The sequence below is a fragment of the Runella aurantiaca genome (genome assembly GCF_003339505.1).
GTDB lineage: Bacteria > Bacteroidota > Bacteroidia > Cytophagales > Spirosomataceae > Runella > Runella aurantiaca.
Genome location: NZ_QPIW01000014.1, coordinates 1 through 57,671, shown reverse-complemented (window position 1 = coordinate 57,671; position 57,671 = coordinate 1). Strand labels below are relative to the sequence as shown.

The following is a 57,671-nucleotide window of genomic DNA, read 5'->3' as shown; positions in this document are numbered from 1 at the left end:
ATCCCGCCGCAGCAAGGCCCTGTTTGCTCGACAATTCGAGGCTTTTCGCAACTGCTTCCGCCCGTTTGTCGGGGGTGATGCTGGCGGTTGATTCAAAATAACCGTTGGATTTAATGTATTGCTGCGGCTCTATGACGCCCACATGTTCGGGGTTTTCGGGCGCAAGTCGGGCTAATTCTTCAGAGCGGCGCACCACTTTTTCGAGCGAGGCATCGTCAAACTCATCGATAGAAGCCACGCCTACTTTTTTGCCGAAAGACGATTGGACCGAAATATCTTTGTTGGTCATTGCTCCACTGGTGGAAACTTCGTTGCGGGCGTAACGCAAATTTCCGCGTATTTCGCCCAGAAGATTCACTTCACATTCATCCGCTTTTGAAAAGCTCAACACCTTTTGTAGCAAGGCCTTGGCTTCTGCTTCAGTTAATATAACTGCCATTTTTTTTGATGTTAATTGTTGGAGATGAGGTCAATGCTTAAATTTTACGGGCGGTGTTAATGACATTTACGCCGTTAAAACGGGCCGTTGAGCTACCGTGCGATACCGCACTGACTTGCTGCGGCTGGCCCTTTCCGTCAAAGAATGAACCGCCCAAACGATAATCTCGCTCGTCGCACACTTTCACGCAAGAATTCCAGAATTCCTGCGTATTTGACTGGTATGCCACATCTTTGAGCATTCCCGCAATTTGACCGTCCTTGATTTCGTAGTACAACTGACCGCCAAACTGAAAATTATAGCGCTGCTGGTCGATTGAAAACGAACCGTCTCCAATAATATAAATCCCTTTTTTTACATCCTTAATCATCTCACTGACCGAAAGCGGCGTTTTCCCCGCCGCCAAAGAAACATTGGCCATGCGCTGAAACTGCACCGAGCCCCAGCTATCGGCGTAGCAACAACCCTGCGATTCTTTTTCTCCGATGATGTGTACTTGGTCACGAATGGCCTGATAATTGACCAATGTTCCCTCTTTCACCAAATCCCATTGCTTGGTTCTCACGCCTTCGTCGTCCCAGCCAACAGCTCCCAACGAGCCTACTTGGGTTTTATCGGCAAAGAGATTTACTTCTTTGCTCCCATAATTGAAGTTTTTGCTCTGCCATTTATCCAAGGTGGCAAAACTGGTCCCCGCAAAATTGGCTTCATAACCCAACACGCGGTCGAGTTCGAGTGGGTGCCCTACCGATTCGTGAATGGTCAGCCACAGGTGAGACGGGTCAAGCACCAAATCATACTTTCCTGCTTCTACCGATTTGGCCGCGAGTTTTTCTTTGGTTTGTTTGGCCGCCGAAATCACATCTTCCAACATATCATAGCCCTTATTGTAGCGGGTCGTGATGCCCGTTACTTTGTCTTTAGGGTTGGTTTGTAGGTATTCGTAACCCATGCCAACGGGGGCGCTCAACGCCTGACGCGTTTCAAACTTACCCGTTTTGGGGTCGATGGTGGTCACCGAAAAAATAGGCCAAATTCGGTGAATGTCTTGATCAATGTAAGAACCGTCGGAAGAAGCAAAGTATTTTTGCTCATTGACCATAAACAACACCGAGTTCACGTAATTAGCGCCGTTTTTTAGAGCAGCATCGTTGACACCCAACAGCAAATCCACTTTTTCTTTGATAGGCACTTCAAACGAATTACGTTCGATGGGCGCTTTCCAGCTTACTTCACCGTAGCCTTTTTGGGGAGCCAATTGCACAGGTTGCTTCATCAATCGGGCGTTGGCTTTGGCGATAGCCACGGCTTCTTCGGCCGCTTTGGCGGTATCGTCTTCGGTTTTGGCGTCTACCACCGCCGCAAATCCCCAGCAGCCATTGGCAATGACCCGCACGCCCACTCCGTAGGATTCAGTGTTGACGATGTTTTGTACTTTGTCTTCGCGGGTAATTACAAATTGACGCAGATAACGACCAATCCGTACATCGGTGTAAGTAGCGCCTTTGGATTTGGCGGCGTTGAGAGCAGCGTCGGCCAGACGCTTTTTGAGGGCAACATCAATGCCGCCTTCCAATAGGGCTTCGGGAGAAACTGAATTCCCCACAATCGGGATATTGGGCAACATCATTGCACCAAATCCCATGCCCGATAGTTGCATGAAATCTCTTCTTTTCAAGGCTTAGTTTGTTTATAGATGGTTGTATGGGTAATTGAAAAGACGTTTGAAATTGAATCATGTTTAATTCAATTTCAAAAATCCTGATAAATATAGTCTTAATTCTCCCCCAGACAGGGGGATTTTGATGAACGGCAAGTGAAAGTGGAAAGGTTAAAGCAACAAGGTCAGACGATAGTTAGACCGTAACCAGCCTTGCGTCTGACTACTGACCATAACTTAACGAGCTAATTCCTTTAACCTTTCTCACTTCAAACACAACTAGACGGCGTCCGACAAACTTGTAAAGGTAAAATCGCGGATTTTAAGTGGAGGAATCATGCTTCCATTCACGCGGGCGGGCACGCCCATCGCTTCAAGGTTATTGAGCATGATGATTGGACTTTCGTTGAAACGGAAGTTTTTGACGGGGTATTTGATTTGTCCGTTTTCGATATAAAACGTCCCGTCGCGGGTAAGCCCAGTGTATAATAAGGTTTGGGGGTCAACGGCACGGATATACCAAAAACGAGTCACCAAAATTCCCTTTTGGGTTCCCTTAATGAGGTCAGCCAGCGATTGCGTACCACCCGCCATGATAAATCCCTGTGGAGGAGCCACGGCTTTGACACCTTGTTTTTCGGCCCAATAACGTGAATACGCCATATTTTTAACCACGCCTTTGTCCACCCATGTCACTTTTTCCTGCGGACGACCGTCTAGAGAAAACCCTGCTTTGGGAATGTCAATATTGGTCGGGTCAGAATAAATGGTTACGCGCTCGTCAAAAAGCTTTTCTCCTAACCGCGTTCCGCCGCCTTTTTTGCTCAAAAAGCTGCGACCTTCATCGGCATTACGGGCGTCGATGCTGCGCATCATGTTTTGAATCAAATCAAGGGCCGCCGTTGGTTCGAGAATAACGGTGTATTTTCCGGGTTCAAGGGCTTTGGCCGACACCGAGGCCATGGCTTTTTGCATCGCAATCTCCGTCGATACTTTGGCATTGAGCTTGGCGGCATCATTAAAATCGCGGGACACGTACCCTGAGCCGGTTCCATCTGCCGAACGGACGGTGACGGAAAAATCGACCGACGTAGATTTGTTGTAGCCAAAAAGGCCTTTGCTGTTGCCCATGGCAAAAAAATCAGTGGTATCTTCCAGATAACCCGCCGCCGTTAAATTCTTTTTACGACAAGGGTCGATGCTGTCAAACGCCACTTTTGCCCGGTATTCGGGGTTAATATCGGCCGTACTTTGCAAAAAAGTGTTGCTTTCCAAATAGGTCTGTGGCCCTAGCATCGGCACATATTCGGGATTTTCGGGCGCTAATCGGGCAATTTCTTCGGCCCGTCGCACCGTTTTTTCCAACGATTTATCATCAAATTCGTTGATGGTAGACGTACCAGAGCGTTTGCCATACACGGCCGTTACCGACAAAGACAAGTCATACGACTCACCACTGGTCGAAACCGTATTACGGGCGTAGCGGATGTTTCCTGTGCGGCTGCCCGTCAGGTTCACGCTCATTTCGTCGGCTTTTGAATACGCCAACACTTTATCTATGATTTTTTTAGCTTCTTCTTTCGTTAAAATAGCCATTGTTGATGTCGTGGTTTAATTATCCGATTTTTCTGCCCGTATTGATGATATTCACGCCGTTAAAACGCGTCGTAGCACTTCCGTGCGAAACCGCACTCACCTGAGAAGGCTGCCCTTTGCCGTCAAAAAACGACCCAAACGTACGGTAATCATCCTTGTCACAAATCTGCACGCACGAATTCCAGAACTCTTGCGTGTTTGACTGATAGGCTACATCATCCAGCATTCCAACGATTTCTCCGTTTTTGATTTCGTAGAAAAGTTGGCCGCCAAACTGGAAGTTATAACGCTGCTGGTCAATCGAATACGAACCACGACCAATAATGTATATCCCTTTTTCAACGCCCTTAATCATTTCCTGAACGTTGAGTTTTTCTTTCCCGGGGCGCAGCGACACGTTGGGCATCCGCTGGAATTGTACCGAATTCCAGTTGTCGGCGTAACAGCAACCGTGCGAGGCGTTTTCACCCAAAATATTCACTTGGTCACGAATCGCCTGATAATTCACCAAAATACCATCTTTAATCAAATCCCATTCCTTACACGGAACGCCTTCGTCGTCGTAGCCAACGGTTCCTAAAGTGTAAGGCTGGGTTTTATCGGCCACGATATTGACCTGTTTGCTGCCATAATTGAAACTTTTGGTTTTCCATTTGTCCAAGGTCGCAAAACTGGTTCCGGCATAATTTGCTTCATACCCCAGCACACGGTCCAACTCGGTGGGGTGACCTACCGATTCGTGGATAGTCAATCCCAAGTGATTTGGGTCTAGCACGAGATCATACTTACCGGGCATGACCGACTTAGCGGTCATTTTTTCTTTGGCTTGTTTGGCAGCCATGATGGCATCTTCAACCATATCGTACGAGTTGCGATACCCTACCAATCCATTCGGCCCCGCGATTTTTTCGCTGGCCAAACCGTCAAGGTATTCGTAACCCATGCCCATCGGTGAACTGATGGCGTCACGACTTTTGAATTTACCTGCTTGTTTATCAACGGCCGTTACGGTAAAAGTTGGCCAAATACGGTGTATATCTTGGTCAATGTATGACCCGTCAGAGGAAGCAAAATATTTTTGTTCATTGACAAAAAACAGGTTGGAAGTGACAAAACCCGCGCCGTTTTTCATTGCCTCTCCGTTTACTTTCATCAACAGATCAATCTTTTCCTGAACCGGAACCTCAAAGGCATTTTTCTTGATGGGGGTTTTCCATGTCACCTCTCCCACTCCTTTTTGAGGGGCCAACACAACTGGTTCGGTCTGGATTTTTGAATTTGCTTTGGCAATGGCTACGGCCGTTTCGGTACATTTGGCAATGCCTTCGTTGCTCACATCGCTCGTGGCGGCAAACCCCCAAGTTCCGTTGGCAATCACGCGAATTCCTACGCCGTACGATTCCGCATTAACGATGTTCTGAACCCTGGTTTCACGGGTAAAGAGGTATTGTTGAAGATAACGGCCGATGCGAACATCGGTATAAGTTGCCCCTTTCGACTTGGCCACGTTGAGGGCCACATCGGCCATCTTTTTCTTAATGGCGGCATCAACGGCGGGTTCGAGCAGCTGCTCAACGGGAACCACATTGCCCAAAACGGGAATGGATGCTCCCATCATAGCCCCCAAGCCCATGCTTGACAACTGAATAAAATCCCTTCTTTTCATGCTTGGTCTAGTTTTGATGAATGGTTGTAATCGGTTGAAGTGAAAAAGCTTCTTACCATCGGTTAGGACGTAACATTCAAAAATAAGGAAATTATAAAACCAGCCTACTATTCCGCGACAAATTTGCTTTTTTAAGCGACGTTATCGAAAAGCCATTGCAGCGCAACGAAATTTTCGTTTATAGGAATTTAGCCATTCTGAAAAGCTTTGTAATCTTCGGGGGTATCCAAATCTACGCTTCCCGCCTCAAAAGTCACGAGGTAGGCTTCGTCCAAATGATTCATCACAACGGGTTTCGCCCCTTTATCACCCGTCAGGGTCAAGAGTTCGTCAAATATTTTACGGTCAAACAACGCAGGAACGCCAATCTGGTCGCCATACTTACAGGCGACAATCGGCGGTTGTTTTTCTTCATAAATTTCAATCATCCGTTCCAGCAGCGACACCGAAAGATACGGCTGGTCGCACACTAAAATCAGTACGGCATCCACGTCTTTGTAAGTCATATACAACCCTGCCATTCCCATCTTCACCGACGACGACATCCCTTCGGGCCACATGGGGTTATCAATGACGGTCAACGGCAGGTTAATGATTTCAGGGGCAATTTGAGCCTTATTGGCCCCAATTACTAAAACAACAGGGTAACAATCAGTGGCTAAAGCCACTTCGGCCGTCCGACGCAGGAGGCTTTTTCCGTCAATGTCCAAGAGTTGTTTAGACGAACCCATGCGCTTGGATTCGCCAGCCGCCAATAATATAATCCCTATCTTCTTCAAATGAATATATACGTTAAAGTGTGTCAATTTTAAGAACGTCTAGCTTATTTGAGAACGTCGCCGACGTTAAATATCATCCATGACAGACGCCCAATCGTAGCCGACTTCCACCAAAAACAGCCCACAGGCAGGCGCTTGTGCAGCGGCATTTTTACGGTTTTTGGAAATAATCAACTGTTCAAAATCCGCATACGACTTTTTTCGTTGCCCTACTTCCAACAAAGTACCTACAATGGCGCGCACCATACCGCGCAAAAAACGATTGGCTTTAATATGAAATACTAGTCCCAATCGAGTTTCTTCCCAATAGGCCTGCTCAATGGTGCACAAAAAGGTTTTTACGTCGGTATGGATTTTACTGAAACATTCAAAATCGGTATATTTAAGCAACAACGCGGCGGCCTCATTCATTCGCTGAACATCCAACTCGGGTCGAAATACGTGGGCCAAATCGGTAAGAAAGGCGTTTTTCTGAAAAATAATTCGGTATTCATAACAGCGGTGCGTGGCCACAAAACGTGAATGCACATCGGGTCTGACGGCCACAATTTTGGGAACGGCAATGTCTTTGGGCAAAAGACTATTCAGCCCCAACGCCACCCGGTCAGGAGCAGCAATGGGATTTTCTACGTCAAAGTGCGCAAATTGCTGCTCGGCATGGACGCCCGCGTCGGTTCGACTACTGCCGATGATTTCAATGGGCTGACGCAGGATAATTGCCAACGCCCGCTCAAGTTCTTCTTGCACGGTATTGCCGTTGGGTTGCCGTTGCCAACCGTGATAATTTGTTCCTTTATAACTTACTTCTATAAAATAACGCATGTGCAAAGATAATTGCTAAAACAGATTGGCGGGGGTGAAAAGGAGGTATTGTTTAAACTTTCAGAAAGTTGGCGTAACTTTGCAAACTTCACAATAAATGAAGGCGCATTCCTGTTAAGATTTAAAAAGTTAAGATGAAGTATCGTTTTTGGGGTTTTATTGGCGTATTTATAAGTATATGGGGGTGCAAAACGTCCAAACCGGCACCACAGGCTCCCCCAGAACCTGTGATTCTTTCCATAGGTGACCGGAAATTTACGACCGATGAATTCTTTCAATCTTTTACTAAAAACCAATTTTCGGACGATACGTCCAAATCAACCGATATTAGAGAATATCTTCAGCTTTATACAAATTTAAAGTTGAAAGTAATTGCCGCCCAAAGTACTGGCAAAGACACCACGGCCGAATTTCGGGAAGAAATGGCCTCTTTTCGGAAACAATTGGCTCAGCCTTACCTTTATGACAAAGTATTTGTGGAAAACCTCGTAGCGGAAGCTTACGAACGCTTGAAACAAGAAGTCAGAGCTTCCCATATCTTAATCCCAGTATCTCCCGACGCTTCTTCGGAAGACACCTTATCGGCCTACCGGGCAGCCATTGCGCTACGTAGCCGAATCATCCAACAAGAAATTACGTTTGAAGAGGCCGCAACCCGTTTTTCAAAGGATGCATTGTCCAGCCCAAAAGGGGGAGATTTAGGGTATTTTACGGTATTTCAGACGGTTTATCCTTTTGAAAATGCTGCTTACACCGCACCCATTGGAAAGATAACTGACCCCGTACGAACGGGCGCAGGCTATCACTTAATCAAAGTGAATGACCGTCGCGCTTCGCGAGGCAAGGTTCAGGTAGCCCACATTTTGGTACGTATCAGTCCCAATGCCACCGCTGAAGGCAAGGCCGCTGCCAAGGCCAAAATAGAGAAAGCCCACAGTTTATTACAACAAGAAGCCTGGGAAGTGGTTTGCCGTGACTATTCCGACGAGCCGACTACCAAAGACAACGGGGGCGTCCTTCATGAATTCGGCACGGGAGCCATGACCCCTACTTTTGAAGAAGTGGCATTCTCGCTCAAACGCGTCGGTGATATTTCGCAGCCTTTTTTGAGCAACTATGGTTGGCATATTGTTAAATTGATTAATCGCAAACCCATCGAGTCATTTACCGAATTAGCCCCGCAACTTCGGCAAAAAGTAACTACCGATTCGCGCGGCGAACTCATTCGGGAAGCATTAATCACTAAACTTCGGGCCTCGTCCAAAATGACGGAAACCGCCCCTATCAAAGCTGCAGCCATGGCCCAGCTTGACACATCCCTGCTAAGAGGCAAATGGAAGTTCAAAACACCGCTCAACGCTTCGATTGAAAACAAAACACTGGTACAAATTGAGAATCAGCCGTATAGCGTCAATCAATTTTTCGAATACGTCTACAATCGTCAACAACCCACCCCCGCGGGTACTTCCTTGCCCATCCTTGCCGAACGTTATTTCCGTCAGTTTGTGAATCAGAAATTGGTGGAAACCGAAGAAGCAAATTTGGAAAAAAAGTACCCTGAGTTTAGGGCATTGATGACCGAAATGCGCGACGGAGTCTTGTACACCCAAGCCATGGAAGCCAACGTATTGGAGCGCTCCTTGACCGACTCATTGGGTCAGAAGCAATATTGGGAACAAAATAAAGCCAACTACCGCTACCCCGAGCGCGCTTTTGCTACCCTCGCGGTGAGTGAAAGTGATTCCTTGCTAAAAAGGGCCCATGAAGCACTTGCTTCCAAGCCTTATCAATTACGGAGAAAAGGAACCGATTTACTTTTCCCTTCCAAGTCGACCATCCTCAGTGTAAAACACCGGGAAGCCTTGTTTGAGGTGGCATTGACCTTGCTCAATAATGAAAATTATTCGGTCGAAGTTTCCGCCTATGGCGATGCCGATGAGCCTGATTCCATTTCCACCATGCGCCTTCGCAATGCCATTAAGGCGCTTACCAACAACAGTGTTCCCCTGACCAGAATCATCGAGAAAGATTACGGCAAATTCAAACCCGTGGTCAATGCGTCTCGCAACCGCCGGGTCAGTTTTCAGTATTTCAGCACGTCTAAAAAAGACCTCGAAAAAGCCCTTAATGCCCTTAAACTGGGCAATATACTCATTACCGAAGGGGCTTTTGCCAAAGGGTCAAACCGTTTTATTGATGCCGCTCGTTGGGAGGTTGGTGATCAATTGGTAAATGTCAACAAAGAAAAAGTATGGGTTTCCATCGCCAAAATCGAACCCGCCCGTATCAAAACCTTCACTGAAGCCCGTGGGGCCGTGATAAACGATTACCAAAAGCAACTGGAACGTAATTGGCTTACGCAATTGCGTCAAAAGTTTGCCGTACAGATAAACGAAGAAGAATTACGTAACTTAGCAAAGTAAAAAACGGCATAAGTCCGTTTAACAATAGAGAATCCGATTTTGAAGTAGCCTACCAAATTATGAAAAGAACATTCATTCAAAACCCATCTTACCTCTCAGTCCTTCGCTCCACCTTGGCAACGCTCGTATTGGCGTGTATAGCCTTCATCGGCGCTCAGGGACAGGGAAAAAGTACCAGCCTCAACAAAGTGGTGGCGCGCGTTGACAACTACTACATACTGCGTTCTGAATTGGAAGAATACATGATTCAGGCGCAATCTCAGGCCCAGGGCCAACAAGCCCCTACCATGTGCCAGGCTTTGGAGCGCTTGATTGTAAATAAAATGTTGTTGGCAAAAGCGGAGATTGACTCCGTTATTGTTGAAGACAAACAGATTGAAAGTCAGGTAGCGGCCCGGATGGACTACATGGCCAAGCGTTTTGGCTCGGAAAAAAACATCATTGAGGCATACGGAAAGAGCATTGAAGCCCTTAAATATGAGTTGCGGGAGCCTATCAAACAAGAAATGATAGCCGAAAAAATGCAAAGTAAAATTACGGAAGCCATCAAAGTGACCCCCAATGAAGTAAAAAAATTCTTCAACAGCATTCCTAAAGACAGTTTACCTTATATTCCCGCCGAAGTTGAAATCGGGCAGATTGTTCGTTATGCCAAGGTAACAAAAGCACAGAACGACGAATTACGAGCGCGTTTGCTCGATTATAAAGCCCGGGTAGAAAAAGGAGAAGATTTTACCTCATTGGCCTCGGCTTATTCTGAAGATTTAGGGTCAGCGCAACAGGGTGGAGATCTTGGTTTTGCCAAACGCGGCGATATGCTACCCGAATTTGAAGGAGCCTCCCTGAAACTCAAGCCAAACGAAATTTCGGACCCCATTGAAACAGAATATGGTTTGCACTTGATTCAATTGCTCGAAACCCGAGGTGCTGAATATCACGCCCGCCATATTTTATTGCGCCCCGATTATAACCGCATGGATATGTCGGCCCCCAAAAAAGTGTTGGATAGTCTTTACAATTTGATCAAAACCGACACGCTCAAGTTTGAAAAAGTGGCCAAAACCTGGTCTGAAGATAAAAACACGGCCGATGCAGGCGGTTTGTTGAAAGACCAACAATCGGGTTCATCGCGCTTACCGCTGGATGCTTCGATGGACTATGGCCTGTTTATGATGCTCGACACCATGAAAGTTGGCACGATAAGTGCGCCCATGAACTATCGAACAGACGACGGAAAAACCGCCATGCGCATCATCTATTACAAAAGCAAAGTGGAGCCACATACGGCCAGTTTGAAAGACGATTTTGAGAAGCTAACCAACATTGTTTTAGCCAATAAAAAAACAGAAGCGGTAGATAAGTGGTTTAAGAAAGCAATCGAAGATGTCTTTATTAAAGTAGACCCCGAGTTTCAGGGGTGCAAAATGATGGGTATTAATCTGCAGGATAATTAGCGGCGATTGTTTTTTTGCGGCAAACAGCTATATTCACAACAACCATTTATAAACCACTAACCATAAACCTTAAATGAAGTTTTCTTCTGACGTCGCTGCTGCTGAGGCACTTAAAGAATCTTATGAAAAACTCCGTGCAGAAATTGGCAAAGTCATTGTTGGTCAAGATGATACGGTTCGTTTGTTGCTCACCGCTATATTCTGTCAGGGGCACTGTCTCTTGGTTGGAGTGCCCGGATTAGCAAAAACCCTCCTGATTCAGACCATCGCAGGTGCATTGGATTTGAGTTTTAACCGCATCCAATTTACGCCTGACTTGATGCCTTCCGATATTTTGGGGTCCGAAACGTTGGACAATGAACGCAATTTCCGTTTTATCAGAGGGCCCGTATTTGCCAATATTATTTTGGCGGATGAAATCAACCGTACCCCTCCCAAAACCCAATCGGCACTCCTCGAAGCGATGCAAGAATACGCGGTAACGGTTGCAGGACAAAAACATTCGCTAAGTCGTCCGTTTTTTGTGTTAGCTACCCAAAACCCCATCGAACAGGAAGGAACCTACCCCTTGCCCGAAGCGCAGTTAGACCGTTTTATGTTCATGGTTTACTTAGATTATCCTTCTTACCAAGAAGAGCTTAACATTGTTAAGTCCACAACGACTGACAACAAACCTGTAATTAATACGGTCATTTCAGCCGCCGAAATCGAAGCGTTCCAACACCTCGTTCGGCGCGTTCCTGTCACGGATAATGTGGTAGAATATGCCGTTAAACTCGTTCAAAAAACCCGACCAATGGGTGAGCTGGCCACCGCAGACACTAAAAATTACTTGGAGTGGGGAGCAGGGCCGCGTGCATCTCAAAACTTGATACTTGCCGCAAAATGCAATGCCCTCATTAACGGAAAATACTCGCCCGATATTGAGGATGTCAAAGCAGTGGCGCTTCCTATATTACGTCACCGCATTGTACGTAACTTTAAAGCGGAAGCCGAAGGAATTTCGGTCAATGAGATTATAAAACGTTTAGTGTAGTTATTCACTGCAAAGTAATCACGCAAAGACGCAGAGGAGCAAAGAAAAACCTCTCTGCCGTCTTTGCGTGATTTTTTTTGTTCCCTGCTCATTCTTCTGCCGTAAAAAGTGAATGATAAAACACAAAAGTAATAGCCAACTTCCATAAAAAGACAATTAATTAGTACGACAAATGGTTTTCGTTCGTACCTTGCAAACCCAAATTCAACCCCCAAAAAATCGTTATGCCTCCAAAAATTCGCAAAGAGGACGCACTTTATTACCATTCCAAGGGTCGTCCCGGCAAGATTCAGGTAGTGCCAACCAAAGAAACCAACAACCAACTTGACCTGTCTTTGGCCTATTCGCCTGGCGTAGCTGAGCCGTGTATGGAAATTTTCAGAAACGTTGAAGATGTCTATAAATACACCGCCAAAGGCAATTTAGTGGCGGTAATCAGCAACGGAACGGCCGTATTAGGCCTCGGAAACATCGGCCCCGAAGCAGGGAAGCCCGTGATGGAAGGGAAAGGCCTCCTTTTTAAAATTTACGCCGACATTGACGTCTTTGACATTGAACTCAACACCGAGAACGTAGATGAGTTTGTCAGAACGGTTAAAATCATGGAGCCTACCTTTGGAGGGGTTAACCTCGAAGACATCAAAGCGCCCGAATGTTTTGAAATCGAACGCCGCCTCAAAGAAGAGCTCAATATTCCCGTCATGCACGATGACCAGCACGGAACGGCCATCATTAGCTCGGCAGCCCTGCTAAACGGCCTAGAACTGGTCGGTAAAAAAGTGGAAGACATCCGTGTCGTGGTGTCAGGCGCGGGTGCCTCGGCAAGTTCTTGTACCAAATTATATATTGCCTTGGGCGTTCGTCCCGAAAACGTCGATATGTTCGACAGCAAAGGACACATCAATACCGCCCGTACCGATTTAGACCCCATGAAGCAAGAATTCGCCTCTGAGCGTCGTTTTGCTTCGCTGGCCGAAGGAATGGTGGGCGCCGATTTATTCCTTGGGTTGTCTAAAGCCAACGTAGTGTCGCAAGACATGGTGCGCTCCATGGCCAAAGACCCGATGGTATTTGCGATGGCCAATCCAGACCCCGAAATTCCGTATCCAGACGCCGTAGCCGCCCGCGAAGACGTCATTATGGCTACTGGGCGTTCGGATTATCCCAACCAAGTCAACAACGTATTGGGCTTCCCGTACATATTCCGGGGCGCATTGGACGTGCGGGCCCGTGAAATCAACGAACCGATGAAATTGGCGGCGGTACACGCACTGGCCGAATTGACCAAAAAGCCCGTTCCTGACATCGTTAATTTAGCTTACAATGCCGACAACATAAAATTCGGTCGCGACTATATTATTCCTAAACCCGTTGACCCACGCCTGCTTACGACCATTGCCCCCGCCGTGGCCAAAGCAGCCATGGAGAGCGGCGTAGCTCAATACCCGATTACGGATTGGGATGTGTACGTTCAACAGTTGGAAAAACGTTTGGGTCAGGACAATCAAATCTCACGGGTGATTATCAGCAAGGCCAGAAAAGCGCCTAAACGCGTGGTATTTGCCGATGCTGAAAACGTGCAGGTGCTCAAAGCCGCCCAACAGGTACGCGACGAAGGCATTGCCTTTCCGATTTTGTTGGGTAAAGAAGAAAAAATACGCGCCATCATTGAGCAGAATAAACTGGACCTCGCCGAGATACCAGTTATTGACCCTTACAGCCCAGAGCAATCGGCTAACATCGACCGCTACGCTGAAGTTTATTTCCAAAAACGCCAACGCAAAGGGGTCAACATCATCGAAGCCCGCAAGATGATGTATTATCGGAGTTCATTCGGCGCCATGATGGTCGAAATGGGCGAAGCTGATGCCCTCATTTCTGGTTTGACCCGCAATTATCCCGATACCATTCGCCCTTCTTTGCAAATCATTGGTAAAGAAGCAGGTGTGAAAAAAGTGGCGGGTATGTACATATTACTTACGCGTCGGGGGCCGTTGTTTTTGGCCGATACCACCGTCAATTTTAACCCGACAGTTGATGACATCGTTGAAATCACCGAATTGACCGCACAAGCCGTAGAACGCTTCAACATCAAACCGCGCATTGCCCTCCTTACTTACTCCAACTTTGGAAGTGCGAAGGGCGAAGATGCCGAAAAAATGAGCACCGCCGCCACCATTTTACACAAAAAACACCCTGATATGGTGGTAGACGGTGAAATGCAGGCTCACTTACCGTTTGATTTGGAATTGCTGCGCACCAATCATCCATTCAGCAAACTGGCGGAAGACGGGGCCAATACCCTTATTTTCCCCAACCTTTCGGCCAGCAACATCGCTTACAACCTGCTCAAAGAAGTAGGCGAATACGAGGCCATCGGCCCGATTTTGCTCGGAATGCGTAAACCCGTTTACGTACTGCAATTGGGTAGCTCCGTTCGCGAAATTGTGAACATGGTAGCCATTGCGGTGGTAGAAGCACAAATGAAAGGGTAGTTTTTCACCCTTATTGATAAACTTAAGCGCGGCAGACTGACAACCAGTCGGTCGCGCTTATTCATGTTGAGTTGTTCTCGTATACTCCTAAACGAAGATGTGCCATGACTCCCAACGAAGTACCATCAACCAACAAAGACCCTTTCTACGAAACGCAAAGTATTGCGGTACCCGAAGCATTCGAGGCGTTTTTTACGCATTTTTATTATGCGGCCAATCGTACCCCCTACCCTGTCCGTAAAAAGTTAATCCCTTCATTTCAGACCATTTTGGTCTTTAATCTTGGCAGTAAAATTTCGATTTCCTTCGAGCAAAATTCTTCTTTCGACGCACCGAACAGCCTAATTCTTGGTCCCATCAAAAAAAACATTGATTATACCCTATCACCTGGGGCCGAAATGCTCGTGGCGAATTTTAAGTGGGATGCTTTTTACCGTTTTTTTGGGCAATCCTTAAAATCATTCAATGAATTCATCCTCCAACCCGATGATTTGGTCAAGGAGCAATGCTTTGCGGATGTATGGATTCAGCTCAAAAAAGCCCAATCGCTCGCTGAAAAGGTCAACCTTTTGTTGGATTTTAGTTTGCCGTATCTGAGAGAAAGAGAAAGCAACGTGGCGCAAGTTCTGGCGCAAAATGAAGCTACGGGGACTTTGAACACGGTCAAGAAAATGGCTGCTGAAAGCGGATATAGCGCAAGGAACATTCAGCTCAACTATCAAAAATATCTGGGATTCAGCGACAAAGAACTCAATCGTTATCAACGATTTAAGAAAGCGATTGAGCTTTTATCAAAAGTCAACGCCGCGTCGCAGCCAATTGATTGGCTTGATATTGTGGCGCATTGCGGCTATTATGACCAAAGCCAGTTGATTCACGATTTCAACCACTTCATTAAGATGTCGCCCACTCACTACCTCAAACTTCAAGAAGACCTCTGCATGACGGCGTTATAGGGCTTTTCGTTTTCTTACAATCAGGACAAAACAGCGGGCACTAGTTTTGTCAAAAAAAGAAAACAACATGAAACACTTAATCATTTATGCCCATCCCCACGCCGGGAGCCTCAATCATTTTCTCAAAGAAACGGCCGTTAATACGCTAGAAAAAGCGAACCACGAAGTGAGAATCCGCGACCTTTACGAATTGAATTTCGACCCTGTTTTATCGTTGGAAGATATGGCGGGACAACGCAAAGGGCAAATAGCGCCTTTGGTCGGTGAAGAGCAAAAATACATCGAATGGGCGGAAGCTATTACGTTTATTTATCCGATATGGTGGACCGGAATGCCCGCCATCATGAAAGGCTACATCGACCGCGTGATGTCGTACGGATTTGCGTATCGGTACGACCAAGGCATTCAAAAAGGATTGTTGAGCGGCAAACAAGCTTTTGTCGTTAATACCCACGGTAAATCTAAGGCTGAATACAGCGCCAACGGGATGGATACCGCCCTGCGCCTCACCTCTGATACTGGAATTTATACCTATTGTGGATTAGACCTCAAAAGCCACTTATTCTTTGACAAAGCCGACCGAGTCAACGAAGAAACCGTCAAAAATTGGACTGCTGAAATTGAAGAAATGTATTTGTAGGCTTTCCAAGCCTTTTACGAATGCTCTTCCAAAGCGGCCAATGCCGCTACGCAATCGGCATCAATGGCTTTTTTGAGGGCTTCAAGACCGTCGAATTTGAGTTCGGGACGAATAAACTCCACCAGTTCGACGGTCATTTTTTCGCCGTACACATCATCATTGAAGTCAAAAATATACACTTCCTGCGTGCGATTTGTACCGCTGACGGTGGGTCGAAAACCAATGCTCATCACACCGCCCAACGTTTGCCCCCGCACCTCTACCCGCACGGCATAAATACCATCGGCAGGAATCAACTTATAGTTTTCAGCAACCTGAACATTGGCCGTTGGGTATCCAATCGTGCGCCCCAATTGCCTGCCTTTCACCACAATACCCGTAAAAGTGTAGTTTCTGCCCAGCAGTTCGGTGGCGATGATTGTGTCTCCTTCCAATAGCGCCTGACGAATTTTAGTCGAACTCACCGTGATATGTTCAATCTCCTGACGCGGAATTTCTTCAATTTCAAACCCGTAACGGGGCGCATGTTGTTGCAGATACTCAAAACTACCCTCACGGTTGCGGCCAAAATGATGGTCGTAACCAATGACCAATTTTTTGGTCCCGATGGTTTCTACCAAAATCTGTTGGATAAACTCCTCAGACGACAATTCACTAAACTCCCGCGTAAACGGAATAATGACCAAATGATGAACGCCGTTCTGCCGTAAATAGGCAATTTTTTCTTCTAAGGTAGACAGCAATTTTAGGTTTTGGCTGTCTTTTGAAACCACCATACGGGGGTGCGGCCAAAAGGTCAAAACTACGGTTTCACCACCCATCGTTTGGGCAGTTTCGGTCAAGCGGGCGAGGATAATTTGGTGACCCAAATGCACCCCGTCAAAGGTTCCGCTGGTCACAATGGCATTCTGAAGTGGCTTAAAATCAGCTATATCGTAATAAACCTGCATGTTCTTGAAAATGGACGCTAAATTTCGGACTCAGGATTGGGGTTGGGTTTTCCGAGGTCGAGATTTAACTCCAGTCGTTTTCTTTTTACGTAATCTTCAATTTCTTCCGCGTCTTTCAGCCAATACGTTCCGATGCGGGTACGGCACAGTTCGCTCATGTAAGCACCAGACTCCAGCAACATGCCAAAATCCCGTACTAAACTGCGAATATAAGTCCCTTTGGAACACACAATGCGAAAACTTACTTCGGGGAAGTTGGCGGCATCAATCTCAAAAACAGGAACCGACACCGAACGCGACTTAATCTCAACCACCTCTCCTCGGCGGGCTTTTTTGTAGAGGCGCTCCCCTCCCATCTTCACGGCGGAATAAATAGGGGGATATTGCGCAAGCTCCCCGGTCAATTTTGCCACGGCCGCCTGCATCAATTCGAGCGTAATATGGTCGGTAGGATACTCACCGTCGAAGGGCGTTTCGAGGTCGATAGAAGGAGTCGTTTTTCCCAGCACCAATTTGCCAGTATATTCTTTTTCAGCTCCTTGGTACTTATCTATCTCCTTGGTTTTCTTGCCTGTACACAAAATCAACAAACCAGTAGCGAGTGGGTCAAGGGTGCCCGCATGGCCGATTTTTTTGATACGACAAGCTCTCTTTATTTTGTTGACGGCGTCAAAAGAAGTCCACGTGAGAGGTTTATTAAGCAAAATAACTTCTCCCTCGTCGGGAGAAGCTCCAGATTCATCTATCATAGGTCAATCATCAAACGATTTCAAGCTTGTATCCAGCCAGCATCAGGGCTAAAATAGCCCCGCCAACGATGATGCGGTACCAGCCAAAAACGCGGAAACCATATTTTGTTAAAAAGTCAATAAAAAACTTGATGGCCAGCATCGCCACAACAAAAGCGACCACGTTGCCAACGGCCAACAACTTGATTTGTTCGTCGGTCAGCACAAAACCGTCTTTGTAGAAATCGTAGGCTTTTTTGGCAGTAGCCGCAAACATGGTAGGCACCGCCAGAAAAAACGAAAATTCGGCGGCGGCCTTGCGAGAAAGGCGTTGCGCCATCCCTCCCACAATCGTTGCACCCGAGCGCGAAACGCCTGGTATCATGGCAATACACTGGAAGAAGCCAATTTTAAAGGCCGTGAAATAATCTATTTCATCGGAGTTTTCAATAAAGGTTTTATTAAACCATTTATCAACAAACAACAAAATAATCCCTCCTACCAGCAATGAAATGGCTACGCCCAGCGGGCTTTCAAGGAGCGCATCGATGGCATCGCTGAACAGCACCCCAAAAACGGCACTGGGAATAAACGCAACAAAGAGTTTAAAGTAAAAATCCAAGCTGCGGAAGAACCGCTTGAAATACAAAACAACGACCGAAAGAATCGCCCCGAGTTGAATGGCTACGGTGAAAAATTTCACAAATGGGTCGGATGCAATCCCCATAAAAGAGGATGCCAAAATCATGTGGCCCGTGGAAGAAATAGGTAAATATTCCGTAATACCTTCGATTACAGCAAGAATAAGTGCTTGAATAAAATCCATTTTAAAATTGTAAGGGGTGGGCAGTGAGGGTTTTTCTTCCTCACTCATTCATAACGTTTTAATTATTTGCCGTCGGCAGGACGGCGTAAAATGGCAAAAAACTCAACCACAAAACCAGCCATTACCACCAATGGGCCAACGGTTAATCCTAAAACACCGAATCCAAACTCTTCTGAGTCCATGCTCATAATGACAAATCCACCCAAAATCAGGACGATACCAATAATCATGAAGGTGTAGTTACTTTTACCAAAGGGAAATGTGTTCTTTTTCATTTGACTATTTTAAATGTTGAATTGATAAAAAAGGAGGTATGGGTTTATTAATACAAATCATCTAGGGTCATTCTCAAATACCTCGCCAATGCCTGAAACGTGCTTAGAATTCCAATTAGCGCCCCTAAAATGATAACACCCAGGAGCAGAAAGCCCAGTTTTTCGTATTCCTGCAATAGCTGCAAACCTTCAATTTGGCGAAGGGCCACTTGCTGTAAACCCACAATCAAACCCGCCGCAATCAGACCACTGATGAGCCCTTGCACCGCACCGTTTTTGAGAAAAGGCATCTGAATAAAATTATTGGTAGCACCCACCAATTGCATACTTCGTATCAAAAACCGTTGTGAATACAATGCCAAACGAATGGTATTATTCATCAACAATACAATGATTATGAGCATAATGACCGCAAAAGTGGCCAAAATAATATAAATTTTGGTGAGGTTTTTATTGATTTGGTCGGCTAGGTTTTCCTGATACACTACTTCAAAAACGCCCTCCAATTTTTCAACGTCTGTTTTGATTTTTTGGAGTTTGGTATCTTCAAAATAATCCTCCTGCAAGCGTACCCGATAACTGTCGTGCAGGGGATTTTCGCCCAGAAATGCACTGAAATCTTCTTTTGTATCGGCAATAAACTCGCGGGCCGCTTCGTCTTTTGAATAAAAAATCACTTGAGGCTTTCCTTCAATATTCAACACAAAGGGATTGGCAATCAGTTTTTTCTGAATATCAGCCACTTGGGTGGAGTCGAGTCCTTTGTCGAGCATGACCCTCACCTCGATATTTTGCTTAATGATAGAAATAAGCTTTTTGGACTGCATGACCAACAAGCCACAAAACCCAATCAAAAATAACGCCGCGGTTAAGCTAACAATAATCATGGCGTTGGGATAACTGCCAACCTTTTTCTTTTTCAGAGGCATAAATAGAATGTAAAGTGAGGACGGGGGCACCCGTACTATTCAGTGTATAAAGACCAATTACCTTCGTTCATAAATTCATCCATGAATCATTGCAAAAATAGGCAATTATTTCAAGAACGAATTCAAATAGTGGATTCGTAAATCGTTTTTAAAGTTTTTTAACCAAATTGCTGGTCATTCGAGTCCAAAATGTTATCCAAAAAAAATCTCCTTCTCTCGGTTCTGCTATTATGGTCGTGCGGGTTATTGGCGCAGTTACCAAACGACCTTCTCTTCCAGCGCTATTCTACCCACGAGGGGCTTTCCGACAATTATGTTTTTAACGTAGTGGAAGATCGACAACATTTTATTTGGGCCGCCACGTTTCAGGGGATCAATCGCTTAGACGGGGTCGAAGTGCGGCACTATAGCTTGCTAGACAGCTCAAAAACCGATGCCCAACCGTCTATCGAAGTCATTAGAGACTACAAAGGGGGGATTTGGGCCACCAGCAATGCCAATTTGTTTAAATATGACCCTGTCCAAGACCAATTTAAACTGAAACTACAAACGAAGAACAAAGAATTCAGCGCTAACAATAAAAAAGTAAAGCAAAAATTTGCCTTGTTTAATGACATCCCTAACCAGTGTTTTTGGATAGCCCGTGAAAATGGCCTTTTTCGTTACCTAATTAATACCGAACGTTTGGAACCCACTCCCATTCCTTCATTCAGTACGCCCCATAAAATAATCAGCATCAATTCCACTACGCTTATCATCGCGACCAATGAAGAATGGATAAGTTATGACACCCGCTCCCAGAAGTCATTTCGGATTCCTAAGCCCGCAACCGAATGGGTCATTTACTCCACGAAGGCAAATCACTGGATTTACAGCGATGAAAACCGCCGAATATGGGAGATTTCCTTCCAAAACAGCCAATTTACGCGCCCAGTACTCACCGAAATCAATCCCGAACGGAAGGAAATTAGAAGTATCGCGACCCTGCCAAATCTGACGGGCACAAAGGTGCTTTGGTGCGGATTGGTTACGGGTGGTTTGGCAGTACTGAATTCTGAAAACAAAAATGCCTATCAACTTTTCAATGCCCATATCAACCAACTCAATGGTTTTCATTACCGAAGAATCCTGAATATTTATCAAGACAGCACGCACAATATTTGGTTAAGCACCGACCAAGGGCTTTACCGAGCCAATCCCACGAAATTCCAGATTCAGAAAGAATTATTTCCTTTTTTTAGAAAACTGAACATCAGTCGGGTTCGGCAAATCGTCCAACATCCTTCCGAGCCACATCTTCAATGGATAGCTAATTCAAACTATGGTTTGATTTTGTACGATAAAGTACATCAAAAAATCATTAAGTCCTTTGAAATGCCCGGGAGTGGAATCACCCAAATCAAATACGATCGTCAGGGAAGGCTTTGGGTATTGTCGGCCAAAAAGCTAACAATTATAGACCCACAATTGCGCATTAAGACAATACAAACTGCGCACCTAAAGCCCGATTTGCTTTGTTGGCGCATCATATTTGACCGATACGACAACGCCTGGATTGGTTCAGAAATCGGGTTGTTAAAAGTAGCTTTTCCCACCAAAAAAATAACGGTATACACTCCCGTCATTACCGACCCACAATCCATCAGTCACGCTTTTGTGTATGATTTAAAATGGCTGAACAATCAGAAAATAGCCTTAGCCACGCGCAACGGAGTGGATATTTTTGATACTAACACTGAAAAAGTAACTGAAAAAATCGGGGCTCGTCAAAATGTATTTGCCCTTGATATTGACTCCACCCAAACGATGTGGGTAGCATTTAGCAATGAATTCTTAAAAATCAGCAATCATCAGGTGGTTAAAAGCTGGAAAAGCTATGGCAATAACAGGACACTTCGGTTCAAAAATGGATTAGCCGTTGACAAAAGCGGCAAACTATGGATGAATACCAATGATGGTTTGCTCAATTTTGACCCTATTACCGAAAATTTTCAATTGTTTACGGAGAATGACGGGCTGATTAGCAATTATTTCTACGGTTTTATTTATGAAAACAACGGTAATCTTTACCTAAATCATGAAGAAGGGGTTAATTATTTTGATCCACTCCAAGCCCATATAACTCCCAAAATATACGAGACGCTCCTGACTGATTTCAGCCTATTGGACGAAAGGCAAGCCATTGATTTCCATAACCTTCAAAATCCGTTCAAGGTTAATTTCGACCAAAATATCATCACGTTCCGCTATGCTGTCGTGGAGTTTGATCATCCCGAAAAAATAACATTTCGGTATCAACTGGAAGGATTTGACAAAGGTTGGAAGAACGGACATACCCGTCGGGATGTTAGTTATACCAATCTTAGCGGTGGTCATTATACTTTTAAGGTACAAGCGCTGCGTACCGATGGCAACGTTGCTTCCAACATAGCAGAGTTTCAAATCTTTGTGACTACGCCCTACTACCGAAGTTGGTGGTTCTTTGGTTTGCTTTTTTGCGGCATTACTTCCTTTTTTTACGGCCTATATCGCTATCGCTTAAAGCAAATTCTCAGGCTTCACCATTTACGCAATTCGATTTCTCGGGATTTACACGATGAAGTCGGCTCGACCCTGAGCAGTATTACAATGTTGAGCGAATCTGCCAAAAAATCAATTGACATCGACGAAGCACAAACGCGTAAGTTCATGGAAAGCATTACTAAAAACGCCCAAAAAGTACTGGAAAACATGGACGACATCGTTTGGGCCATCAATCCTAAAGACGACTCACTCGAAAGTATTGTTTTACGAATAAAAGAATATGCCTATACCATCACCGAAACCAAGGACATCCATCTCAGCTTTGATATTGATCCGCGCTTACAAAAGCTTAAGGCCCCGATGAAAACCAGACGGAATCTTTATCTTATTTTGAAGGAAAGCATCAACAACGCCGTAAAACATTCTGGCTGTAATGAGCTCAAAATAGTGTTAAAAATAGAAAAAAAGGCGCTAAATATGATTATTAAAGACAATGGTCAAGGATTTGACCCGCTTAAACCTAGCCTTCGCAACGGACTGGAAAACATGCGCCAACGCGCAGAAGAGCTTGGTGGAAAAATCAGGATTGACGCTCAGAAAAACAAGGGAACGGCCATTTATATTGAGTTGAATAGCTGACGTATTTCACCCAATCATGTGATTTGAGACGAAAATCAAATGACTACTTTTACTTCTCTCTTACAAGCAAAAAACGACTACATGTCACAGGCATATAACATCCGCGTAGTAATCGTCGACGACAACGACGATTTTCGCGAAGGGCTTTTCCACTTTCTCAATTTCAGTACAGGTTTCGAAGTGGTGGGGTGTTTTGCCAATCCAGTTAATATCGTTGAAAACATTACACGTACCCAGCCTGATGTGGTTTTGATGGACATTGATATGCCTCATATTACGGGCATTGAGGCGGTAAAGTTGCTAAAAGTCCATTTCAAACGATTAAATATCCTGATGCTGACGGTTTTTGAGGACGAAGAACGGGTATTTAAAGCAATGCAAGCAGGGGCGATTGGGTATCTATTAAAAAAAACACCCCCGCAAAAAGTATTGGAATCGGTTCAAGAAGTTATGGAGGGCGGCGCTCCCATGTCGCCGCTGATTGCCCGAAAGGTAGTACATTTCTTTTCCAAAACGCCCCCCGCTGACTACAATCTCACACCCAAAGAACTGGAGGTTTTGCGTTGGTTGGTCGAAGGACTTAGCTATAAAATGATTGCGGCCGAGCTTAATCTAAGTATCGATACGGTTCGAACCCATCTTAAAAATATTTATGACAAACTCCACGTAAAATCCAACACCGAAGCCGTCGTCAAAGCCATCCGCAATAGGCTTGTGTAGACTCCAATTATTTTTCCACCTTACAGCATTCACCCCTTCACTTACCAGTGGTTTATCATTTTTTTACATCAATAAATCCAAAATCTTTCTAAGACAAATCTGCATTTAAAGCCGCAGCGCGTAGTTCTACCTACCTGAGCGCGTAGAATCCCTTTCACCCGATGATGTGATTTTTGAAGTCGTGGTATTTCTGACCTTTGCTAAAACATCGACTGTGATTTATATGGCATTATCTCTCCCTACTTGTCAATCTTATGCACTGTTTTATAGGATTAAAACTAGCAAAAAAATCACGGCTGTATCGACGTCAAAATTTCATAAAAATGAAAAAAATCATTTCTTTCTTATTACTGGTTTCTTTTATAACCCCTACTTATGCCCTTATCCGCTACGTAAAACCTGTCGCAACAGGTACAGGTGATGGCAGCTCGTGGGCCAATGCTTCGGAAAATCTGCAAGCAATGATTGATATAGCCATTCCCGCCCAAGATGAGGTTTGGGTAGCAGCGGGCAAGTATTTTCCGACAAGTGTTCCGAGTGGATGCACTACCTGCGGCACTGCTAGCCTCACCAATAGAAACAACACTTTTCTGCTGAAATCAGGGCTACGAATTTATGGCGGTTTTGCTGGAACCGAAACTGCTCGCGCAAACAGAAATTCACACCTCAATGAGTCTATTCTGAGTGGAGACCTTGGTATAAAATACGAAACCAACGACAACGTCTACCACGTAGTGACGGCCATAGACTGCAACAACTCGACTGTTTTAGAGCGCTTTACGATTGAAGCAGGCAATGCCAATGGCTCAACAAGTGTAACGGTGGCGGACAGAACTTACTATCGAAGTTGGGGAGGCGGCGTGCTTTGTGTGTATTCGCCCATCAGAATTGCCCTGTGCGCCATTGTCGACAACCAAGCCACCGACGGCGGTGGGATTCTCAATACCGCCTGTAATCCTTACATTACCAATTCGGTTATTGCCAACAACACCGCAACCGCAGGCGGAGGAGGCATCTACAATCACGAAGGCTCAGCCGCTGATATTAGAAATTGTACCATTATTCAGAATACTGCCAATGTAGCTGGGGGAGCTATGTACAATTATAATTCCGTTCCGTATATCATCAATGTCATTGTTTGGTACAATTCCAGTCCAAACTTCCCCGGTATTGCCAACAACGGCAGCGGGGTCACGGGCTATTCTTCCAACTTAGAGCAGGGATGGGGCGCAAACGGTATCACTTGCAGCAATTGTTTGAATGCAAACCCTCAATTTATCAATATAGATTTTCCAGCAGGTATAGATGGCAAATGGGGAAGCCGTGACGACGGCCTAAGGGTTACTTCCTGCAGCCCCGGTATTGACAAAGGCACCAACGGTTCTACCGAAGGGGTGGACATGGCCAACCAAACCCGGGAAATAGACATACCTTCCATCGACAATACCATTTCGAGTATTTCATTGGACATGGGGGCCTACGAATATCAAAATACAGGGCCCTCGAATACTATTTTATACGTAAACGGAAGCCTTACCACGGGTCTAAACGATGGCAGTAATTGGGAAAATGCGTTTAGGGGCGCTAATGCCTTTGGTACTGCACTGCGCTACGCCAACCATTGCGACAATAATAGCATTTTGGTAGCCAAAGGCACCTATAAACCCCATAGGCTACCGTTTGGGGTTACGAGCGGTTCAAATCGCAACTTCACTTTTGCCCTCAAAGGTGGCTTAAAAATTTACGGTGGTTTTTTGGGAACGGAGTCAATTCTGGAGTATTCCACCCGTAAAGCACGCCAAAATGAAACTATTCTCTCTGGAGATTTCGCAGATGATGATGTAGTGACTGGTGAAGGAGGTACATTGGCGATTGCCAACAATACCGAAAACGCTTACCATGTACTCACAACCGATGCGAGAGCCACCCAAATAGTACTCAAAGGTTTGACCATCAAAGGGGGCAATACCATCGGTGCATCAAATCCAAATGGCGGCGGCATCTATGCGTACCTCAGTACTTCTTTTGAAATAACCGATTGCAATATTAAGCACAATAGTGCGAGTAACGGAGCAGGTGTTTATTTTTATGTTAGTTCTCCGTTAGTATTCAATAATAATTACTTTGATCGAAATTTAGCAACCACCAATGGCGGTGCCATCTATATCGGTGAAAGTGGTGTCGTTTTCAGAAACAACGTTTTTTCAGGAAACAGAGCTTCAACGGGTGTAGGCGGAGCTGTTCGCAACGACCTGTATTTTGGTCAATTTTATAATAACACTTTTTATAAAAATTCGGCGCAAACATCTGGGGGAGCACTCTTTACCTACGACCCGGGCATCGCCGGCGCACCTATCGACATCAACAGATCCTACAATAATATTTTTTATAAAAACGCCATTGGTACAAACACCACTACCACTTACGCCGATTTTTTCATTGAACGAAATGGTCGAGATTTTAGAAACAACATCCTGCAATTTGCCGCAGAGCAATACCCTCTAAACAATACCCCCAATGGTATCGGGGCTACTGCCGTTAATAATCTGTTTGCCGTAAACCCACTCTTTGCAGATGAAACCAACCTCCTCGGCCCCGATTTAATAGGTGGCAGTCCCGACGATGGCTTCCGACTGCGAAGTACCAGCCCTGCCGTCAATGCCGGCATTTATTCTTCAGCGCCCTCTTTTGACATTTTAAGCAATGGCCGTTATTCATTTTTTGACATAGGTGCCTACGAGTTTCATCCCAAAGAAGCTTGCCCCGACAACCGATACATAGCCGATGTACCCATCGAAGCGGGTACGCACTTCGCGGGAATTCAGGGTTCTTTTACATCAAGTGTACCAGCGCCTCTCAAGAACCAAAGGGTCGGGGCGATAGATGCTACAATGGCGGTTGGAGATGGGCACATCACCTCTGTAGGCACGGTGGCATCGGCTACTTCGGTGGTGTTTGATGCAAGTAAAAGCATTACATTATTACCTGGCTTTCAGACCCAAACGGGGGCTACATTCCGTACCAATCTGCAAGGTTGCCCCTTTTTTGAAGAAAGCTCAGTAGGCAGTCCAACCCAAAAATAAACGATCCAAAGGAGATTTTATCAAACAGAAAATGAAAAGTAAAACAGTGATAAAGAATACAAAAGCGATTGTATTTCTGCTCTTTTTGCTGATTTCTCAAAAAGATATTCAGGCACAAAGCGGTGAATTCAAAACTTACAGCAAATTTGATTTTGTGTCTGGCGAAAAAGTGGTAGCATTTGAGAATTTTGACCAAGACCAAATCGGCGATTTTCCTGCCAAATGGAATACCAATGGTAGCGGTGAAATTGTGCTTATTGAAGGAACACCCGGACGATGGCTAAAAATCAACAGCAACACAACCGCTTTTCCAACATTTGTCAATAACCTGCCTGAAAACTTCACCTTAGAGTTTATGATAGCTGCCAATCCTGAATTAAATTACGCAGCACGTTTTATTGCAATCATTTTTACGCCAAATACCGAGCAAAAAAAGCTGTTTACTGCCAATTTCCCATCAAGGGTCAGGGCATCTTTTACCCCACTAAAAGGAGGAAGAGGAAAAACGTCAGTAGATATGTATGGCGCTGACTCAAAGGCCATTGCCCATAATGAAATCACCACTGACAAGTTTTGTTTGCCGCAAAAATCCACGGTAAAAGTATCTGTTTGGCGACAAAAAACACGTCTGAGAATCTACTTAGATGAAGAAAAAGTGTGGGATCTACCCACCGCGTTTGATGCTTCGGTCGGTTATAAAAAAGTGGTATTCGGCACAAGTAACTTAACGTCTAACATGGCATTTTACATCTCTGACGTTCGGCTTGCGGTAGGCGCACCTGACACCCGCAGCAAACTCATTACCGATGGCAAATTCACCACAACCGGTATCTTGTTTGATAGCAATTCGGATAAAATCAAGCCGGAATCTTATGGCATCCTCAAACAGATATCGCAGGTCTTGCAGGAAAACCCAACCCTGAAAGTACGCATCATCGGCCACACCGACTCCGACGGAGAAGATACCAACAACCTTGATCTTTCTAAACGCCGCGCCGCTTCTGTCAAAGCCAATTTGAGCAGAGAGTTTAGTATCGAATCTTCCCGCCTCCAAACCGACGGCCAAGGAGAAACCCAACCCATAGCCCCCAATACTACCCCCGAAGGCAAAGCAAACAATCGCAGAGTTGAGTTTATCAAACTATAGGCCTCACGTTTTCTCAAAGGCAAAAAACTCCTCGAAATTATTGCAAAACATCATTTTCACTATTAACAAACAATCAATGAAATCATCGCTTTTTATTTTTGCCAGTCTTATTTTGATCTCTTCCGCGTGTGGTGGCACCTCCGAAACCGATGTGGTTCCTAGCCCAAATGGCACAATCACCATGAAAGTAAATGGAGTGAGTTGGTCGGGAGCTGCGTCCGCCCGATTTATTGAGAACGAAAATATGGTCATCAATGGCATCAACGCTACCGCTGCCAATCAAGAAACCATTGGCTTAGTGATTGGAAAAGTAACGCAGGTAGGTACTTATAAAGTCAAAAGCCGAACCGGCAATGCCATGTTATATTCGCAAAAAGCGGTCATTCACTCAGGTTGGGAAGATGGCGAAGTCACCGTTACTTCCATCACAACCACAGGAGGCAAGCAAGTCCCAAGCGGAACTTTTTTTGGTACTTGTATCAACAATAGCGGCGGGAAAGTATCAATCACTGAAGGGAAGTTCTAAGCCAAAATCATTTGTTAGTCATTTGAACCCTAAAACGTGTTCATTTAAATAAAAAAGTAAAAGGGCTGAAAACCATCTGGTCGCCAGCCCTTTTTGTTGTTATTTATGCTTCTTAGATATTGCCTTTCTTTTTCTCTTTTACGGCAAAATCAGCCGCCCGAGCAGTCAAGGCCATATAAGTAAGCGATGGGTTCACGCAAGACGCTGAAGTCATACAGGCACCATCGGTCACGAATACGTTTTTGCAGGCGTGTACTTGGTTATTGCCGTTCAAGACCGAAGTTTTGGGGTCGCGGCCCATGCGTGCCGTTCCCATTTCATGAATAGCCATGCCCAGCCATGAACCACGGTCATAAGACTTCACATTCTTCACTCCCGCTTTTTCCAACATCTCTGCGGCATCATTGGCCATATCAACGCGCATTTTTTTCTCGTTTTCCTTCAGTTCGGCGTCAAATACCACCAATGGCATGCCCCATTTATCTTTTTCTTTGGGGTCGAGGTACATTTTGTTTTCGTGGTAAGGCAGCGTTTCGCCAAAGCCACCCAAGCCCATCGACCACGGACCTGGTTTAGTGAGTTCTTCTTTGAAGTCAGCCCCGAAACTCAATTCGGCTACATTTCGCTGCCAACTCGCACGGCTTCCCCCGCCTTGGTAACCAAATCCACGGAGGTAATCACGTTTGTCATTCCCGATGTTACGATAACGCGGCACGTAGATACCATTGGCACGGCGCCCGAAATAGTATTTGTCGGCATCTCCCTCCCAAGTTCCGCTTGCTCCCGTACGGAAGTGGTGATCCATGAGGTTGTGTCCCAATTCACCGCTGTCATTTCCAAAACCTGTCGGGAAGCGATTGGAAGTTGAATTAAGCAATATTGCCGTAGTTCCCAAAGCTGAGCCGCACACAAAAATGATTCCTGCGTTGAAAATCCGCTCTTCCATCGTCACGGCATCAATCACGCGTACGCCCGTTGCTTTCTTTTTGTTTTCGTCGTAAATCAGATTGGTAACAACCGACTCAGGGCGGAGCGTTAAACGTCCCGTTTTTACCGCAGGTGGCAAAGTACACGACTGCGTGCTGAAATACGCCCCAAACGGACATCCCAAGGCACATTTGTTACGATATTGGCAGGCCGCACGACCGTTATTTATTTGGAGTTGAGTCGGTTTGGAAAGGTTGGCTACCCGTCCAATCGTCATGTTACGACCCGGAAATTCCTTCTCAATCCGTTTACGAACTTCTTTTTCTACGCAGTACATATCCATCGGCGGCAAAAACTCGCTGTCGGGCAATTGGGGCAGACCTAATTTTTCGCCTGAAATCCCCGCGATTTTTTCCACGTAGCTATACCAAGGTGCTACATCCTTATAGCGAATCGGCCAGTCCACCGCAATACCGTCTTTGAGGTTACCTTCAAAGTCAATGTCGCTCAAGCGATACGACTGACGCCCCCACATGATTGACTTTCCACCCACGATGTTGGGGCGGTACCAGTCAAATCGCTTTACTTCTTTGTACAATGAATCAGAATCATTCATCCAGTATTTTTCCGACATCTCATTGTAGGGATAATCGCGGCTCAATTTTGGATGGGACTCTTTCTGAGCCTCGGTCAACCGACCGTTATAATTTGACTGCCACGGGTCTTTCATGGCATTTTCATAGCCTGTTACGTGCTCCAGTTTATGGCCCTTTTCGAGCATCAATACACGCAATCCTTTCTCCGTCAACTCTTTGGCTGCCCAGCCACCGCTCACCCCCGAGCCGATTACAATGGCATCGTAGGTCATTTCTTTTTGTGCATCTATATTTAGGTACATTTTTTGGTCAAAGTTAAGTGTGATAAGGTAAAAGTATAGAAGTTCACTTTTAACCTATAAATTTGATTCATCTGTCATTACAAAGCCCATGCTTTCTGACCGGGTTTCATTGGTACACATCCTTCAAAACGTCCGGGAATCGGCAGGTATTCCAGCGCCTTAGTTGCTCCGATTTCAGACGTAAAATAGCCCGTCACCGTCATTTCTTTCATTCTCATAAAGAAAGGCTTGTTGCTAGTAGTCAACGCTTTTACCGCGTCAATCTTTTGTTTTGTGTCCAGTTCAACAAAACTCTTTCCAAAGGCCGAGCGGCTATCGGTATTGAGTTGGGTAAGACCTGAGTAGAATTTTTCTTGGTCAGCTTTGGGGTAGCAATCGCGCATCACCCGCACAATAAATTTCTCAACGCCAGCGGCTTTCGCACCGGGTGTAGTGGTAGTGGGAATAATTACGTCGGCTAATTCGGCCAAAAATGCCTCTTGTTCGGCACTCACGGGAAGACTTTCCCCTACATTCAATTTTTGACCCATTACTCCTGCCATTGTCGGAGCGGAGATCACGCTTCCCAGAAGGATAGCAACGTGCTGAATAGCATCTCTACGGTTCATGTTTTTTCGGGTGGTTAAGTATAAATAAAGGTTGGCATCTAGTGTTTTTACTAATGATACGTATTAAAAATTAAGCAGATTTAGTTGTACTTTTTTTTGAAGCCCCAAAAATATCACCGAAAATTGGAAAGTAACAAGTTACCTTCCTGTACCTTTGGAAAAATAGCTGTTTGTTTTTGACATTACACCAATAGGCGTTACGACTTTCCATTCATTAAATCGTGGTTCAAAAGGCGCAATTCAGCGATGAATTCTTCGTATTATCCAATCATAATCAACGATTTACATAAAACGTTTAATTCACTTATTTGTTTTTTAGAAATTCTTAGCCAATGATAATGACTTCACTCAAACATAAAGCAACAACACTTCTTATTTTAGTAGCGGCTGTAGGAATAGCCTATTTGGTTTTGTTGATGTATCAATTTAACGAAAAAAAATACGTCAAAAATTTAACTCCCGGCACCACAAATATTCTTGAAAACGCTTTCCCAAATTTATCATTTAATGAGCCTGTAGAATTTACGCACGCTGGCGACAGTACCAATCGGGTGTTTGTGGTAGAGCAGTCTGGCCGAATCAAAGTGTTTGACAACAATGCCACCACCAAATCAGCGCAGGTTTTCCTCGATATTCGTGATCGGGTAAGCGGTGGTGGCGAGATGGGATTGCTCGGTCTGGCTTTTGACCCCAATTTTATCAAAAACGGCTACTTTTACGTCAATTATACCCAACGCAAACCCCTCCAAACCATCATTGCACGCTATCAAGTTGCGTCTTATAAAGACATGAAAGCGGCGGCTTCTTCTGAAGTAATTCTGTTGAAGTTCACCCAACCCTACGACAATCATAACGGCGGAAAAATGGCCTTTGGTCCCGACGGATTTCTTTATATTTCTACGGGAGACGGAGGCGCTTGGGGCGATCAGCACAATTATGCCCAAAATCGACAATCACTGCTCGGAAAAATTCTCCGCATCGACGTGGCCAAAACCGACAAAGGAAACTATGGCATCCCTGCCGACAATCCCTATGCCGCCAATACGCTGGGGTACCGAGAAGAAATCTACGCATTAGGGCTGCGGAATCCGTGGCGATTCAGTTTTGACGCCCAAACTGGCCAACTTTGGGCGGGCGATGTAGGACAAAATGAATTTGAAGAAATTGACATCATCACCAAAGGGGGCAATTATGGTTGGCGACTGAAAGAAGGGAACCGTTGTTACAATCCTCGCAAAGATTGTGACCCAGCTGATAGCCTCATAAATCCGATTCACCAGTATCCTCGCAGCGATGGAACTTCAGTCACCGGAGGGGTTGTATACCGTGGAAAAAGACTGCCAGCATTGCGTGGCAAATACCTGTTTGCCGACTACAGCAATGGCAATATATGGACATTGACATTCAAAGAAAATACCAAAACAAGCCATGAATTACTCAACGCCAACGGGGGCTCAGTTTCCGCCTTTGGCGAAGATGCCAACCACGAAATATACGTGCTTGACCATTATAAAGGACAAATAAAGCGTTTTGTATCCTCAAAATAAAGGCTTTTCGGTATGATTTTGACAAAATATACATTCAGGAAATTGCTGAAGACCAACTAAAAACACAAACCATTAATTTACAGATACTTACATATAACTTTTTGCATTTTAGGGTGCTAAATAGAATAAATAATGGCTAAAAAAAGGGCTTTTAAAGGGCTTTCAGAAGAGCATTTTCTCATTTATTTTTAAATCACAATATATAATTAATCTAATAGGAAATTATTACGCACTTTTTTGCGTTGATACTAAACAGAATACCAATATTTCCTGATTTTTCCGTCCAACTTATGCCTTTTACGATTACTCGTTGGGGCATTCTTAAGTCGTATTGTAAGCTCTCATTTGATTGGTATTTCTATTCAATAAAACCACAACACCATCTGTTTTTTAACCCCCTCAAGCTATTGAAAAACGGATACAACGCTCAAGAACAATAAAATATGGCTAGTTCACAGGAGACATTTAGTAAAAAAGAAAGAGAGAAGAAAAAATTAAAGAAGAAGAAGGACAAGGAGGAGAAAAAAGAAGAACGGCAGGCAAGTGCCAAGAAGGGTCAATCCCTTGAAGACATGATTGCCTACGTTGACGAGAATGGCAACATTTCCAACACGCCACCAGACCCACGGAAAAAGAAGGTCGTTAACAGTGAAGACATTACGCTTGGGGTTGCCAAACAGATTGACGAGCCAGTAGAGATTATCAGAGAGGGAGTTGTGAGTTTCTTTAACGAGCAAAAAGGCTATGGTTTTATCCGGGACCTTAAGTCGCAGGAAAGCATCTTTGTACACATCAATGAACTGAGCGGTCCAATCAAAGAAAACGATAAAGTTACTTTCGAAATTGAAATACGCCAAAAAGGGCCAAGTGCCGTTGCGGTGAAGAAAATGTAGAGAAAGTGCCCAATATATTCACGACAAAGCCCCGAGAAGAGTACTCTCGGGGCTTTGTCGTGAATATAAGTCCCAAAAAATCAGTAAAACAACGTACAAAATACGCTGTTTTGTCGTTATAATATATACCATTCTGTTATCTTTGATATACCCATAAAGAATAGTACGGGAGACCTGATAACTCCCGCTAATTTAATGTCACTTATGCACTGCCCCGTCCATAAAACCATTACCCTACCCTACACGTTGAAATTGTTTCTGGTTTTACTTTTCTTATTCGGTTGCAAAGGAAATGCAACCCCGCTTGACAACCCCATTTTTGAGGTAGACGACCAAGTGCCACTCATTCCCACCCGCACCTTGGGTTCGGGTTCGGGTTATTTGACAATCGACGGAAAAGCACTATCTATCAAACCCGGCGAAATTATAGCTATCACTCCCGGCACCTACAAAGACCTGTCATTCATCAATCTTAATGGAACGGCCACTCAACCCATCACGGTTGTGGCAAATGGTCCCGTAGAAGTGGTCGGTGGAGGAATTACGTTGGAAAATGTTTCCAATCTGACGGTCACGGGCTATCGTAAAGCTAAAAACATTTTCCTGCACGATGTAACCTACCGGGCCATTACCATTACAGGGAGCATTCCACAGGCATTGACACTGGAAGGAATACGCCTGAAAAACGTGGAAGACTATGCCCTTTTCTACGACAATACCACCACCTACAACGGCACTGATGCCACCGCTTTTCTGAATTTTAAACTTCTCCACTGCGATTTTGATCATACAGGCGGCATTCAAATCAACGGTAACCTCAATAATTCGGCGGGCGTAGTTAATAACGGCTTGTGTAAAAACCCCGAAATCGCCTATTGCACTTTTAAGAATTGTCCAACGGTCGAAACCCTGCTTTACATCGGAAACGTGGAAGGATGTGATATTCACCATAATGTACTTGACGACATCAACGGAGGTACTGATAAGCACAACGGCATTTTTTTATTGCTCGGCAACGGCCGCGTTCACCATAATAAATGTACCAATCATCAGGGAAATTTTGTACGATTCTGGCCGTTTTCCCAAGGCAGCCAACCCAAAGAAGTGCTTCTTTATAACAACATTGTGTGGAACAGCCGTAAATACAGCGCGCTGGAAGTGCAAAGTTTTGCTTACCACATCATACCAGGCGTAAGTACCTATTGCAACACCAAAGTATTTAACAACACGGCTGGCAAGATGAATACGTCCAAACCTACTGTTTTTGTGGGGGTAGTAGTGGATGTTTACAATTTACAAGGAGGTGATATTCAAATATTTAACAATTTGTCTTTCCAACAGATTGAAACATCGGCTAACGATAAAATATGGAGTCAGCAAAGCATAACCAAGCCAAGTTTGGTTGCGAATAATCGCTATTTTGCTACATCAGCGGCAGCTGGTCTGGCGGATGAAGTAAGTTTTAAGCTGCTTGCTACTTCACCCGCCAAAAAAGCTGGATTATACCAATCCATCCTCATGGACGATTTTTACAATACCCCACGGGCCAACCCGCCGTCAATCGGGGCGGTAGAATAAGAAAAGTACTATTTTACAAAAAGCCACCAGTTGCCCTGTGAAACAAACGTTTCTTCCCTAAGTTTGGAAATCATTTGAAGATTTTTCACAAACTTATCACGGTGCTCGATAAGAGCACTCCGACTTTCATGGTCTTGGAGAACATTATTTGAGATTGACACCAGCAGTTTTTCACTGATACTGGGAATGATGTACTTGTAGCCGTCAAAGGTTTCATCGGACTTAGAACAAGGTACAATCTCAAGCCCGGTAATTGGGCAGATTGCGTAACGAATAAACATTATTTATGGTATTTAGTAGGGTAACTTCCTCAAATATAGCAGATAAGCTAAATTATTTCCAAATTAAATTTCCCTTAATCTCCGTCCTCTAATTGGTCAAAACAATCATTATCGCCCATTTTTAGTTCTATAAAACGCTGCCTATTCGTATTATTTTTCAGTTATTAAAACCGAATACTGACTTTAAGTATATTTCGGCAGTAAGGTAAAAGTTAGCCGCAGTTAGTCGCTCACTTCAATTTGCCTTTAACTATACTACTTGGGATGTGGAAAGATAACTAAAAACATAAATGGCTTATATAGTCAAATATTGCAATAATACAAAAATGAATATACATTATCACATTTCTAAATACTTATTGACTTACAACAATTTCTGGTGAATGAGTAGCGATACCGACAGATATAAGCAAAATAATATCCCATAAAGACAAAAATAGACAACCCATTCTGCTATCGAAATTTTTAAAACCCTGCGCATACATCTATCCCAACAAGGGAAAAAGAAACATGTTTTGATTAGTTTTTTTTAATAAAAAAATTTAAAAAAAGCCGTTATTGTCGTGTAAAAAGGCTTTTACTTGTCCATCTATCCAGTTTCTTCAATTCTCTTGGTATACATCCAAGACATTCATCTTCCCGTCAATTTCCAAAAGAGAATAAGAAGCAGCAACACAATAATCCATACCCACCAAGGTGTTTTTTGGAACATTTCTCCCATCACATTTTGCGACGGCCTCCCTGAGCGGCGGCTATTTGGTCTGTAGCGATTGTGAGCCATCTGTGTATTTAAAAAAAGCGGAGAAATAACTTAAATATTCCCCCGCTAGATTGCTTTGGTTCTACGCATCATTTTGCTCTTCGAGGTCGATATGATTGTCACCTCCCAGACTGTAATAATTATTCTCTTCGTCTTCAGACCCGATGGCTTCTAGCTCATCGTCCAATTCAGCGCCAGGAATATCCAAATCGCCACCCGAAATATCATCCTCGAAGTCTTTTTCGTTCCATTCGCCCACCTCATCATTTTCTGACTTCCGTTGGGTCAGGTCTTCGGGGTCTAAGTCACTTTCTTTGGTTGCTCGGTTGTAAATATCCTCACTTGCAGGATAAAGCGGATAGCCCGGAAACTCTTCCTCCCGCTCGTTTTTGTCATTATCATTTTTTTTCGTTGCCATGATTGTAGCGTGATTTCATTAGTTAGCCATGAATAAATACTAAGTTGATTAAAAATGTGCAGAATCTTTATGACATACTCAATTTTAATGCCAGCCGTCATCGCTCATAAACGGGGAATCAAATCCACATTTATGACCATAAACCCTGTCTATCAAGTAAATAAAGGGATAATTGCTCCTTTAGATAGTAACGTATATAGTATTTCAAGTAATACAGTTAGTATCAAAGACCAAGATAATTTTATAATTTTAAAAGGAATTTGTATAATCAAACCTTTTTTACCTATCCTATGCACCTTTCACGTCTGCTTCTACCTTTATGCACCACCTTATTTTTGGCATTTCACCACGCCATTGCCCAGCAATCAAAAACTCAAGATACCACACGCTTTGACCGCGATTATGCGCTAGAGGCCTCAATGGTTGGGTATTTTAGCCCAGACGGGGCCCGAAACCCAACCCTGCGGGCCAATAAAGGCGACCGGGTTCGAATAAAAATTACCAATGCGGAATTGATGACCCACGACATAGCCTTAGAAAAAATGGGCATAAAAAGTAAGACCATTCTGGAAAAAGGAATGAGTACCACCCTTACTTTCACCGCCGCTCAAAGTGACATTTATTATTGCTCCGTACCCGGCCACCGGGCGGCGGGTATGGTTGGAAATTTTGAAGTGGTAGAAGGAGTTATTTCTACCGCGACCATTCAGGGGCAGCTGCCCAAAAAGGACGGTCAACCGTTAAATCTAAATTTTGAAACGGGTACGTTAAAAGATTGGACCGCCACTGGAACGGCTTTTGCCAACCCTTTGATTTCCCTCGACCCTTCTCCCATCCACGAAAAAGACATGCGTGTTGGCTTTGAGGGAACGCATTTTTTGAGCAGCGGAGGCACAACCAACGCAAAATTGACGGGAACATTAACCTCTACTCCTTTTAAAGTAACCCATCCTTATGCTGCGTTTCGGGTTTCGGGGGGGGCATTAGCGGACACCCGCGTCGAATTACGTTTGGCTGGCACCGATCAGATTATCTTTAACATCACTGGACAAGGGCGCGCCACGCTGCAACCAGTCGTGGTCGACCTTCATGGATACTTAGACAAAGAGATTTACATCAAGATTATTGACAACGAAACGGGTATTTCCCAAATCCCGTACATTCCCCATGACAAGTGGGCGCACATCAACTTTGATGAATTCCTATTTTATCCCACCCGCCCCGAATTCCCTAACGAGCTGAAACAGAAAGACATCATTATTCTTCCCCCCTTAGACCCTGTCCTGAATGCGGGGCTGTCGGGCATCGATGCGGCCAAAGCCATGACTCCACCCAAAGGCTTTAAAATAACCTTGGCCGCTGCCGAGCCAGACGTGGTTCGCCCCATTAGTTTTACGATAGATTCACGGAGCCGCATTTGGGTGGTGGAAGGCCACACGTACCCTACTCCTGCGCCTGAGGGACAGGGTAAAGACCGCATTTTGATTTTGGAAGATACCAACGGCGACGGCACCCTCGACAGCCGAAAAGTATTCATGGAAGGCCTGAATCTGGTCAGTGGCATCGAGGTCGGCATGGGTGGCGTATGGCTCGGAGCAGCGCCCTATCTTTTATATATCCCGATAGACGCCAAAAATGACAAACCCGCTGGGCCGCCCCAAAAACTATTGGACGGCTGGGGAACACAAGACACCCACGAGACCCTGAACAGCTTGCGATGGGGCCCCGATGGTTGGCTTTACGGAACGCACGGTGTGTTTACCCATTCCAACGTCGGAAAACCCGGCGCTCCCGATGCAGAGCGTACTAAAATCAACGCGGGCGTGTGGCGATACCACCCCACCAACCACCAATTTGAGGTATTTGCCGAAGGCACGAGCAACCCTTGGGGCATTGATTTTAACGACTACGGGCATCCTTTCATCACGGCCTGCGTGATTCCGCACATGTACCATATTATCCAAAATGCCCGTTATCAGCGGCAAGCGGGTAAACATTTTAACCCCTACACCTACGACGACATCAAAACCGCCGCTGACCACGTACACTGGGTGGGTGAGCGCGGTCCCCACGCGGGCAATTTTCGTTCGGCGGCCAAAGGCGGTGGTCATGCCCACGCAGGAGCCATGGTGTATCTGGGCGGTTCATGGCCCGCAGAGTACCGAAATGAGATTTTTATGAACAACATCAACGGCGCCCGGCTAAACCGAGACCATCCCCAACGGAGCGGTTCGGGGTACGTAGTTAGACACGGGGATGATTTTATGGTGATGAATGACACTTGGTCGCAGTGGCTCAACTTCAAATACGACGCCAGTGGGTCGGTTTTTGCCATTGACTGGTACGATAAAAACCAATGCCATAGCCCCAATCCCGACGTTCATGACAAAACCATGGGCCGAATTTTTAAAATTACCCACGAAAATGATAAATGGGTACAGGTAAACTTGGCCAAAGCCTCCGATATGGAATTGGTAAACTATCAGCTAAACGCCAACGAATGGTACGTACGGCAAGCCCGAACGCTGTTGCAGGAGCGCGGGCCCAATAAGAAAGTCCACAAAGCACTCAAAAAAATACTCGCCGAAAATCCCGATGCTACCCGCAAACTACGGGCACTGTGGGCACTCCACGTCACCCAAGGACTCACCGAAAAGGATTTGGTTGAGTTACTTTCCCACGAAAATGAATACGTCAGGAGCTGGGCCATTCAGTTAGTAACCGAAGACAAAAACGTGAATCCTGAAACCCTAAAACGTTTTGCAGGACTGGCAAAAAACGACCCTTCTGCCCAAGTAAGACTTTACTTAACCTCGGCAATGATGCGACTCGAACCGTCGCAACGATGGGACGTGGTGGAAGCCCTAGCGCAGAAAGCCGAAGATAAAGAGGACCATAATCTGCCATTGATGCTGTGGTACGCCGCCGAACCTCTGGCAGCCGTCGATGCGAAACGCGCATTGCAAATGGCCGAAACTTCCAAATTCCCTAAGCTACTCCCTTACACGATTCAGCGCGTAACGGCGATTGGCACCGAAGAGTCTAAAAAACTTCTCAAAGACCTGAAAGACCGCTTAGGAAAAGTGCATTCGCACGAAAATCACGAAAGTGAAATGCTGATTGATAAAGCATTAGGAAAATAAAAACTTCGCAACAATGAAGACCAAACATCTGATAATCATCCTTTTCACTTTTGTTTACGAGACCGCCTTTTGCCAACCCGTAACCACTATACTCCCTTCAGGCTTTAAGAAAACAAAATTGACGGGGGATTTTATCTCGGAAGGCGTGGCCGTAGCCGACCTCAACAAAGATGGGAAATTAGACATCATTGCAGGATATTATTGGTTTGAAGCTCCTTCGTGGATAAAACACCAAATGGCTCCCGCCGAAATCGCTAGCACCTCCACCGCCGAAACCTCTGCATCGACGGTGGGTTTTGGGATGTTTTCACGAGTATTTAACCCTAGAAAAGAATACAGCAACTCGTTTTTGAACATGGGAATGGATGTAAACTTGGATGGTTGGGACGATGTTGTCATCATTGATTTTCCAGGGAAGCCTGCTTTTTGGTTTGAAAATCCGCGCAATAAACCGGGCGTCTGGCAAAAACACATCATTGCCGATTCGGTCGGTATCGCCAACGAATCGCCGGGCTTTATTGACATGGATGGCGACGGACGCCTTGACATTCTTTGCGGAGACAAAGCCAAAAAACAGATTATCTGGCTGAAAGCCCCCGTAAAACGGGGAGAAACGGAATGGAAACGCTACAACCTAAGCGCCGAAAATGTGCCCGGAACCGAGATTTTTTCGCACGGAATTGGGTACGGCGACGTAAACAAAGACGGTCTGAACGACGTAGTCATTCGCGAAGGTTGGTTTGAAGGGACCGCTGATAGAACCGCCGGCAACTGGAAATTCCATCCTGCCGATTTGGGACAGCCCTGCTCACACATGCAGGTTGTGGATGTGGATGGTGACGGCAAAAACGATGTCATCAGCGCCTCGGCCCACGCTTTGGGCATTTGGTGGCACCAACAGATTACGGATAGCGAAGGCAAAATCAACTTCACGACGCACGTAATGAGCACCACCACGGCCCAAACCCACTCATCCATCATGGCAGATTTGAACGGTGACGGGCGGAAAGAATACATCACTGGCAAGCGGTTTTTGGCCCACCACGGCCGAGACCCCGGCGATGCCGATGCCGCCTACCTCCTGTGGTTTGACCTGACACCGGGCCAAAAGCCCTACTGGACGGAGCACGTCATCGACAATGATTCGGGTGCAGGCTTAAATATCACAGTACAGGATATGAACAAAGACCGAAAACCCGACATCATCATTGCTAATAAAAACGGCGTATTTCTGTTTGAAAATAATCTAAAGAAATAAATCTTTTCCTTGGCAACGTGTCATAGCGTCACGTTGCCATTCTCCCAAAAAGTGAAAATAAAACATACAGTCAAAGAAACCCAACCTTGCTTTTCTAGCCCTAACAACCCTCCTAAAAATCACCAATCAGTATATTCTTTCCCCCTAAAAAAAGTAACTTCTTAAAGAATTTTTTCAATTCTGCCTCTTTAAGATTATTTTTGGGCACTTTTTATACTTGCTATATGGGTTATCTATGGTCAATGTAAATAGATATTTTTTCATTTACCAAACTGATTTAAACGCAACAACCCATCGACAAAAATTAAAAAACAACTAGAAATCAATCAAATAACAACTAAATGTGCAGTGAGAAATGAGAAAAAGAGGTCTATTTTTACTGATTCCTTTTGTATTTTTTTATAGTTCCAGTTTTTCCCAATCCCCCGACCAGTTTTCGTCAAAGGCAGATTCCATCCCAAAAACCAGAAACCTCAGAACCGGAGCTTCAACTTCTATTTCCAATAATATTACCAGAAACAGCACGCTTGCTCTGCCACCCTCCAAGACGGATTCTGCCGCTAAATCTATTTCATTATCGCCCGGGTTTTCTACCGCCGCAACGGGTTCGAGTTTTTATTTGGGCATTATTGTTGGCCGACAAATTGAAGTTGATTTCCCAAAACCAAATCAGATTATCCAACGAAATAACACCAATCAAGCGGTATTGCGGATTTCGGGTACCTGCGATAGTAGTGCCGCTGCTGTAGAAGTGAATCTGATACCCATTCAGGGCGGAACCGCCCAAAGTGATTTGTTTCTAGCAACCAACGGTAAGTACCTCGACAGTCTCTGGATTACAGGCGGAGATTACCGGTTAGAAGTCAAAACAATCCTACGATACATACCTTCGAGCAACGGTACGACGCCGATTTACGGCACTTCTCGAACGGTAGAACGGGTCGGTGTGGGTGAAGTTTTATTACTCTGGGGACACAGTTTTCTAGCAGGAGACCCGTCTTACGATGAGCCTTCTTCCGACCCAAGAGTACGCACGGTGGAAGTACTTCGTAATCCTTCAATACCCAATGAACCTGGAAAATTGCAGGACCTTGATGCCCTTCCGCTCGTTTTTCAACCCATTGATACTTCAAATATTGGTCCCTTTGGGGTTCACAGTTGGATGTGGGGGCGCTTTGGGGACACGCTTGCCAAACGTCTGAACGTCCCAATTTTGTTGTACATGACCGCCTACGGTGGGTCTAATGTTTGGATGAATATGAAAAACATAAAAAGGGAACGGTTTGGATTTGACTGGTTCGGCGGGCAAGACCAATATTGGATGCCCTACCGCCCCGTTGAGGCCGCTTTTTACAAATACATCCCCCTCACGGGCCTAAGAGCGGTGCTAGTTGAACACGGAGGCAATGATGTGGGCCCCGATTTTTTACCTACTCTTTACGAAAACTTCGTTTTTGTCATCAACCATACCCGAACAGTACAGGCCAATCATCCCCAATTGGCTTTTAAATTAAGTAAAGAAGGCGTTAATTTTTTAAATCAAAACACAACAGTTGTCAATGACAAAATACAGCAGGTTTTAAATACAATCCCAAACACAAGTCTGGGAATTGACCTAAGCGAGCCCTCCACCCAAGGCCCTTGGCGGGATAATGGTGGGACAGGACATTTTAGGGGTAAATCAGGGCATGATAAATACCTTGAACTATGGAAAGCGGTCGTTCCAAACAGTTTCTTTACTACCACCACTCCTAAACCAGCTACAAAGCCAAATTAGTGAGTTTCTTGGCGCTGAATATCATTGGCGTGGAGTGTTTCTCTGCCAGTTTATTATACGATTTAAGTTATTCTTTGTCTTTCAGACTAAAGTGAAGTTGGTGCGCTGTTGCGTAGATATCTAGCAATAAAGGCCGACCCGTCTTGGTAGATGTGTTCAGAATTCTACCCCAGCGCACTTGATTGAGTAAGCTTATAAATGCTGTATCTTTTTTGTAGGCTTCCTTAACTTTTTTTCGACTCAACCAACTCAGTTCTCCCGTTGGATACTTACTAAAAAAGTAGGTATAATTAGGGCTTAATTCCGACCAGTCGCGGCGACGATACAGCCATAATCCTTCATAATTCAGCAATTCAAGCGATTTATAACCAATGATTTCCACCAATTCCCCACTTCGATAACACCAATCACGACCTGCTTGACGGTACCCAAATACGGTAGTTAAATCATACTGATAGGTAGAATCGGGGGTTATGATTTTAATGCGGTTCATGCGGGGTGTCCGCAAGCTAAACCCTTCCCTTTTATTGGTAAATTCGTGGACCAAACGATGGTGAATATAATCATCCACCGTCAGATAGACCCCATTATTAGGTCTATCTGCCCCCTTTTGGGCTTGGGTTTTGGCCATAAACACCCACAAACACGCCCCCATCAAAATCGCTTTCATCAGTTTGCAGCCTCGTGTAACTATTGAATCTCCGTTCCTTCTTTCAGGTCTTCGCGGGCATTGATGACAATTTGGTCATTGGCCCGCAAGTTGCCGAATACTTCCGTCAAATCTCCTGATTGCTGACCACGCCGTACATCGACGTACTGCGCCCGGCCGTCAATCACACGAATCACGTACTGTCGCTCCGTCGAGGCCACCACCGACGTAAGCGGCACCGCCAAGGCACCAGTGGTGCCTTCTGAGTCCAGAATTATTTCAGCAAACATGCCCGGCTTAAACTTTCCAGCGGCATTTGCTATGTCTATTTCAACGGTTTCGGAGCGAAATTGCTCGTTCATGTTTCCTGAACGACGCGTAATTTTTCCTTTAAATACCTGACCAGGTAACGCACCAACCGTAAACGAAACCGTTTTTCCGTGCTTTAGCGTTGTACTGTAATTTTCGGGTATATCCAGCACGAGCCGCAAGTGATTTTGTTGTTGCAACACCATCATAGGACGTTCCATTTTAGCGCCCGCCCCAACCAGTGCACCCGGATGAACATTTCGCTCCGTAATCACGCCATCAAACGGCGCCCGAACAGTCAGGTAGGATTTGATTTTGGTCAGTGCCCGAAAGTTGGCTTCCTCACCCAGCATCGACGCACTGTCGGCCATCATGCGGGCGTTGGCCGTTTCCAAATCTAGCGCCGAGACCGACCCCGGCACTCTGCTACTGGCCCTCAGGCGGCGGTAATGCTCCCGACTCGCCACCAGTAGCGCATTGGCTTTCAGGGCATTGGAGCGGGCTACCGCAAGCCTCTCTTCTGATTCGGGCGAATCCAAGACCATGAGTATTTGGCCTTTTTTCACAAAAGAACCCCGGTCAACCAACACCTGTTCCACAAATCCGTCGGCCTTGGGATAAATATTTACCTCCTGAAAAGCCTTAAACTCACCCGGAAGTCGAAACGTCTGCCCCACTTTTTGCGGAATGGCTTTACCAATTTGGAATTTAGGTCGGTCGGCTTGTTTTTTTTGGGTCTTCTTTTCGGCCGTCTCCGAAGAAGAACAGCCCGTCAGGGTGACCGAAACGACCAGCGCGGCCAGACCGCTGAATACGATTGTTTTCATATTTCTTTATGAACTAAATGATGGATTTCAAGGGATTCTTCTTCAAAAATGGGATGTGTGACAGGCTCCTCTTCGGGCAAAAGGGAGGGGTTTTGGAAGTCGGTACTCCCTTGCAACCAAGCATATACCTGCGGAACGATGTACAAAGCCGCAATCGTTGACGCAATCAAGCCCCCAATCACGGCCCGCCCCAACGGAGCCACCTGCTCGCCCGCATCGCCCGTACCAAGGGCCATCGGCACCATGCCCGCAATCATGGCAAAACTCGTCATCAGCACTGGGCGCAGGCGGATTCCTACACTTTCGACGGCGGCTTTGCGGGCGTCGCGGTACTCCCACCGAAGCTCCTCGGCATTGGTCACAATCAAAATGGCGTTGGCGACCGAAATCCCAACCGACATAATAATCCCCATGTAAGATTGTAAATTGAGCGTACTGCCCGTCAACAACAGCAAGCCAATCGCCCCGACAATCACCGCTGGAATGGTGGACAACACCACAAATGATAGCTTAAACGATTGGTAGTTGGCAGCCAACAGCAGAAAGATAACCAACACCGCAATAGCCAACCCCACCTGCAAACTGTCGAGGGTTTCGACTAGCAACGACGACATCCCTTTGATTTGTGTAACAAGGCCCTTGGGCGTTTCGCCCAGGCCCGCCACTACCTTCTCTACGGCCGTGGTTGCGGCTCCCAAATCGGTGTGGTGAATATTGGCCGAAACCGTCACAAACCGTCGTGGTCCCGTACGGGCGTATTCTCCCGGCAGGGTATCCATCGAAAACGTTGCCACATCCGACAGCACGGGGCGTACCTGACCCGCCACCAACGGAATTTCCTGCAATTGGGGCAAGCTCCGCATGGCATATTCAGGAATCTGCACCTGCACTTGGTACGTGTACGCCGATTTTTGATCCAGCCACTGATTTTTTTCGGTAAATCGACTCGAAGACGTTGACGCCGTGATGGACCGGGCGACTTGCTGAATGTTGAGTCCCATCATAGCAAGTTTTTGGCGGTCGAGTTTGATATTGATGACCGGAAACTTGAGGGGCTGAATGATCCGCACATCCCGCAAAAAAGGCACCTCCGCCAAACCATCCATGAGTTGATTAGCGTAGCCTTCAATTTGGTTCATGTCTCGCCCAGCCACCTGTACTTCGATGGGGGTATATGCGCCCTGACTCATGAGTTTTTCGGTCAGGTCGGCGGGTTCAAAGGAAAGCGTGATGCCGGGCATCTGTCCTTTAACCACCTCACGCAAGCGTTCTTTAAAATCCTGCATATTGGCGTGGTATTCTTTTGCCAAGGCCACTTTAATCACCGCATCGTTGGAGCCACTCGTACTGACGTACAGGTTGGTGGTAGCATAGTTGGTAGGTACCACGCCCACGTAAGCCGACGAAACGGCCAGATTCCCTTCGGCCACTTCATCAACCAAACTCAGAAGCTCTTTTACCTTTTCTTCAGTACGTTCGAGGCGGGTTCCGTCGGGGGTTTTCATCCGAATTACCATCTGTCCAGAATTAATCTGGGGTAAGATGTCTTTACCGATGTAGACAAATCCAACGCCCGCCAAAACAAAAATAACCAAAAGATATACACTGACAATCAACCTATTGCGCCGCATCAGTCGGCTAGTTTGCTGCACAAATCCGTCGCGCATCCATTCAAAATACGACGTCTTTTGTTTTACATTCACTTTGTGGTCAGGAACATGAGCGTGGCTTTTCATGAGGCGATTGGCCAGAATCGGCACCAGACTTTGGGCCAAAAAATAAGAGACAGTCATGGCAAATCCAATGGAAAGCGACAACGGTAAAAACATGGCTTTCGGTACACCTGACATCAAAAACGAAGGAGCAAAAACGGCCAGAATACACAATAAAATCAGCAAAAGCGGCAAAGCAACCTCCCGACAGGCATCGTACACAGCCAGTTTTTTGGGTTTCCCCATTTCCAAATGTTGGTGAATATTTTCAATGGTCACCGTAGCCTGATCCACCAGAATACCGATGGCCAACGACAGCCCCGACAACGTCATGATGTTGATGGTTTGTCCCGCCAAATTCAGCAGGAGTACCGCCGCAATAATCGAGACCGGAATCGTGATGATCACAATCAAAGAGCTACGCCAATCGCCCAAGAAAAGCAACACCATCAGACCCGTTAAAATAGCTCCAAGTGCCCCTTCAAAAATCAGACTTTTGACCGCGTTAATCACAAAAATGGATTGGTCAAACTCATACGAAACCTCAATGTCATCCGGAAGGAGGCTGCGCATTTCGGGCAATTTTGCCTTCAGCCGCGTCACCACATCCCAAGTTGAAGCGTCGGCCGTTTTGACCACTGGAATATAAGAAGAACGGTTACCGTTGACCAAGGCGTAGCCTGCCGTCACGTCGGAACCGTCGGAGACCGTCGCCAAATCGCGCAGAAAAATGGTGCGGTGCGCCTTGGTGTTGATGGAAATCTGATTAAAATCTTCGACTTTTTCTTCGAGGGAATTGAGGGTGGTAATGTAGGTCCGGTTTTCGACGCGAATATTCCCCGATGGTGTCATGACGTTGTTGGCCGCCAAAGCCTCGACCACTTCATCGGGCGATACGTTCAGACTCCGGATTTTGTCGGGGTCAAGATTAATCACAACCGTCCGCGAGTTGGTTCCAATCGGCGGCGGGGCCGTCAGTCCCGGAATGGTCGAAAACAACGGTCGAATACGCGTAACAGCCAGTTCGTGAATCTCCTTGAGCGCGCGTGTTTTGCTACTAAAAACCAAATCACCAATGGGCACCGAGGAGGCATCGTAGCGCACCACTTGCGGCGGCAACGCCCCTGGCGGAAAAAATTTCATGGCCCGGTTGACCTGAATCGCCACTTCGGCGGCGGCCTGCGCCATGTCGGACCCTTCATAAAAAGCCAGTTTTACAATGGTAAGCCCCTGTACGCTACGGCTCTGAATTTCTTTGACACCCGAAATGTACAGAAACTGATCCTGCATTCTGGTCGCAAAAAAACCTTCCATCTGCGCGGGTGACATCCCGCCGTAAGGCTCAATGACATAAATAACGGGGGAATTTAGCCTGGGAAATATATCAATCGGAATTTTGGTAGCCGATAAAATTGAGAACACGACAAGCCCACCAATCAGCACCAAAGCCGAAAGCGGACGTTTTAACGATGTGGACAAGAGCGACATAAATACAATGGGTGGTTAAGGGGTACTACCGACGAAAAAGGGCGAAAAATGCCTCGAAATTATTGGTGGCGGAGGCTTTTTGGAGCTGCACCCGAAGAACGCGGCTTTGGGTAGTTACAACGTCTTTTTCCACCGAAGTAAGCAGTTGCAGGGCATCCGTTAACCCCAAAATATTTTCCAACCCATTGTGGTACCGCGAAAGCCGTTGGTTATAAGCCGCAGTTGCCGACTGCAATGAAAGGGGTAGTTCCTTTAGTTCGAGTTGTAAAACGGAAAGCATCGCCTCCGAAGCATTGAGGGTATTTTTAAGTTGCAGCTGCTCCGCCGCCAGTTGATTGGTCGCTTCTTTTACCCGAAACTGTTGCAACTGAATTCGATGGGCTGAACGACGAAAATCGGTCAAGTTGACGGTCATTGCCGCCCCAACCAGTACGTTGGTCCGGCTATAAAGCAGCCCGTTGCCCAAAGGCCCGTAGTTATTTTCAACGTTAATGCTAGAACCCCGCGCCCAAGTCGCCGTCAGTAGCGACACCCTCGGCAGGGCAGCTTTACGAATCACGTCAATTTCTGCCGAGCGGTATTTTGCCAAATAATCACGGTATTTTAGCAGTGGGTGGTCGTTGGTAGGCTCCGAATAAAGGGGAGACAGCCCCACCGATGCCGACTGAAAAGTGGTATCGATTTGCATTTGCTCAACGGGACGTCCCGTGAGCGTGGCGAGTTGATTGGCGGCCTGCCGATAATCTTCCAACACCTGCCAATAGCCGAGTTTAGCCTTAGAAAACTGCACCGAAACCAGCGACGAATCGAGCCCCGGTTTGATGCCGTTACGCACCAAGTTAACGGTGATTCGACGAACGGTATCCACGCGGGCAATGTTTCCCTGCTCAATTTTCAAGAGTTGATGCAGCCGAAGTAAATCCAAATAGGTCGTAATGACGAGTTGGCGCAGTCCAAATTTTTCACGTTCTAGCGCAGATTCTCCCACGGCAATATCGGTGCGGGCAAGCTGGTCTTCGGCCTTAAAACGCCCGAAATTATACACTTCCCAGTCCATAGAGGCCAGCGCAATATTGCCCGAAGCCAAATCCATACGGTTTTCGGTCCGCCTGCCGCCCGAAGTTGGCACAATTAACCCCAACGAAAAATACGAACCCGAATGGCCGTTGGCCGTTCCGACATCAATCTGGTCGTGGAGACGAACGTTGGGCAGGCGATTGTCGCGCACCACCCGGGCGTTTGCCCGAATCGCCTCCAACGCCGAGCGTTGCGCTGCCAGCGTCGGATAATTGGAAAAGGTTGCTTCAATGGCTCTTTCCATCGTCAATACCTGCGAAAACAAACACGTATGACTCACTAAAATCAAGGCAACCAATGCAAAATTACGACGGGCAAAAAACATCATTTGTGCAATAAATTAAGAAATGGGTGGAGGTGTCGTTTCACCCTTCAAAATAAGCACCACGCTCATTAAAGACTCATTAGTGATTTATTAGAATTTGATTAGAAACCCAAATCAAGCCGTTTAATGGTTACTTTAGTGGTAGAATTAGCCATTCAAAAGTGTTTTTAGGGTGTTATGAATGTATTATTGGTAGAAGATGATGTTGAACTGGCCCAGTTCATTCAGAAGGGTTTACAGTCGGAGGGCATTCCCGTTTCGATGGCCTACGACGGCATTATTGGTCGCAGTTTGGTCAATGAGCATAGCTATGATGTGGTGGTGCTGGATGTAAATATTCCGGGCCTCAATGGGTACGATTTGTGCCGTTTTATCAAACAAAACTGGCCCGCCATTCCCGTGATATTATTAACGGCGCTGGGGAGTTTAGACAACAAAGTACTGGGGTTTGAATCGGGAGCCGATGATTACCTTACCAAACCTTTTGCCTTCAAAGAACTGGTATTCAGACTAAAAGCCCTTGCAAGGCGACATTCTTCCCGCCCGCTACTTCCCAAACGGCTGACCCTGTTGGACTTGGAACTAGACACGCAATCGCATCAGGTTTGGCGGGCAGGTCAGCGCGTTACGCTGACCGCCCGTGAGTACGCCTTGCTTGAGTACCTGTTGGTAAATCAGGGGCGCGTGGTGAGCCGAGTGAGCATTCAAGAAAATGTGTGGGATGTACATTTTAATACCAACACCAATGTAGTAGACGTGTACATCAATTACTTGCGTCGAAAAATAGACACCGTAGAGCCCAAACTCGTGCATACCGTTTTTGGGGTTGGATACATGATTGGGGCCGAGCCATGAGCATCAAAGAAAAAGTAACGATTGCGTTTGGGTTGTTGGTAGCCACGATACTCCTGCTGTTTTCTTTATTTATTTTTGAAGCCTACGAATCGTACCGCCGTTCGATGATGCGCACCCGCCTGCAACGCCGTGCGCTCTCGGCCCAAACCTATTTTCTGAACCGCAGCGAGTTTCACCGGTTCAGCTTTCTTATTTTGCCCGAGCAAAAAGAAATGATTTTTGACGTAGAAAACAATCTCATTTATTCTTCCAATGGTCCACATGACTATGTCCCGACCAAAGACCTGCTCCGGGAAGCGCGCCGTCAAGAGATGTATTTTACCTACAAAATACCCGAATGGCCCTCCCCCAAAGAAGGCGTAGCGCTGTCTTTCAATTACCAAAACCGAAATTATGTGGTCGTCGTAACGGCTTATGACCTCAACGGGCACCAGACCAGTACTAACTTATTTGCCATTCTTTTGGGCGGCAACATTATATCATTAGCGGTGATTATATTGGCGGGTTTTTTGTTTGCCCGGCGGGCCATGCAGCCGTTTGACCGCTTAATCAGTCAGATAAATACCGCTACCGTCAACGATTTTTCATTTCGCCTATCTTATAAAGCCGAACCCGACGAAGCAAGTTATTTGGCGGGCTCATTCAATCAACTGTTGAGTCGACTACAAAAATTGGCCGTCAGCCATGAGCACTTTATTGGGTATGCTTCCCACGAAATCCGGACGCCGCTGACGGTCGTAAAGGGAATGTTGGAAACGGGCCTCGCCTACGACCAAACCCCCGAAGCTACCCGCGAGAGCATGGAAAAAGCACTACTCCGACTAGAAGACGCCATTGAGTTGGCCAATTCGCTCCTGCACCTCACGGAGGTGGAAGGTCTGAATCCTAATCGACTCATGGAAGACGTCAATTTGGTAGATACGATTTTGGACACCGTGGGCTATTTTCAAGAAAAGTACCCCCATCAACAAATTGATTTGCAATTGACCGAAGTATTTATCGAAAGCAGCCCACGCATTAAGGTGGTCGGCAACAACAGTTTGCTGCGCACCGCTTTGATTAATATTATTGACAACGCCTGTAAATACTCTGATTTTAAGCCCGTACAAGCAGTCATCACCTGCCAACCATTCTGGGTCATTATTGACATCATTGACCAAGGTATCGGCATTCCCAACGCCCGGCTTTCTGAGGTATTTTTGCCCATGATGCGGGCTGAGAATGTAGGAACGATAAAAGGCTTTGGGCTAGGCCTGACCTTGGCCGAAAAAATCATTACCATTCATCGGGGTGTGCTCAATATCCAATCTGTTCCCAATGAAGGCACAACCGTTTCGGTCCGTTTGCCAGCTATTTCAATAGAAGATACTTGGTAGTGGTTTCAAAAAAAACATGACCCGCTCTCAAAGAGAACGGGTCATGCAACAACTTTACCCTACTTGAATAAATCTTCAAAAACCGCTTTCACGGCTCACTTTATCTTTCATAACATTGAGTTGACTATAGAATACAGGAACACACTTGTTGCTGTATTCTTTAGACTACGGTAGCAAAGTAACATAAATTTTTATTCATTTTTATCCCTAAAAGCCGTGAATCCTACCTATTCACCGGTGAAACCTACCTATTCGCCTGCGAAACTAACCTATTGGCGGGTGAATTTATCGCTCAAAATACGCCCCTCAATATTGCCATAAAGATAAAAAGGAGGCTTTTATATTCATCCTTTGACAAAATGAATACTTTTATTTTACTTTGTAAACAAAAGTACTTTTTATTTATAATTTTTCATTTACCCTCTTTGTTCTGATTGTAGAAAACAAAACCAATTTCATCACATGGAATACTTTGCAGCGCCTGATTCTATCGTCCGGAAAATCTGGGGCAAAGCCGACACAATCCTGTTTATCTTTGCGGGCGCCTCGGCCGAGTTTGCGTTAAACAAAGCCGTAGATTGGCTTTACTTCACGGGCAAGCTCCCCTCCGACCCGTTGGGCCGTTTATTTTCGACCGTTTCGTACGCCCGCCAAATCGTTTTTTCGGAGTACAACGAAGCCCTTTTTGCGATTGACAAAATCGCAGCGATTCATCAGGGCGTTGAGCAGAAAAGAGGCGCTCAAATCCCCGATTGGGCCTACCGCGACGTCCTTTTTATGCTCATCGATTATTCCATCCGGTCGTTTGAGTTATTGGAACGAAAATTAACCCAACCAGAAAAAGAAGAGGTATTTGCGGTATTTTACCGCGTAGGGGCAAGAATGGGCATTAAAGGCTTGCCCACCTACTTTGATGATTGGCAACAAATGCGCGAGGAGCACATTCAGGAGAACTTATTATCAAGTCATTTCACCCTTGATCTTTACCGACAGTACAAAAAACATTTAGGTGTATTTCGATTTTTTTTGCTTAAACAAGCACAAGTTTTGGTCGTTCCCCCAAGGGTAAACAGGCTTCTTCGGCTCGGAAAATTCCCCATTTTTGCGTCGGCGATTGGCACTTATAAACTCCTAAGGTTGCTCAAAGTAGAGCACTATCTCAAAAATGCAATTTTGCCCGAGGCTTACAAGCCACAAATTGCCGCCTTGGATGTTGTGTAATATCAAGCTGTAATATTAAAACATCTTCGACAAAGTGGACGTTAATTCAACTAAATGCCAAATTACAGGAACGGTTTTATTTCAGTTGGGTTTATATCTACACTATGATTGATACTATGTTGATGTTGCAGCGAATATTTCTGCTTTTTTTGATGAGCTTTTTTGGATTGACCGCTCCCCTGTTGGGGCAGGATAGTCGGTTCAAAAGTTTTATAAAAAAAACAATATCAGACACTACCGCTCCCGGCAAACCCAGTTATCGGTTTTATCCTACACTGGCTTACGCGCCCGAAACCAGCTTTGAGTTTGGGGTATCTTCACTCCTGCTTTTCCAAGCCAAAAATGATACCCTCAACCGGCTAAGTGAAGTGCAAGCGTTTGGCTTTGTCACGATGAAAGGGCAATATGGCTTATGGGTCGATAATGCCATTTACGGAGACCAAGACAATTGGTTTTTGCTGGGCCGAATGCGCTTCCAGAAATTTCCGCTTCTCTACTATGGCATTGGGCCCTCGCCTTCTGCGAAAGAGCCCGCATTGATCGACGCCAACTATCTTTTATTCCGACAAAGGGTTTTAAGAAAAATCATTCCCAATCTTTTTATCGGGCCCGAAATCGACTATCAGCAGCTCTACAACACGGCGTTTAAACAACCCAAAGATCATCTCTACGAAAAACCTCTAGGCACCAACGGAACCATTAATGTGGGTCTGGGAGCAGCCTTGGTGTACGACAACCGTCACAATGTACTGAATGTAAGAAAAGGTTTTTTTGGTGAACTCTCGTTCCTTAAATACCATCCGCGCATTGGCAGTGAATATACATTTCACGGGGTCAATCTGGATGTGCGCTCTTACCATCCTACCAGCCCACGCAATGTGCTGGCTTGGCAGGTATCTGGTAATTTTTACGGGGGCAATATTCCTTTCAACCAACTCGCATTGATGGGTGGAGAAATGATCATGCGGGGCTATTATTCAGGCCGTTACCGCGATAAAAACATGATAGCCGCTCAGGTGGAGCATCGCTGGTTGCCCTTCGGTTTTAGCAAGCGATTTGGGGCCGCTGCTTTTGCGGGAGCGGCCGTTGTAGCCCCCAAAATCAGCGAATTCTCTACCCAATACATCCGCCCTACTGCTGGCGTCGGACTACGTTATTTGCTTTTCCCAAGGCGAGATATTTATCTCCGATTAGACGTAGGTTTCTCAGAAGACGGCCCCAACTTTTATTTGTTTACGGGCGAAGCGTTCTGATGTAAAGTGAGAAAACGAAAACCACACAGCCAGACCAACGAGCGGACGAATCTTTCAACAGGTCACTTAGAATAGCCCGGCCGCAATCGGGCCGATACAGTGGTACCTATTACAACACATGACCAACCACGAAATCGCAAAAACCACTTACGCTGTCTTTGAGTCGGCCATTAAGCACGAAATCATGGAGGACTTCAAGGGGAGCCGCCCGTACCCTGATTAAGATAGATATTCAAAGGGAAATTATACGACTTTGAGTACTAAAAAGTACCCAAACGGGGTTCATTATTTAACCCATGACCGTACAGAGGAGCCATCAGCGGCTTACTTCTGTAAAACAGAAAAAAAATCATTGAAAAATAATACCATGAAACCTTCTAAAACAACCTCGACATTTGTGCTGAGTTGGGTCTGTGTTCTTTGTCTGGTGGGGTGCAAAAAAGAGAAGGAAGAAGACCCGGAACCTATACCCCGCAATTTTTCTCAAATTATCATGGATGGCAAACCTTGGAATCAAACTTTATCTAACGGGGTTGTTGTAGCCACACGTACCGTTTGTGCTTCCTGCTGGATGGCGCCATTGGATACACTCTACAAAAATTACTTTACATTGTCAATTTCCCATTTTTATGACGTGGACGAGTACAAAAAGTATCCCTTTGAGAATATTTATCTTGGTGCAATTCCCATAAGAACAGGAGAATATAAATTTGCAGAGGTTTATAAACCTCCCTGCCGTCCTGATACGATTCCGCAGGCTATATTTTTTACAAGTGAATTTGACACTGGCAAAGATACGTACCACATTCTTCCCAGTGAGCAGCAACATATTAGGGTAACAAAGGTAGATAAAGCTACAGGTTATGTAGAAGGTGAATTTATGATGACTTTTATACGTGTTGCTAAAACGAAGGATTCTACTTCTCCCGATACGCTTCGCATTCAACCTTCTCGTTTTTCCGCTTTTATTGGATCAAACCAATAAGCGGGTTGTGAGATTACTACTCCGATCTGGAGGCTTGCTGAGCTTTTTCATCCCACATTGACCTTCTTATATTTATATGTACACTGCCTATCTCAACTACTTGCGTATCAATGGTTACCCGGCAGCATACTCCACCCAAAGTGTCATAGTCAGGATTTTCTTTTCTTTTTAGTTTTTCAGTAACTACATCGCTTTTACGAAACCAGAATAAAACAAACATTTGCTTAAAATTGAACATAAAGTGTGTGGTTTCAGCCACGCCACTTCGTTGAAGGGAGCAAAAAGAAGGCCAAAAAACTGACGTAACTGCGGAACCAAGACGTAATCGCAGACGTAACCGTGAAGTTAAAGGGTGAGTATCAAACCCTTAAAATGCAGAAAACCACTGCTTTACAAAAGCAGTGGCCTCATTAATAATGCCTTCCAGCAGAGAGAGAAAATTATTAACTATTTGATAGTCAATGTATTACAATAGAAAATCATAAACTTACATAGATTCTTACATAGAAGACACCAAAAAAAAGCCGTTTTTGACCGTAAAAATCCGCATTTTGAGGAACTTAACGATAAGTTGAGAAACTATCCAAAAGGCGTTACTTCAGCTATCACAGAGCTTAAAGACAGTGCTATAGAGTACCAATTATATCATTATTTACTACTCATTGCAATATTAGTATTAACTTTATACCATTAATTTTAAGTATATTCTTAATTCTAAGGTATGAGCCAGCGCGATTTATTCAGCCATTTTACCAGTTTCAGCGTTCAAACGTTGCTTAACCTTTTGGAGTTCTTACATTCCGATAGCATGAAGCAGGTGATTGATGAAATGGGTAATTTCAAAGTTGAGTTTGACCCCGACACCATAACCCCAAATGATGCCGAAGCTTACCATAACCTTTTGACAATTTCCCACCGAATGTTAAAAGTTTTGGCCGACCATCCCGAAATGATAGCGGCATTACCACAAGGTCTATACGAACGTTACGCAAAGCTTCATTATGAACTTTCACCGTGGGGAATGCTGTTGGAAAAAGTAGCTAAGGGGGAGTTGCCTACTCCTGACGACCGCGAATCAGAAATTATCAAAGCCGCTTCTCGCATCCGAAGCCGTACACTTATAGCCCAAAAATTGTATGAAGGTGAATCAGCGTGATGTTGTGTTTGTTCATTTCCATTTGCCAAACGGTCAATTTAAGCCTCACCCTGCCGTTGTCATTTCTACAAATGACCTTTATGAAGCCGAAGGTATCTATTATGCTGTCATGCTTTCTACCAAACAGCACAACCCTGATTTCATGGTAACGCTCGTACCCAATGATTTCAACTACCCTACCGATACCACTTCTTACGCCAAATGCCAACTTATTATTCAATTGAACGATTATGATATTATCAAACGTTTTGGTAGTATCAAAGCCGAATCATTAAAGTTGATTATTGATAAAATCAACGAAGTAGTTTTTGGTCAAGGCTAGTTCATGCTCCCCGCTTCGCGCTCCTTATATTAGTTTATCTATACGTCGGTTCCCGTAAAATACCCCCTAATTAGGCTGGAAATGAGGTTTTACTAAAAACCCACTAAAAAGCAGGGCTTTCTCATAAAAAAAGGCAAGTAGAAGATTGCCGTATTTTTGTGGTGACTAAACTACAAAACTATGGTTACTGCGACTTGCCCATCCAAAGTTACACTATTTTTTGAGTGTTTATCCAATTCGACCGACCTTGATGAGAGGGATAATCGTGGCAAAAAACACTCGTTGGCACTGGTACTGACAGGGTTAGTATTAGCCCTATGTTGCGGGCGGGACGCGGGGCCGATTTCTATGGTTTATGCAAGCGTGTTTATATAATTTTTGTCATATTTTTCCCCGCGTCGAACAACAGCATAAATACGGTGTATAATTTTATTACGAACAGCATTTAAAACCAACATTTTGTTTTTCCCCTCGGCAACTTTTCGCACATAGTAATCCTTTATTTCACCTTTTGAGCGAATTGCTGACATAGCCGCCAAATGAAAAAGTGATTTCAACCTTTTTCGAGCATGTTGACTTACTCGAGTTTTTCCTCGGACACTGGTCCCCGAACGATGCTCGAAAGGAGCTACCCCTGCATGGCAGGCTAATTTTTTAGGGTCAGTAATTGCTTTAAATTCATCGGTGGCTAAAATAACTTCGGTGGCGGTTGCACTGCCAACCCCTGGAATGGATGTCATCAGAGTAAAAAGTTCTTTCAAATGTTGATCATTTTCTATCAGCTTGGCCATCTGTTGATTGACCTTTTCTAAATCAGAATTAATGGATTTGAGAGAGGCTCGACAGTATTTGATTAACTCTTTGTGCTGCTTGGCCTCGACAAAACCAGCCTGTTCATCAATAGGCTGTTGAAGTTGAGAACGAACCAGCAAGAGTCTTTGGCGCAATGCACTCAAGTTGGTTAAATCCTTCAAAAGTTGGCGAGGTGGTTGCCAAATACGAATGCAATCACGAAAACGAAAAGCATATTCTGCAATGCGTTGAGCATCAATTTGGTCAGATTTTCCTCGCTGTAAGCCACCTGCCTGCTTGATTTGCAGAGAAGATTCTAACCAAACAGGAAAAGAAGCGGCAACTAATTGTTGAAGAACTACCGCATTGTAAATACCGGTATGTTCCAGGCAAATAATACTGAATTGCACTGAAAAATCAGGCAGCTCTTTTAGAAGTCTTAGAACTGTTTTGATACCTTTCTCGGAGTTAGGCGACTGTGTTTGTAGAACAGTAGTTTTACCATCAAAAACTGCCCAATCTAATGTAGCTTTTGAAACGTCAATACCAATGTAGTAGCGAATTTCCATGACATTGATTAATTTTAGGGTGAAACCAATTGCCTGTCTTTGTACTCAATACCTTGCTAATGGGTCTAAGAACCCTCATTTCTATTTGAGTTTTGGCAAGCAGCGAGGGCTGGCCTCTGAATCGGCCCATGAGCCTCTAACTCTGCCGAGCGATAGGATGTGCCAGCCCAATTTGCTTACTCAAGTTATCCCAATTTCTTGGAATAATATTACAAAACAAATCTAAAGGCCCGTGCGGAAAATTATCCGGACTCCATCGGCATATGGTCCATCATTTTCCGGCATTACAGCAAGCCACGGCTATGAACCGTCACTGGGTCATTTCGCGTGCTCAATTACCGCGAGTACTCGCTAA

The 57,671-nt window shown here is 45.3% G+C and carries 45 protein-coding genes (1 of these 45 running past the window's edge); 24 read left to right on the top strand and 21 right to left on the bottom strand.

The features are described from left to right. The 6 genes from DVG78_RS17135 to truA form a co-directional block, all read right to left on the bottom strand. A protein-coding gene (locus DVG78_RS17135) for a TldD/PmbA family protein (RefSeq protein WP_114462282.1) crosses the window boundary here: on the bottom strand, positions 1-439 show its start. 899 nt of this gene lie to the left of the window's left edge; only the first 439 of its 1,338 coding nucleotides appear in the window; it begins with the start codon at positions 437-439; the stop codon falls past the left edge of the window. 37 nt (positions 440-476) lie between these two features. Continuing rightward, a complete protein-coding gene (locus DVG78_RS17130; protein ID WP_114462281.1) occupies positions 477-2,117 on the bottom strand; it encodes a TldD/PmbA family protein in 1,641 nt (546 codons plus the stop codon). 261 nt (positions 2,118-2,378) lie between these two features. Continuing rightward, complete coding sequence (locus DVG78_RS17125) at positions 2,379-3,695, bottom strand: TldD/PmbA family protein (protein ID WP_114462280.1); 1,317 nt, start codon at positions 3,693-3,695, stop codon at positions 2,379-2,381. Positions 3,696-3,714: 19 nt separating this feature from the next. Continuing rightward, a complete protein-coding gene (locus DVG78_RS17120) occupies positions 3,715-5,361 on the bottom strand; it encodes a TldD/PmbA family protein (RefSeq protein ID WP_114462279.1) in 1,647 nt (548 codons plus the stop codon). Positions 5,362-5,549: 188 nt separating this feature from the next. Further along, entirely contained in the window at positions 5,550-6,167 is a 618-nt protein-coding gene (locus tag DVG78_RS17115) for a nucleotidyltransferase family protein (protein ID WP_262511874.1), read from the bottom strand. Between the two features lie 39 nt (positions 6,168-6,206). Continuing rightward, positions 6,207-6,962: a tRNA pseudouridine(38-40) synthase TruA gene (truA, locus tag DVG78_RS17110; RefSeq protein ID WP_114462277.1), complete on the bottom strand. Its 756-nt coding sequence runs from the start codon at positions 6,960-6,962 to the stop codon at positions 6,207-6,209. Positions 6,963-7,189: 227 nt separating this feature from the next. Between truA and DVG78_RS17105 the strand changes: the two genes are divergently transcribed. The 6 genes from DVG78_RS17105 (at position 7,190) to DVG78_RS17080 (ending at position 15,966) form a co-directional block, all read left to right on the top strand. Continuing rightward, positions 7,190-9,385: a peptidylprolyl isomerase gene (locus DVG78_RS17105; RefSeq protein ID WP_229598253.1), complete on the top strand. Its 2,196-nt coding sequence runs from the start codon at positions 7,190-7,192 to the stop codon at positions 9,383-9,385. 59 nt (positions 9,386-9,444) lie between these two features. Then, entirely contained in the window at positions 9,445-10,839 is a 1,395-nt protein-coding gene (locus DVG78_RS17100; protein WP_114462275.1) for a peptidylprolyl isomerase, read from the top strand. A 73-nt stretch (positions 10,840-10,912) separates the two neighbouring features. Next, complete coding sequence (locus tag DVG78_RS17095) at positions 10,913-11,875, top strand: AAA family ATPase (RefSeq protein ID WP_114462274.1); 963 nt, start codon at positions 10,913-10,915, stop codon at positions 11,873-11,875. A gap of 224 nt (positions 11,876-12,099) precedes the next feature. After that, positions 12,100-14,370 carry an NADP-dependent malic enzyme gene (locus tag DVG78_RS17090; RefSeq protein ID WP_114462273.1) on the top strand — a complete coding sequence of 757 codons (2,271 nt, stop codon included), beginning with the start codon at positions 12,100-12,102 and terminating at the stop codon, positions 14,368-14,370. Positions 14,371-14,474: 104 nt separating this feature from the next. Then, positions 14,475-15,326 carry a helix-turn-helix domain-containing protein gene (locus DVG78_RS17085; RefSeq protein WP_114462272.1) on the top strand — a complete coding sequence of 284 codons (852 nt, stop codon included), beginning with the start codon at positions 14,475-14,477 and terminating at the stop codon, positions 15,324-15,326. 67 nt (positions 15,327-15,393) lie between these two features. Continuing rightward, the gene (locus tag DVG78_RS17080) at positions 15,394-15,966 is read left to right on the top strand and encodes an NAD(P)H-dependent oxidoreductase (RefSeq protein ID WP_114462361.1); all 573 of its coding nucleotides are present in this window, start codon (positions 15,394-15,396) and stop codon (positions 15,964-15,966) included. A gap of 14 nt (positions 15,967-15,980) precedes the next feature. Here DVG78_RS17080 and DVG78_RS17075 read toward each other — a convergent pair whose 3' ends face one another. From DVG78_RS17075 to DVG78_RS17055, 5 genes are all read right to left on the bottom strand, one after another. Further along, positions 15,981-16,916 carry a bifunctional riboflavin kinase/FAD synthetase gene (locus DVG78_RS17075; protein WP_114462271.1) on the bottom strand — a complete coding sequence of 312 codons (936 nt, stop codon included), beginning with the start codon at positions 16,914-16,916 and terminating at the stop codon, positions 15,981-15,983. A gap of 17 nt (positions 16,917-16,933) precedes the next feature. Beyond that, entirely contained in the window at positions 16,934-17,665 is a 732-nt protein-coding gene (gene truB / locus DVG78_RS17070; protein ID WP_114462270.1) for a tRNA pseudouridine(55) synthase TruB, read from the bottom strand. A gap of 10 nt (positions 17,666-17,675) precedes the next feature. Next, a complete protein-coding gene (locus DVG78_RS17065; RefSeq protein ID WP_114462360.1) occupies positions 17,676-18,470 on the bottom strand; it encodes an undecaprenyl-diphosphate phosphatase in 795 nt (264 codons plus the stop codon). Between the two features lie 62 nt (positions 18,471-18,532). Then, a complete protein-coding gene (locus tag DVG78_RS17060) occupies positions 18,533-18,745 on the bottom strand; it encodes a DUF3098 domain-containing protein (RefSeq protein ID WP_114462269.1) in 213 nt (70 codons plus the stop codon). A gap of 47 nt (positions 18,746-18,792) precedes the next feature. Then, entirely contained in the window at positions 18,793-19,674 is an 882-nt protein-coding gene (locus tag DVG78_RS17055; RefSeq protein WP_114462268.1) for a cell division protein FtsX, read from the bottom strand. Positions 19,675-19,863: 189 nt separating this feature from the next. On the opposite strand from DVG78_RS17055, the gene DVG78_RS17050 reads away from it, so the two are divergent. The 5 genes from DVG78_RS17050 (at position 19,864) to DVG78_RS17030 (ending at position 28,312) form a co-directional block, all read left to right on the top strand. Further along, positions 19,864-22,836 carry a sensor histidine kinase gene (locus DVG78_RS17050; protein WP_114462267.1) on the top strand — a complete coding sequence of 991 codons (2,973 nt, stop codon included), beginning with the start codon at positions 19,864-19,866 and terminating at the stop codon, positions 22,834-22,836. An 81-nt stretch (positions 22,837-22,917) separates the two neighbouring features. Continuing rightward, entirely contained in the window at positions 22,918-23,556 is a 639-nt protein-coding gene (locus DVG78_RS17045; protein ID WP_114462266.1) for a response regulator transcription factor, read from the top strand. Between the two features lie 323 nt (positions 23,557-23,879). Next, a complete protein-coding gene (locus tag DVG78_RS17040) occupies positions 23,880-26,639 on the top strand; it encodes a 3-coathanger stack domain-containing protein (RefSeq protein WP_147277103.1) in 2,760 nt (919 codons plus the stop codon). A 31-nt stretch (positions 26,640-26,670) separates the two neighbouring features. After that, positions 26,671-27,786 carry an OmpA family protein gene (locus tag DVG78_RS17035; RefSeq protein ID WP_114462264.1) on the top strand — a complete coding sequence of 372 codons (1,116 nt, stop codon included), beginning with the start codon at positions 26,671-26,673 and terminating at the stop codon, positions 27,784-27,786. Between the two features lie 76 nt (positions 27,787-27,862). Next, positions 27,863-28,312: a DUF6252 domain-containing protein gene (locus DVG78_RS17030; protein ID WP_114462263.1), complete on the top strand. Its 450-nt coding sequence runs from the start codon at positions 27,863-27,865 to the stop codon at positions 28,310-28,312. A 112-nt stretch (positions 28,313-28,424) separates the two neighbouring features. On the opposite strand, the gene DVG78_RS17025 is transcribed toward DVG78_RS17030, so the two are convergent. Next, the gene (locus tag DVG78_RS17025; RefSeq protein WP_114462262.1) at positions 28,425-30,137 is read right to left on the bottom strand and encodes a GMC oxidoreductase; all 1,713 of its coding nucleotides are present in this window, start codon (positions 30,135-30,137) and stop codon (positions 28,425-28,427) included. A gap of 77 nt (positions 30,138-30,214) precedes the next feature. Continuing rightward, positions 30,215-30,745, bottom strand: a complete 531-nt coding sequence (locus DVG78_RS17020) for a gluconate 2-dehydrogenase subunit 3 family protein (protein ID WP_114462261.1) — start codon at positions 30,743-30,745, stop codon at positions 30,215-30,217. Between the two features lie 338 nt (positions 30,746-31,083). Here DVG78_RS17020 and DVG78_RS17015 point away from each other — a divergent pair, with 338 nt between their 5' ends. The 3 genes from DVG78_RS17015 to DVG78_RS17000 all read left to right on the top strand — a co-directional run bounded on the left by DVG78_RS17015 (position 31,084) and on the right by DVG78_RS17000 (position 34,763). Further along, a complete protein-coding gene (locus tag DVG78_RS17015) occupies positions 31,084-32,292 on the top strand; it encodes a PQQ-dependent sugar dehydrogenase (RefSeq protein WP_310589128.1) in 1,209 nt (402 codons plus the stop codon). A 443-nt stretch (positions 32,293-32,735) separates the two neighbouring features. Further along, entirely contained in the window at positions 32,736-33,185 is a 450-nt protein-coding gene (locus DVG78_RS17010) for a cold-shock protein (protein WP_114065882.1), read from the top strand. A 195-nt stretch (positions 33,186-33,380) separates the two neighbouring features. Further along, complete coding sequence (locus tag DVG78_RS17000; protein WP_158550044.1) at positions 33,381-34,763, top strand: hypothetical protein; 1,383 nt, start codon at positions 33,381-33,383, stop codon at positions 34,761-34,763. Between the two features lie 8 nt (positions 34,764-34,771). On the opposite strand, the gene DVG78_RS16995 is transcribed toward DVG78_RS17000, so the two are convergent. Then, entirely contained in the window at positions 34,772-35,044 is a 273-nt protein-coding gene (locus DVG78_RS16995; protein ID WP_114462257.1) for a hypothetical protein, read from the bottom strand. An 842-nt stretch (positions 35,045-35,886) separates the two neighbouring features. Beyond that, positions 35,887-36,222 (bottom strand): hypothetical protein, encoded by a 336-nt coding sequence (locus tag DVG78_RS16990; protein WP_114462256.1) that lies wholly within the window; start codon positions 36,220-36,222, stop codon positions 35,887-35,889. Positions 36,223-36,512: 290 nt separating this feature from the next. Here DVG78_RS16990 and DVG78_RS16985 point away from each other — a divergent pair, with 290 nt between their 5' ends. The 3 genes from DVG78_RS16985 (at position 36,513) to DVG78_RS16975 (ending at position 42,400) form a co-directional block, all read left to right on the top strand. Next, positions 36,513-39,365 carry a PVC-type heme-binding CxxCH protein gene (locus DVG78_RS16985; protein ID WP_114462255.1) on the top strand — a complete coding sequence of 951 codons (2,853 nt, stop codon included), beginning with the start codon at positions 36,513-36,515 and terminating at the stop codon, positions 39,363-39,365. Between the two features lie 13 nt (positions 39,366-39,378). Beyond that, positions 39,379-40,623: an FG-GAP repeat domain-containing protein gene (locus DVG78_RS16980; RefSeq protein ID WP_114462254.1), complete on the top strand. Its 1,245-nt coding sequence runs from the start codon at positions 39,379-39,381 to the stop codon at positions 40,621-40,623. A gap of 355 nt (positions 40,624-40,978) precedes the next feature. After that, positions 40,979-42,400, top strand: coding sequence for a hypothetical protein (locus tag DVG78_RS16975; RefSeq protein ID WP_114462253.1), 1,422 nt, complete (start codon positions 40,979-40,981; stop codon positions 42,398-42,400). A gap of 67 nt (positions 42,401-42,467) precedes the next feature. On the opposite strand, the gene DVG78_RS16970 is transcribed toward DVG78_RS16975, so the two are convergent. Genes DVG78_RS16970 through DVG78_RS16955 form a run of 4 tightly spaced genes read right to left on the bottom strand, consistent with a single transcriptional unit; the run spans position 42,468 to position 48,790 of the window. Further along, positions 42,468-43,070, bottom strand: coding sequence for a hypothetical protein (locus DVG78_RS16970; protein ID WP_114462252.1), 603 nt, complete (start codon positions 43,068-43,070; stop codon positions 42,468-42,470). A 20-nt stretch (positions 43,071-43,090) separates the two neighbouring features. Next, on the bottom strand, positions 43,091-44,185 hold the full coding sequence (locus DVG78_RS16965) for an efflux RND transporter periplasmic adaptor subunit (protein ID WP_114462251.1): 1,095 nt from the start codon (positions 44,183-44,185) through the stop codon (positions 43,091-43,093). Continuing rightward, positions 44,182-47,385: an efflux RND transporter permease subunit gene (locus DVG78_RS16960; protein WP_114462250.1), complete on the bottom strand. Its 3,204-nt coding sequence runs from the start codon at positions 47,383-47,385 to the stop codon at positions 44,182-44,184. Before DVG78_RS16960 ends, DVG78_RS16965 begins: the two co-directional genes overlap by 4 nt. A 25-nt stretch (positions 47,386-47,410) precedes the next feature. Beyond that, complete coding sequence (locus DVG78_RS16955; RefSeq protein ID WP_114462249.1) at positions 47,411-48,790, bottom strand: TolC family protein; 1,380 nt, start codon at positions 48,788-48,790, stop codon at positions 47,411-47,413. 174 nt (positions 48,791-48,964) lie between these two features. On the opposite strand from DVG78_RS16955, the gene DVG78_RS16950 reads away from it, so the two are divergent. From DVG78_RS16950 to DVG78_RS16930, 5 genes are all read left to right on the top strand, one after another. Further along, positions 48,965-49,642, top strand: coding sequence for a response regulator transcription factor (locus DVG78_RS16950; protein ID WP_114462248.1), 678 nt, complete (start codon positions 48,965-48,967; stop codon positions 49,640-49,642). After that, a complete protein-coding gene (locus DVG78_RS16945) occupies positions 49,639-51,018 on the top strand; it encodes a sensor histidine kinase (RefSeq protein WP_114462247.1) in 1,380 nt (459 codons plus the stop codon). Before DVG78_RS16950 ends, DVG78_RS16945 begins: the two co-directional genes overlap by 4 nt. A 462-nt stretch (positions 51,019-51,480) precedes the next feature. Further along, the gene (locus DVG78_RS16940; RefSeq protein ID WP_114462246.1) at positions 51,481-52,239 is read left to right on the top strand and encodes an oxygenase MpaB family protein; all 759 of its coding nucleotides are present in this window, start codon (positions 51,481-51,483) and stop codon (positions 52,237-52,239) included. A 152-nt stretch (positions 52,240-52,391) separates the two neighbouring features. Continuing rightward, positions 52,392-53,492 (top strand): BamA/TamA family outer membrane protein, encoded by a 1,101-nt coding sequence (locus DVG78_RS16935; RefSeq protein ID WP_374755722.1) that lies wholly within the window; start codon positions 52,392-52,394, stop codon positions 53,490-53,492. A gap of 367 nt (positions 53,493-53,859) precedes the next feature. Continuing rightward, entirely contained in the window at positions 53,860-54,477 is a 618-nt protein-coding gene (locus DVG78_RS16930) for a hypothetical protein (RefSeq protein WP_147277101.1), read from the top strand. Between the two features lie 16 nt (positions 54,478-54,493). Here the strand turns inward: DVG78_RS16930 and DVG78_RS16925 are convergent, their stop codons facing one another. Further along, positions 54,494-54,736, bottom strand: a complete 243-nt coding sequence (locus DVG78_RS16925; RefSeq protein ID WP_114462244.1) for a hypothetical protein — start codon at positions 54,734-54,736, stop codon at positions 54,494-54,496. A 462-nt stretch (positions 54,737-55,198) separates the two neighbouring features. Between DVG78_RS16925 and DVG78_RS16920 the strand changes: the two genes are divergently transcribed. Both DVG78_RS16920 and DVG78_RS16915 read left to right on the top strand, forming a co-directional pair. Further along, positions 55,199-55,633 (top strand): hypothetical protein, encoded by a 435-nt coding sequence (locus tag DVG78_RS16920; protein ID WP_114462243.1) that lies wholly within the window; start codon positions 55,199-55,201, stop codon positions 55,631-55,633. Further along, positions 55,614-55,955 (top strand): type II toxin-antitoxin system PemK/MazF family toxin, encoded by a 342-nt coding sequence (locus DVG78_RS16915; protein ID WP_114462242.1) that lies wholly within the window; start codon positions 55,614-55,616, stop codon positions 55,953-55,955. Before DVG78_RS16920 ends, DVG78_RS16915 begins: the two co-directional genes overlap by 20 nt. 353 nt (positions 55,956-56,308) lie before the next feature. Here DVG78_RS16915 and DVG78_RS16910 read toward each other — a convergent pair whose 3' ends face one another. Continuing rightward, the gene (locus tag DVG78_RS16910; protein WP_114462241.1) at positions 56,309-57,316 is read right to left on the bottom strand and encodes an IS110 family RNA-guided transposase; all 1,008 of its coding nucleotides are present in this window, start codon (positions 57,314-57,316) and stop codon (positions 56,309-56,311) included. Positions 57,317-57,671 lie beyond the last annotated feature (355 nt).

Bases quoted from the DNA above. Each gene is read 5' to 3' on its own strand.
- DVG78_RS17125 (WP_114462280.1), bottom strand. From the start codon at position 3,695: ATGGCTATTTTAACGAAAGAAGAAGCTAAAAAAATCATAGATAAAGTG.
- DVG78_RS17120 (WP_114462279.1), bottom strand. From the start codon at position 5,361: ATGAAAAGAAGGGATTTTATTCAGTTGTCAAGCATGGGCTTGGGGGCT.
- truA (WP_114462277.1), bottom strand. From the start codon at position 6,962: ATGCGTTATTTTATAGAAGTAAGTTATAAAGGAACAAATTATCACGGT.
- DVG78_RS17100 (WP_114462275.1), top strand. From the start codon at position 9,445: ATGAAAAGAACATTCATTCAAAACCCATCTTACCTCTCAGTCCTTCGC.
- DVG78_RS17095 (WP_114462274.1), top strand. From the start codon at position 10,913: ATGAAGTTTTCTTCTGACGTCGCTGCTGCTGAGGCACTTAAAGAATCT.
- DVG78_RS17090 (WP_114462273.1), top strand. From the start codon at position 12,100: ATGCCTCCAAAAATTCGCAAAGAGGACGCACTTTATTACCATTCCAAG.
- DVG78_RS17085 (WP_114462272.1), top strand. From the start codon at position 14,475: ATGACTCCCAACGAAGTACCATCAACCAACAAAGACCCTTTCTACGAA.
- DVG78_RS17080 (WP_114462361.1), top strand. From the start codon at position 15,394: ATGAAACACTTAATCATTTATGCCCATCCCCACGCCGGGAGCCTCAAT.
- DVG78_RS17075 (WP_114462271.1), bottom strand. From the start codon at position 16,916: ATGCAGGTTTATTACGATATAGCTGATTTTAAGCCACTTCAGAATGCC.
- truB (WP_114462270.1), bottom strand. From the start codon at position 17,665: ATGATAGATGAATCTGGAGCTTCTCCCGACGAGGGAGAAGTTATTTTG.
- DVG78_RS17065 (WP_114462360.1), bottom strand. From the start codon at position 18,470: ATGGATTTTATTCAAGCACTTATTCTTGCTGTAATCGAAGGTATTACG.
- DVG78_RS17060 (WP_114462269.1), bottom strand. From the start codon at position 18,745: ATGAAAAAGAACACATTTCCCTTTGGTAAAAGTAACTACACCTTCATG.
- DVG78_RS17055 (WP_114462268.1), bottom strand. From the start codon at position 19,674: ATGCCTCTGAAAAAGAAAAAGGTTGGCAGTTATCCCAACGCCATGATT.
- DVG78_RS17050 (WP_114462267.1), top strand. From the start codon at position 19,864: ATGTTATCCAAAAAAAATCTCCTTCTCTCGGTTCTGCTATTATGGTCG.
- DVG78_RS17045 (WP_114462266.1), top strand. From the start codon at position 22,918: ATGTCACAGGCATATAACATCCGCGTAGTAATCGTCGACGACAACGAC.
- DVG78_RS17040 (WP_147277103.1), top strand. From the start codon at position 23,880: ATGAAAAAAATCATTTCTTTCTTATTACTGGTTTCTTTTATAACCCCT.
- DVG78_RS17035 (WP_114462264.1), top strand. From the start codon at position 26,671: ATGAAAAGTAAAACAGTGATAAAGAATACAAAAGCGATTGTATTTCTG.
- DVG78_RS17030 (WP_114462263.1), top strand. From the start codon at position 27,863: ATGAAATCATCGCTTTTTATTTTTGCCAGTCTTATTTTGATCTCTTCC.
- DVG78_RS17025 (WP_114462262.1), bottom strand. From the start codon at position 30,137: ATGTACCTAAATATAGATGCACAAAAAGAAATGACCTACGATGCCATT.
- DVG78_RS17020 (WP_114462261.1), bottom strand. From the start codon at position 30,745: ATGAACCGTAGAGATGCTATTCAGCACGTTGCTATCCTTCTGGGAAGC.
- DVG78_RS17015 (WP_310589128.1), top strand. From the start codon at position 31,084: ATGACTTCACTCAAACATAAAGCAACAACACTTCTTATTTTAGTAGCG.
- DVG78_RS17010 (WP_114065882.1), top strand. From the start codon at position 32,736: ATGGCTAGTTCACAGGAGACATTTAGTAAAAAAGAAAGAGAGAAGAAA.
- DVG78_RS17000 (WP_158550044.1), top strand. From the start codon at position 33,381: ATGTCACTTATGCACTGCCCCGTCCATAAAACCATTACCCTACCCTAC.
- DVG78_RS16995 (WP_114462257.1), bottom strand. From the start codon at position 35,044: ATGTTTATTCGTTACGCAATCTGCCCAATTACCGGGCTTGAGATTGTA.
- DVG78_RS16990 (WP_114462256.1), bottom strand. From the start codon at position 36,222: ATGGCAACGAAAAAAAATGATAATGACAAAAACGAGCGGGAGGAAGAG.
- DVG78_RS16985 (WP_114462255.1), top strand. From the start codon at position 36,513: ATGCACCTTTCACGTCTGCTTCTACCTTTATGCACCACCTTATTTTTG.
- DVG78_RS16980 (WP_114462254.1), top strand. From the start codon at position 39,379: ATGAAGACCAAACATCTGATAATCATCCTTTTCACTTTTGTTTACGAG.
- DVG78_RS16975 (WP_114462253.1), top strand. From the start codon at position 40,979: ATGAGAAAAAGAGGTCTATTTTTACTGATTCCTTTTGTATTTTTTTAT.
- DVG78_RS16970 (WP_114462252.1), bottom strand. From the start codon at position 43,070: ATGAAAGCGATTTTGATGGGGGCGTGTTTGTGGGTGTTTATGGCCAAA.
- DVG78_RS16965 (WP_114462251.1), bottom strand. From the start codon at position 44,185: ATGAAAACAATCGTATTCAGCGGTCTGGCCGCGCTGGTCGTTTCGGTC.
- DVG78_RS16960 (WP_114462250.1), bottom strand. From the start codon at position 47,385: ATGTCGCTCTTGTCCACATCGTTAAAACGTCCGCTTTCGGCTTTGGTG.
- DVG78_RS16955 (WP_114462249.1), bottom strand. From the start codon at position 48,790: ATGATGTTTTTTGCCCGTCGTAATTTTGCATTGGTTGCCTTGATTTTA.
- DVG78_RS16950 (WP_114462248.1), top strand. From the start codon at position 48,965: ATGAATGTATTATTGGTAGAAGATGATGTTGAACTGGCCCAGTTCATT.
- DVG78_RS16945 (WP_114462247.1), top strand. From the start codon at position 49,639: ATGAGCATCAAAGAAAAAGTAACGATTGCGTTTGGGTTGTTGGTAGCC.
- DVG78_RS16940 (WP_114462246.1), top strand. From the start codon at position 51,481: ATGGAATACTTTGCAGCGCCTGATTCTATCGTCCGGAAAATCTGGGGC.
- DVG78_RS16935 (WP_374755722.1), top strand. From the start codon at position 52,392: ATGAGCTTTTTTGGATTGACCGCTCCCCTGTTGGGGCAGGATAGTCGG.
- DVG78_RS16930 (WP_147277101.1), top strand. From the start codon at position 53,860: ATGAAACCTTCTAAAACAACCTCGACATTTGTGCTGAGTTGGGTCTGT.
- DVG78_RS16920 (WP_114462243.1), top strand. From the start codon at position 55,199: ATGAGCCAGCGCGATTTATTCAGCCATTTTACCAGTTTCAGCGTTCAA.
- DVG78_RS16915 (WP_114462242.1), top strand. From the start codon at position 55,614: ATGAAGGTGAATCAGCGTGATGTTGTGTTTGTTCATTTCCATTTGCCA.
- DVG78_RS16910 (WP_114462241.1), bottom strand. From the start codon at position 57,316: ATGGAAATTCGCTACTACATTGGTATTGACGTTTCAAAAGCTACATTA.